This window comes from Bradyrhizobium sp. CSA112 (assembly GCF_029051645.1).
In the GTDB taxonomy this organism is placed as follows: domain Bacteria; phylum Pseudomonadota; class Alphaproteobacteria; order Rhizobiales; family Xanthobacteraceae; genus Bradyrhizobium.
Genome location: NZ_JAACFS010000038.1, coordinates 1 through 57,463, shown reverse-complemented (window position 1 = coordinate 57,463; position 57,463 = coordinate 1). Strand labels below are relative to the sequence as shown.

Below are 57,463 nucleotides of genomic sequence, written 5' to 3'. Positions count from 1 at the left end.
TCGATGTCGTCAAGGGCCTGTGGGACGGCTGGGCGGATGATGCGATCGTCGCCGACCGCGTGAGCGGGCTCTACATCGATCCCACCAAGCTGCGACCAATTGACCACGATGGCGCATTTTTCAAGGTGAAGGGACCGCTCAACATCGGCCGCAGTCCGCAGGGCCATCCGGTGGTGCTGCAAGCCGGTGGATCCGAGGCCGGCCAGTCGCTCGCTGCGCGCACGGCGGACATCGTGTTCTCGGTCGTACAAGACATCGACGAAGCCAAGGCCGGCTATGCATCACTCAAGGACCGCCTGCCGGCCTTTGGACGCAAGCCGGAGGACGTTACTGTGCTGCCGGGCGTCATGCCGATCGTTGGTCGCACCGACAAGGAGGCGTTCGAGAAACTCAACGTGCTGCAGAGCTTCATCAGCGGCAGCAACGCGCTTGCCATCCTCTCCGACCGCTTCGGCCGCGACATGTCGGCCTACGATCTGGATGGACCGGTTCCCGACCTCGAGCCGTCCGACAGCTATCACAGCTTCGCCAGCGTCATGCTCGCCAAGGCGCGCCGCGAGAACATGACGCTGCGCGACCTCTACAATCTCACCGCGGCCGCGCGCGGGCATTGGGTGCTGTGCGGCTCGGCCGAGCGGATCGCCGACACTCTGCAGCAATGGTTCGACGAACACGCGGCCGACGGCTTCAACGTGATGCCGCCGTATTTCCATGAAGGGTTTGAGGATTTCGTACAACTCGTGGTGCCGATACTTCAGGAGCGGGGCCTGTTCCGCGCCGATTATGACGGGACGACCCTACGTGACCATCTCGGCCTGCCGCGACCAGAGAACCCCAGGTTCTAGACCTGGAGGAAAGATATCAGCCGCTCTGCAGCTCGCTACCCCCGTGGAGACCTCTGATGAGAGATCTTTTGGCGACGGAGGCATGAAGGAGAATGCGATGATTCCTCGACGCACTGACGCACTGCCCTCAATAGATGTTTCTTGATCTCCCGGTGCACACGCCGCGCTCCAACGGTGCGCATCCGGAGCAGCATCTGGCAGGCTATGCCGGACTGATGCAGGCCGACGCCTACGCCGGCTTCAGCAGGCTCTACGACGCCAATCGCCAGGGAGGCCCGATCGTCGAGGCCGCGTGCTGGGCACACGGCAGGCGCAAGTTCTTTGATCTCGCGCGGCTCAGCAAGGCGCCGATCGCAGCCGAGGCAGTCAAGCGCATTGATGTCTTGTTCGCCATCGAGCGTGAGATCAACAGTCTCGCGCCGCAGGAACGCCTGCGTGTGCGCCAGGAGCGTAGCCGTCCTCTGATCGTCGAGCTGGAAGCATGGTTGCGCGAGCAGCGCGCCAAGCTCTCCAGGAGCAGCGACACGACCAAGGCGATCAATTACTGCCTCAGCCGCTGGGACGCATTCGCCCGCTTCCTTGATGACGGACGGCTTTGCATGTCGAACAATGCCGCCGAGCGCGAGCTACGGGCCGTTGCCGTGGGCCGAAGAAACTGGACCTTCGCCGGCTCCGATGAGGGCGGCCGGCGGGCGGCGGCGATCTACAGCCTCATCGCCAGCGCCAAACTCAACGATATCGATCCGCAGGCTTGGCTCGCCGACGTGCTGGCCCGCCTGCCTGATCACCCCGCCAGGCGCATTCACGAACTCCTGCCTTGGAATTGGCGTCCTCAGGGCGTCGCTCACGCTGCTTGAGCGCAATCAGCCATCCGCCCAAGCGGCCTGACCGGGGGTCGTCGCCGGACGCGTACTGAAAGAATGCAATCACGAATTTCTCTGGGTCAGTCGAATTAACCCTGATTCCCTTGATGTCATCGCGCCACAACTGTATTAGGAAATGTTGATTGTCTGGCCGGGCGGCGCAATGCGGATCGCAAACGCGTTTTCGTCAGCAAATTTTCTTAGCTGATCAAAAAACCGATCCCGCGCATCGGGCTTCACCGTGAAGTTGCACAGCGCGGACAGCAGATTCTGAATCAGAATTTGCAGGCATAGCGTTTCCGTACATACCATCCAAGCTCACTATGGCCGGTAAGCAGATTACAACGAAGGTTCGAAGGTGCCCTCTGATCAACAAAGGATGTGCCCTGCTTCCTAATCAAGTCGGGCAAGAACACCTTTTACCTCATTTTGCCACTTCTCAAACTCATCCCTGCTTAGTGCCGATCTAAGCTCCTTCGTTTCAGACGACGTCAGCACGCTGCGGACTGCGATTCTGGCTGCCGCAACCAGTTCCATTGATCTTTGTTTGGTCGCCCTCGCGAACACTCCTGGAGGGCGGCCCGACGCGTACGAGCAAATCGAATACGAATGCTGTCGGCCCGAAGCGCCAGCGAGTACTTAGCGAGCATACAGCAACTTCGAAATCGCGCGCTCGTGCTTCAGAACAGTGGCTTTGCCGACGCCTGTGCAGAGTTGCCAGGGTCTGAAAAGAGTCGACTCTAGCCGTAGCCCGAATGGGCGCTCTGGAGAGTCCCGCGAGTCTGCAACTGCCCGATAGTGTTGAAAACGTCTCGTTGGGGTGATGACCAAGACCAAGCCGCCGTCGCGGCTATCGTGGTGCTTGCGAAGACACAATGATTGTTGTCGAAGCGCAAAAAGAAATTGCTAGTTTCCGTCGCGACTATCGACGTGGGCACTTTGCTCTGGCCTCTTTGACGCCTGATCGCGCGCTGTCTGCGTTGTGGTCATATCGTCGTAATTGTCCGCAAGACGCAACAGCCGTCCTTTGATCAATGGGTCTGCCTCCGTCGCAAGTTCCCGGAGGACGCGCGCTCTATTCCTGTAAAATCTGTCGTCCATGCTGGGTCGTCCCCTCGAAAAGAGAGGTACATGCCCGCTTTCTCCGACCAATAACAGTAATGTAGATCACATATCCCGTTTTTCACGTAGCGAGGTCGCATTCACATTCTCGCAATGGAAGTTTGTTCTTGCTCGCCAACGCAGACAGTCATGATAGAAGCCCGGCACTGCCCAATATGATTCGGAGTAAGAATGGCAAAAGCTAAGAAAGTAGTTCGCCGCGCGTGGACAAAAGACGATGTTCGGACAATGAAGACGATGGCAAAATCCAAGTCAGGCGTCGCCAAGATCTCAAAGGCGTTGAAGCGAACTCCCGGTGCCACCAGCGTCATGGCTGCAAAGCTTGGTGTGTCTCTTTCAACGCGCGTTTAACCCACAGTGCGACGAGGCCGGGGTACGGTCTGTCCCAATTTTCACAATTCTTTCGTACGCAAATAGATCGAGCCACGCGGCTGCACGATTACTGACGCGACCGCGTGGCCGAATTTGTCGAGCGATTTACTGTTCGTCACGCTGCGCGCGGATTGACTACGGTGTAGCCTCGCAGTGAGCGCGCGTGAATTCTCGTTGCGCGCCCGCCCGAGTTAGCATCATACGCCATCCAGGCGTCACCTTCGCCGCCGCACTGCGCCAACAGACGATCACCTGCCCGTTACGGGTGGGCGCAGACAGAGCCAATAGCGTTGCATCACCGCTCATTACGCGAAGGGCCGCTTTGCACCACTTTCAGACATTGCCGATGAAATATTTCCGCCATCACGCGTGATGCACTCCGCGAAGACAACCGCTAGAAGACATCCTTCTTCGTCCATCGGCGGAGTTATGAGCCAAGATGATGAAATCAATGGCCGGGAGATCGGATCAGCCTCCCCAGCGTAGCGCTGCCGTGTGCACCGGCGCGTCCCACAATTGCTTCGCTTGATCATCGAGCGCGGCTACCGTGACCGAGACACCGGCCATGTCGAGCGACGTCACATAGGAACCGGTCAGGAAACGTGTCACTTTGAGCCCCGCGCCGTCAAGGATTCGCTTGGCACTGTTGACCATCAGATAGAGTTCGATCAGTGGCGTTGCGCCGAACCCGTTGACGAGAAGCAGCACTTCGCTCCCCGGCTTCGGCGCGAGATCCTTGAGGATCGCACCAACGAGCTCGTCGGCAATCGCATCGGCGGGAGCCAAGCTTACGCGACGCCGGCCAGGCTCGCCATGAATGCCGACACCCATTTCCATTTCGTCGTCCGCCAGCGTGAAATTCGGCCGTCCCGCCGCCGGCACAGTGCACGGTGTGAGCGCCACACCCATCGAGCGCGTGCGCCGGTTGATTTCATCGCCGAACACCTTGAGAGCGGCAAGCGGCATTCCATTCTCGGCCGCGGCGCCGACCATCTTTTCCACGATCAGTGTACCCGCGACGCCGCGGCGACCGGTCGTGTAGGTCGATTTCTCGACTGCGACGTCGTCGTTGGTCAGCACGCTCGCTACTTCCCGCCCGGCCATCTCGGCGGCCATGGTGAAGTTCATCACATCGCCTTCGTAGTTCTTGACGATGAAGAGCACACCTGCGCCGGTATCGACGGCCTCCGCGGCCTCGACCATCTGGTCCGGCGTCGGCGAGGTGAAGACCTGGCCGGCGCAAGCGGCATCGAGCATGCCACGGCCGACAAAGCCCGCATGCAGCGGCTCATGCCCCGAACCGCCGCCCGAAATCAGGGCGACCTTGCCGGGCTTCAAGGTGCGGCGGCGCACGAATTTGCGCTCAGCACCAAGCAGCAGGATATCCGCATGCGCGGCGGCAAAGCCGTCAAGACTTTCTTCGAGTACCGTATCGGCGCCGTTGATCAGCTTCTTCATGAACGCCCTCCCGATGGTTCATTTGCGGTTCGGATCTGTCCGTCAGCCGACGCTCTCGGCGTAGCGGGCGAGCTGCGCCGCAAAATCGATGACGAGTTGTTCGAGCGCCCGGTTCTTCTTGTCGTCGCCGAGGTCGGGCACCGTCACCGCGATGGTGCGCGTGCGCGCTTCGCGGTGGGATGCGCGCAGCCGGCCGGGATGCGCGCGACCATAAGCCTCAAGAAATGCCGCGCGCTCGGCGCCGGACAGATGGCAGACCTCAAAAATGATCGCGACATGCTTGGCCGGAATCGGCACCAGATAGGCCGGATTGGTGATCTGGGTTACGAACGAGCGGTTCTTGCCCAGCGCCGCCGCAAGCTTCAGCCTTGTCCCCGACGGCCGGTTGTCGAGCACCCGCCGCAGGATCACCTTGTAGTCGGCGACATTGCTGTCGCCCGGCGCACGCGTGTCCTCGTCAGCTTCGTCCGTCATGAACCTACCTTTGCGATCGCGGCCTTGAGCCGCGCTACCGTAACCGGCGCCACTGAGAGGCTCGTCAGTCCGGTCGCAAGCAGCGCCGTCGTCAGGCGAATGTCGGCGGCCGCGTCGCCGCAGAGTGAGACCTCGACACCGCGCTTGCGCGCAGCCTCGACGGTGCGGGCAATCAGCGCCAGCACCGCAGGATGGCCGGCATCGTTGAGGTCGGCCACCGCGCCGATATCGCGCGCCGCGGCCATCGTGTACTGGGTGAGGTCGTTCGAGCCGATTGAATAAAACGCCGCGCCGAAATCTTCGGCGCAAAGTGCTGCCGCCGGAACCTCGATCATGATGCCGAGCGATGGGCGGGCGCAGGCGATCCCTTTCGCCCTGAGGGCTGCGACCTCCTCGTCAAGCATTGCACCGGCACGATCGAGTTCCGAGGGAATGGCGATCATCGGCAGCATGACTTTCAGCACGCCGTGCACAGCCGCACGCGCCAGCGCCCGCAATTGCACGCGAAATATCTCCGGCCGGACCAGCGAGAGGCGGATGCCGCGAAGCCCCAAAAACGGATTGCTCTCGCCGTCGACCGTCAAGCCGGCGATCGGCTTGTCGCCGCCGGCATCGAGAGTGCGGATCGTCACCGGTCTTCCCTCGGCCCACTCAAGAATGCGCCGATAGATCGCATACTGCGTCTCCTCGTCCGGCAGGCCGCGAGATGCTTCGAACAAGAATTCCGTGCGTACGAGACCGATACCGTCGCAGATTGCGGGATCGAGACCTGCGAGGTCTTCGGGAGCCGTGACGTTGAGCAGAACCGCGATTTGCCGCCCGTCGGCGGTATAGGCAGGCGCAACATGGCCGGCCTCGACGGCAGCCTGCGCGGCGTTCGCAGCCGCCATGCGCTGCTCGAACTGGCGACGCGTCTCCGGCTCGGGATCGAAGATCACGGTGCCGGCGTCACCGTCGACCAGGGCCAGCGCCGGTGGCTGCCCGTTCCACGACAACGGACCGAGCCCAACCACCATGGGCGCCCCGCGCGCCCGCGCCAGCATCGCGACATGCGAGGAAGGTGATCCTCCGGCCAGCGCGACGGCGCCGCCGTGCGACCAGTCGGCGGCAAGAAAAGCGGAAGGCGTGATGTCGTCGGCCGCGACGATCGAGCCACCGGTAATCCTGGCGACCGTGTCCACGCCGCTCAGATGCGCGAGCACGCGGTCGCGGATGTCGACGATATCCGCGGCACGGGCACGGAAATATTCATCTTCGGCAGCGCGATAGCCTTCTATCTCCACGTCGAGTGCCAAGCGCCAGGCATGGTCGGCAGTGATCCCCACCGAGATGACCTCATATGCCTCAACCGCGAGCGCATCATCTTCAAGCATGGCGACCTGGAATTCCAGAATGTCGGCCACATCGCCCTGAATCGTCTTGATCTGCTCGGCGATCTCCGCCCTCGCGCCTTCAATCGCCGCCCGCAGTGCCGCCGCCTCCTGCGCGGGATCGTCGCTCGCCGTTCGCCTGGCCACAGCCGCAGTCAGCATGGTGACCGGTCCGATCGCGAGACCCGGCGAGGCAGCACGGCCGATGAGATGAATCTCTGCCACCGCGATCAGGCCTCGCCGAAACCGTCATGCACCAGCGCAAGCACGGCAGCAAGCGCTGCCTTGCCATCGGGGCCGGCGACGCGGAAATGCAGCGTCGCTCCCTGCGGTGCCTTCACGCGCATCACCTTCACCGGACTCTTCGCATCGGTCCAGGGCCCGTCCGGCGCAAGCGCAAATTCGATCTTTGCTGCGAAGCCTTTCGCGCACTGCGTGAGCTTGACCGACGGCCGCGCATGAAGACCGACGGCGTTGACGAGAACCGCCGAGGCCGTCAGCGGCGCGAAGGCGTTGGCCGCCCGGCTGGCGTTGACATTATGCATAGAATTCCTCCGCGCTACGTTTGACGGCAGCAAGTGACGAACCGCCCGAGGACTCGGTCGCTGCGATCACGGCGCCCTCCACCACCGGCGCATTGCAGACAACGACGCGCGCACGTCGATCTTCAGCCAGCATCTCTACCGCCATCTCCGAATTCGTCTCCGCCCCGCCAAGATCGACCAGGATCGCCACGCCGGCCGTCGACCAGGCCGCCTCGATCGCCTCCAGGATACCGGCGACGTTGGTGCCGAGCCCGCCATCGGTGTCGCCGCCGGTCCAGGCCAGCGGCACGGCATTGCCTACCATCTGGCGCACCATATCCGCCGCGCCTTCCGCGATTTTGGAGGAATGCGAAACGATGACGATTCCGACGTTGCCGGAACTTGAACTGCTCATGATGTTGCCTCGAATTCCAGTGCCGCAACGGCAGCGCTGATCAACAGGGACGTCGAGCGGGATCCCGGGTCCATATGGCCGATGGATCTTTCGCCGAGGAAGGACGCGCGGCCGCGGGTCGCGAGCATGGGCGTCGTGCGATCGGCAGCTTGCGCCGCCTCGGCCGCAATCGCCCTGGCATCGCCGCCGCCTGCAAACACAGCTTGCACCGGCACCAGAACATCCAGCAGGGTTTTCTGCCCTGCCTCCGAACGCCCGCGCATCTTGACCGCGTCGATCGCTTTTTCCGCCGCCGCGACGAGATCAGTGCGCGCCGGCAGCTCCGGAAGCCCCTTGCCGAGTTCCATGAAGAAGGTGCCGACCAGTGGCCCGGAGGCGCCGCCGACCTTCATGACCAGCGTCATTCCAATCGACTTCAGCATCTCCGGCAAAGATTTGTCCGCGAGGCCGGGCAGTGTCGCAAGCACGGCCTCGAAACCGCGCTTCATGTTCAATCCGTGATCGCCGTCGCCGATCGCTTGGTCGAGGCTGGTCAGTTCCTCGGCGTGTTCGATCATCGACGCTGCGAGCGCCCGCACCAGTTTTTCCCTCGCTGCCCGATCGAGACTCATGCCGCGACCCTCCCGCCATCTGCATCGAAGAACAGCGGCTTGTTGAGGCGAAGCGAGACGATATCCCCGGCGCCGAGCCTCGCTTCGGGGTCGGACAACGTCACGACCGATTGGCCGCCAAGGTCGAGATGGAGGTGGCTCTGGTCGCCGAGATGTTCGATCCGCTTTACGGTCGCCTGAACATCACCGCCGCCGCGCGCGATCGTCAGGTGCTCGGTACGCGCGCCGACGGTCCTGGCCCCGACCGGCGCGCCGGCAAACAGAACCGCCGGCAACAGGTTGATCGCCGGCTGGCCAAGCCGCGCGGCGACATGGGCGTTGATCGGGTTCTCGTAGATCTCACGTGGCGTTCCTATCTGCAGCAGCCGCCCGCCCTCGATGACGCCGATGCGCGAAGCCATGGTCATCGCTTCGGTCTGATCATGGGTGACATAGAGGATGGTCGCGCCGAGATCGGTCTGGATGCGCTTGAGTTCAAGCCGCATTTCGCCACGCAACTTGGCATCCAGCGAGGAGAGCGGTTCGTCCATCAGATAGATCGCGGGCGAGCGCACCAGGGCCCGGCCGATAGCAACCCGCTGCATCTGTCCACCCGACAACTGAGTTGCCTTGTTCTCCAGCTTGGTTTCGATGTGGAGAAGACGCGCGACCTCGCGCACTTTGGCGCGGATTTCGGCTTCCGGAACGCGGCGGATCGGCGCGCGCAACGCAAAAGCCATGTTCTCGAACACGCTCAGATGCGGATACAGCGAATACTGCTGGAACACGAAAGCGATGTCGCGATCGGCCGGCGCATCGCCGGTCACGTCGCGGCCGCCGATCCGGATCGAACCACAGTCCGGCATTTCCAGTCCGGCGATGAGGCGTAATGTCGTCGTCTTGCCCGCACCCGTCGGCCCGAGCAAGGCAACGAATTCACCGTCGCCGACGGTCAAAGACAGGTCGCTGACGGCCTGCGTCTTTTTGAACGCCTTGGAAACCGCCCTGATCTCGACCTCAGCCATGCGCGCCTCCCTCATGCAACACGGTTCGGATCGCCCTGCCCGACGCCTTGTCGAAGATCGAGAGCGTATCGGGACGGAAGTCGAGCCCGACATTCTCGCCGGTCCGGAACGACACGTTGGCGGGTGACCGGGCCTTGAGCGCGCCATAGCGTGTCGTCACGGTCACGATCTGCGTGGTGCCGAGATACTCCGAGCCATAGACCTCGCCCCGCACGACGCCGAGATCGGAAAAACGCACATGCTCCGGCCTGACCCCGAGGACGAGATCGCCTTCCGGCAGCGCCTCACGCGCCGCGGGAACGGTGACGTCGCGATCGCCGAGCCGGATCGCCTGCGCGCCGGCTTGCAGGCTGCCGCGGAACGGCAGGAAGTTCATCGGCGGCGAGCCGATGAAGTCCGCAACGAACAGCGACGCAGGCCGGTCATAAATGTCGCGTGGGCTCGCGATCTGCTCGACGACTCCGTTGTTCATCACGGCGATCATATCAGCCATCGCCATGGCCTCGAGCTGGTCATGCGTGACATAGACCGTCGTTGCTCCGAGCCGGTCATGCAGCGCACGTAATTCATGGATCATCGCCTCCCGCATTTCGGTATCGAGTGCGCCGAGCGGCTCGTCCATCAGGAAGCATTTCGGCTTGCGCACAATTGCCCGCCCGAGCGCGACGCGCTGCCGGTCGCCCCCGGCAAGACCCGACACCGGCCGGTCCAGCAGATGCGAAATGCGCAGGATGCGCGCGACCTCCACCACCCGCCGGTCCGCCTCCGCCGCGCCGATACCCTCGCATTTCAGGGGAAAGCCGATGTTGCGCCGCACATTCATGTGCGGATAGAGGGCGAACAGCTGGAACACGAAGGCGACATCGCGGGCCGACGCGCGGTTCATCGTGACATCCTCGCCATCGAGCCGGATGGTGCCGGCCGTCGGCAATTCCAGTCCGGCAATCATGCGCAGCGTCGTCGTCTTGCCGCAGCCTGAGGGCCCGAGCAGGCAGAGGAATTGGCCGTCTTCCACGGTGAAGCTCGCAGCCTTCACGGCATGGAAATCGGCGAAGGATTTGTCGAGCGCTTCGACCCGGATCTGTGCCATCCGCCCTACTCCCTGACCTTGGAGACGATGGTGAACAGCACGGTACCGAACAGCGTGGTCGCGAACGACCAGGAATAGAGCGTCAGCGAAAACGGCTGCATCAGCATGACGACACCCGCGGCAATAATCGTCGTCGCGATGGCTTCTAGCGGACCGCGCCGCAGAATTCTGTCCGCGAAGCCGCGACCCGGCATAGGGGTATGTGCATCGAGGCTCATTTGCGCACCGCTCCAAAGGTGATGCCACGCAGCAGATGCTTGCGCAAAAGCACCGTGAAAACGACGATCGGCACCAGAAACAGCGTCGTGGCGGCGGCGACCGCGGGCCAGTCCTGCCCGCCTTCCCCGATGATGATCGGAATGAAGGGTGGCGCCGTCTGCGCGTTGCCGGAGGTCAAAAGCACCGCGAAGGCGTATTCGTTCCAGGCGAAGATCAGGCAGAAGATCGCGGTTGCCGCGATTCCCGTCGTTGCCTGCGGCAGCACCACCTTCACGAAGGCCTGAAAGCGGGTATAGCCATCGATCATGGCCGCTTCCTCGTACTCGCGCGGGATCTCGTCGATGAAGCCCTTGAGAAGCCAAACAGCGAGCGAGACGTTCACCGAAGTATAGAGCAGGATCATGCCAAGCCGCGTGTCCGACAGCCCGATGGTGCGGTACATTAGATAGATCGGGATCGCGACCGCGATGGGTGGCATCATCCGCGTCGACAGGATGAAGAACAACAGATCGTCCTTCAGGGGCACGCGGAACCGCGAGAAACCGTAGGCCGACAACGTGCCGAGCGCGACCGCGAGCACGGTCGAGCCAAAGGCGATGATCAGCGAATTGACGAAACGCGGTACGTAATTCGACGGTCCGGCCACGACCATATTGCGACTGCGCGCAATGTCGTCGCAAAGCCCCTGTGGCGGTCCAAGCGTGCGGATGAATTCCGGAGTCTGGCGCGATCGCGTGGTGAAGAGATTGCAGAAACCTTCGAGCGACGGCGTGAAGACTATTTTGGGCGGATAGGAGATCGCATCGTCCGGCGACTTGAACGAGGTGAGAACGATCCAGACCAACGGAATCATCGTGACTACGGCATAGAGAACCACGAGCGAACCCGCCAATCGCCTTGTATTGGGCGATGGTTCGACGACGGAATGGGCTGTGTTGGCGATGCTCATCGGCTCTTCACCCGGTTCAGCGCCTTGACATAGATGTTGGCGAGGCCAAACACCGTCACGAACAGGATAATCGCGAAGGCCGAGGAATAACCGGTCCGCCAGCTCTCGAATGCCGCGCGCTTAAGCGTGATCGAGGCGACCTCCGTGGTCGACCCCGGCCCGCCCCCGGTGAGCAGGTTGACCATGTCGAACATCTTGAAGTTCTCTATGCCGCGGAACAGCACCGCGAGCATGATGAATGGCAGCGCCATCGGCAGCGTGATCGACCAGAACTGCCGCCATTTCGAGGCGCGGTCGACTTCCGCCGCCTCATAGATGTAATCCGGGATCGATCGCAGGCCGGCAAGGCAGATCAGCATCACATAGGGCGTCCACATCCAGGCGTCGACGATGACGATCGCCCAAGGACTGAGCGTCACGTCGCCCAGCATCTGGAACGACGATGCGGGGTGGCCGGTGAGGAAGGCGACCACATAGTTGAAGAGGCCGATTTGCGGCTGATAGAGGAACGTCCAGAAATTGCCGACGACGGCCGGCGAAAGCATCATTGGCAGCAGGATGATCGTCGTCCAGACGCCGTGGCCGCGGAATTTCTTGTCGATCAGGAAGGCGAGGCCAAATCCGAGCACGGTCTCGATGACGACGGTCCAGAACACGAAATGCGCAGTCACCTGCATCGCCGCCCAGATGTCCGGATCGGTCAGGATCGTCTGGTACCAATCGATCCCCAGCCACTTCACCGGGGCATTGGGCCGGTTGGCCCGATAGTTGGTGAAGGACAGATAGATGGTCCAGATCAGCGGGAAGATGTTGATCGCCAGCAGTAGCACCATCGTCGGGGTGATGAAGAGCCACGCGAGAGCCTTGTCGGACAGCCCCCGAATGCGGCGCACCACCGCCGGCCGGACCAGCACAGCGCCGTAGGTGATCCGCGATGGGGCACTCAAATCATTCATGGCGTAGGCTGGTCCTAATGCAGTGCGATGGTCGGCTTCGGAAAAAGGTCCGAGTTTGTCCGAAAGGAATGGCCTGGAGCGCTGACGAACTGCGCTCCAGGCCGCAATCCTAGAACTTCTTGCCCTCTTCCTTGAAGATGGCTTTCCAATCTTTCACCAGCCCGTCGAGCGCTTCCTGCGCGGTGCCCTTGTCGGCAACCACGTAGTCATGCACGCGCTTCTGTTCGGCTTGCAGGAGCTGCGCGTAGGAGGGCTCGGCCCAGAAGTCGACCACCATGCCCATTGACTTCAGGAACTCCTTGGAGAAGGGGGCGCTGTCCGGGAAGCCCGGGTCGTTCAGCACGGACTTGGCGCAGGAATAGCCGCCCAGCGCCCACCACTTCTTCTGTACGTCGCCGCCGGAGAACCACTTGATGTATTGCAGCGCTTCGCCCTGGTTCTTGGAATAGGAAACAACGGAGATTCCCTGTCCGCCGAGCTGGGTTGCCTGGGTGGTGGCGGCGGGATTGGAGAAGAAACCGATCTTGTCGCCGCCGACATTCGGATCCTTGTAGAGACCCGGGAAGAAGGCGAAGAAGTTCATCTGCAGCGCCACCTGGCCGGACTTGAAGGCATCAAGACCTTCCGACATGTAGGAGTTGGAAGCGCCTGGAGGCGTGCAGCACTTGTAGAGCTCCTTGTAGGCTTCGAGCCCCTTGACGGCGCCCGGCGAGTTGACGAAGCCGTCCATCGCGTAGGGCTTGTTGGGATCCTGATATTTAAAGCCGTAGTCGTAGAGATAGTTCGAAACGCCCATGGTGATGCCTTCCGAACCGCGTTCGGTATAGATCGATGCACCATAAACCTTCTTGCCGTCGATCTCACGGCCCTGGAAGAACTTCGCGATATCGCGGAGTTCATCGAGCGTTTTCGGCACAGCGAGATCACGGTCATATTTTGCCTTGAAGTCCTTCTGCGCGTCGGGCCGCGCAAACCAGTCCTTGCGATAGGTCCAGCCCACCGCGTCGCCCATGGCCGGCAGCGCCCAATAGTTCGGCGTGTTCTTCGGCCACTGCGAATAGCCGACCACGGTGGCCGGCATGTAGTCGTCCATGCTGATCCCTTCCTTCTTGAAGAAGTCGTTCAGCTTGACGTACTGGCCGTTCTCGGCGGCGCCGCCGATCCACTGCGAATCGCCGATGATGAGATCGCACAGCGAACCGCGAGAGTTAAGTTCGTTCAGGAATCGATCGGCATAGTTGGTCCAGGGCACGAATTCGAACTTCATCCCGATCCCAGTCTTCGCAGTGAAGTCTTTCGACAGTTCGACCAGCGCGTTGGCCGGGTCCCATGCGGCCCAGCACAGCGTGATGGTCTTGCCCTGCGCGTGCGCGGGCGTGGTCGCCGCTCCGATTCCGACGGCAAGAGCCCCGCCCGCAGCAAACAGCGCCTTTATGCTAATATTCATGCGCATTTCCCTCCGTTTGAGCCCGCCATCGACATGGCGCGGCGTTCCTGCCCGCTCGAAGGCTTCGAGCAGTGCGACACAGTCATTGACCAGCTGAATGACTTGAACCGACGTTCCCTCGCGCCCGCGGATTCTTGGATCCGTAGAGCTCGATTTGTTTAGTACAACACCATTTACTAAACATTGCAAGAGAGCTGTCGGTGGCTTTCATCAAAAGCTCGCGTAACGGCTGGCGGTCTAAGGCGACACACACACGGTTGTGGTGGTTTCCCATTAGCTTATTGCGGTCGAACAGAACTCACGAAGCAATCACGTCGGACACCGAAACGGTGATCGATGGCGGGTGTTGCCCTAGCGCTTCAATTGCAAGGCGATTTTATTTTGTTGAGCCAATTCAATTTCGGGATGGCGTCGCTAGAGAGTCGTTTGGTCATTGTTTGACGCTTTGACGAAGGTCAGATCGAAAGCTATGCGCAAACCGTTCACAGCGCCGCTTCCTTGAAGAGGCTACTCAATTGTTACGTTACCAATTTGATCGAACGAGAACCGCGCGACTACCATGGTCGCGGACGCTCTTTGCAGCGAACGACCGCTTTGCGCCGATTTTGTTGCAAAAGTCGGCTGCTGCTGATGGGCGGTCGGCCATTTCGTTAAGAGCGGCCGGCATTGGTCCGCCGGCCCTGACACTCTTTACGCAACTCCGACGCTACGCGATGCACAAAACCTGGGCCGGTGGCGGCCGCGCGACCAGCGTTGCGAGCCGCCTTAGGTTCTGAGCAATAGCGGCCAGAACAAACTCATCCTGGGCGCCTCGTGGGCCGCGCAGTCGAAGGCGACCGAGCTTCAGGATGCGCTTCAGGTGTACGAACCGCATCTCGGTCTTCTTGCGCTCACGTCGGTGCCTGCGAACGATCGGGCAACGTCTCTGGCGTGTTCATGGATGTCGCGCGGTATCTTGCGCGACGGGTCTTTTGGACAGCACTGGGGTTTGCAGTCCATTATTGGGCCAGTGGCGGTCAACCGCAGTAACTCCCGCGGCTCTATTCGATCACCTCGTCGGCGCTCTGGGACACGATGTCACCGAATGCTAGACAGAGAAGCGCGGTCCCCAAGAGAGCCGTCACGAATGACACGAGTCTTTGGCGAGCGTTTGTCCCGGACCCCATTGTCTCCCTCCTCATCGCAAGAGATGCCGGTGAAGGCTTATACAGCCGCTTCGTCGGTCTCTCCGGTGCGAATGCGAACGGCGCGCTCGACTGGCGAAACGAAGATCTTGCCGTCGCCCACCTCTCCGGTTCTTGCGGCATTTTGTATCGCCGCAATAACTCTGTCCGCCTGCTCAGAGGTGACCACAAGATCAATCCTGACCTTCTGCACAAAGTTCACGGCATTCTCGGCGCCGCGATAAATCTCCGTGTGTCCCTTTTGTCGGCCGAATCCGTTGATCTCAGTCACGGTCATGCCTTGCACGCCGAGAACCGTCAGCGCACCCCGCACCTCGTCGAGCTTGAATGGTTTGATAATGGCGGTGACTAGCTTCATGGCTAACCTGCCTTTCCCCGATGCTTAGCCAGGGTTTGGACAACGCCAATGACAATTTCCGCATCCACTTTTAGTCAAGTTTTAATCAAGTTTCATGCCATCGGCGAGCCGCGGGTAACCCACTGAAACATGATCGATTCCAGCTCACCAGCTCGGAACGGTTTTGTCCTCTGCCATTTCTGACGGCAATCCGCGCCTATAAAAGGGGCAAGACCTGCGGCCATCGAGCCTAGCAACGTGTGCCCTCCTGTCGCTAATGGGTAAAAGTACCGTTTTGACCAACGGCCGGTTACTTCCGGTCTACCCCCGATACACGGACATCCTCGGAACCGGCTGGCATGTCTCAAGGTGCCAAACGCGGAAGTCGTTAGCCTCGCTTGGGGAACAGCTTGTCGCGGATGTAACGAGAGGTCGGTGTTAACTGGACGCCGCGCGGGCGCGGCACTCAGCCAGCTATGTCGGTCGGATTGGAACTCCTCTGCTCGATGCCGGTTTTTGAATTCTATCCATCATTGGCAGCGAGCACCCGATGGACGCTGCGCCCCATTGACGGTCGCACATCTATCGGTTCTTCGGTCATGTCCCTTGTGATGATGTAGCTTGAGCAAAGCCGCCTGGCCTCCCACCCTCACGGAGGTCGCCCCCTGAACGGTAGTTCGCCCCTTGGTCGCTAGTTGATTTGCGCTGTTGCCACTGTTTGTGCAATGCCTGCTTCGATATCCCCAGGCAAGCACCCACCAATCATTTCCAGCGATGCTCGCTTCGAACGAGCTTTTCCAACTGCTGCAGAGAATGCAAGACCGCTTCTCAGCTCGATAGCGGCTTGAACTGCAGCCGACGATCTCTCTTTGTTTCGAGCTATGCGGCACATACGCCTACATTCCTTCAACCGCTCATCGCGTTTGACCTGTGAAGGGTGTTGGACGCCTTTCAGGCGATAGGATCGACCGGCCACCGCAGGCAAAGCTGCCTCGATATCTCGGTGAAGCTCAATCCTTCCGACTTCAGCCGCAGAATGACTCTATCGGTTGGATCGTCTTTACGAATCGGCATCGACTTCGCCTTGGGTAGAAAGTTCTTAATCGGGCACGGAAACGCGTCGAATAAACTCTAAAGTTGTGAGAGAACAGTCTGCCTTGCCTCGGATGCTTTGGCGCAGCGAAAGCTTTGATGCCATTTCCACGCTGAGCTAACGATAGTTGAGAGATCCGAATATTTCGGCACGAAACCCAGAACCGCTTTGGCGCGCGCCGGATCGGCGACAAGCACCGGCGGATCTCCATCGCGCCGGGTTTTGACAGCAAACGAGGCATTCTTCCCAGTTTCGGTGCGAATCTGGCGAAGGATTTGCTTTACGGAATGCCCCCGGCCCGTGCCCAAATTCAAGCAACCACCCGCTCCGCCTGAAACAAGGTACTTCAGTGCCAATATGTGGGCTTGCGCTAAATCCATGACGTGGATGTAGTCGCGGATCGCCGTGCCATCCGGCGTATCGTAGTCATCCCCATAGATCGCAAAATCATCGACTTTTCCTTGCACGGCCAACAGGGCGCGCGGTATTAGATGCGTCTCCGGGTCGTGATCTTCACCTATCTCACCCGACAAATCGGCACCGCTCGCATTGAAGTAACGAAGGCAAACTGGTGCGAGCGCGTATGCCTTCTGAAAATCAGCCAACATTTCTTCGATGATCAATTTTGTTCTGCCATACGGATTCACGGGTCTCGGCAATTCGGACTCGCATATCAAGCCTTGGTGTGACTCACCATAAACCGCCCCGCTGCTTGAAAACACCAATGTCTTGCATTGTGTGTGCCGCATGGCGCGCAACAGCGACAGCGTTCCTTCAACATTGTTGCGATAGTATTTGTCGGGATCGCTGACGGACTCCCCGACAAGACTTGACGCCGCAAAGTGTAAAACCGCGGTCACACCATGTTGCTTGATGCTGTCCGCCAGATGCGACTGATCGTGAATATCGCCTTCGATGACGGGTCCCCATTTGACAAAGCCCCGGTGCCCTGTCGAGAAATTATCAAAGCAGACCGGCCGATAACCCGCGGCAGCCAGTGCTTTGCAGCAATGGGAGCCAATATAGCCAGCACCGCCCACCACAAGAACACGAGTCTTGTCACTCATTTCCTCTTACTCCCCCGGCTATCCGCCAAACCACCAGCGATCAATTCGGGTTTCGGTACGTCCCTTAGAACAGGCCGGCGCGACGTTGCCGTAAACAGAAGTGCGGAAAAATAGAGGACCGCCGTATTGGCATCTGCCCCCACAGGCCCGTCCCGCAGCATAAAAGACGTAGATTGACAGATACTCCAAACCGTCATCCATCGAGAAGCCTGTAAGCCTTCCATGTCATCAGGATTTTCTTGCAGTGTTGACACCTGACGATGTCGCTGTCGCTGAGCCTTTGCGGCGGCGCAATTGCGGGACAACCGCACCAATCGCATGCAAAGTCTTCTGCAGTCGCTTCTCGATCAAACCGGCCACCGTTTTGCTCCGCTACAGGCGCATCCAGACCCGCCAATCCTCCCGAAAGAGGGGTTGCGGCGAGTTCAAAATACGTTCCTGGCGCGCCCGGTGCAGTTCCTGCCGAGTTTTTAGGCACAGCGCGCTTATTGATTTGTTTATGCATATTGAAAGTAGTATTTGTCGCGGGATCGGAAGGACGGTCCTATAGGCGCTGGGCGGAACACGCTCGGACCATGTCGCCGACGCGATACATCGCAAGGATTACCGAGAATGCTCGCAGGTCTGTTGTTCACGGCCGCAGGCTTCGCCTGCGGCTTCATCCTTCGACTAGGCGGCTTTGCATTCGGCGTCGCAGTGCTTTCTGCCGGATATGGCCTGCTGCTGTGGTGGACAGGCGCCTCATTGAAGGCGTTGGCCGTCGAGCTGCTGCTGGCGCTTGTGTTCCTGCAGATCGGATACGTGGCGTTCGTTATCGCGCGCGTTCTTCTCGCGAAGCTGAAAGCGCGCTGGCCCGGATTTGGACGGTTGCATTCAAGCCTGCATTTTCTTCGCACCGGCAAGACAGACCATTCTACGAGATGAATCTGGAGTCGCGGCATAACTTCGCCTTATTGCTGACTGGATTGCGAAGCCGAGGTGGTACCGCCCTCGACGTTTAGCGCTGTTGCCGCAACGCTCGTGCGCGACATTGATGCCGTGGGGTTCGGTACTGTACGATCGACCTCGACGCGGACCACATCGCCAGGCTGCACGAGCGCTCCCTCATCCGCTGAAAACGTTGCCATCACTCCATCCTTGCGCCGCTGTACAAAATAGGACAGCGATTTTCCGACAGTCCCTTGCGGCGCGATCCGTGGCGTGGGTACCGCTTCAGCGATGAGGGTTTCAGAGGTGGTCATCCGATTGATTAGTTGTTCGATATTCGCCTTGGCCTCACGCAGTTCAGACGAGGCTTTCGCCTTGCGGTCCTTGACGAGGTCGGTAGCGTCGCGCTCGGCCTTCCGCATCTCCTCCCGGGCCCGCACGAGAGCCGTGTCCACGTCGAGCATAGCGCTTTGCAGATCGGCGGTAACTCGCTCTAGCGCGAACTCGCGCGAGGTGACCGCGAGTCCCTTCTCGACCAAGGACCCGACGGTCTTCAGCTCGCGCTGCGCCAGAGCCACTTGCTTTTCCTGAGTCGCCCGCTTGCTTTCAAGCGATGCGATTTCCTTCTCATAGAGCGACCGCAATTCCGAAAATGCAGTGAGCTGCGATTGCAGCGCGTCGCGCCGCGTAGTCAGGATTGTTGCTTCCTCCGCCAGCAGGCTGCTGACATCCTTCTCATTAGCAAGCTCTGGCGGGAGCGCGATCACATCCTGCTCGGCAAGTTCAGCCTCGAGCCGGGCGCGGCGGATATATGTTCGCCGCAGCTCCAGACGAGCGGCGACGAAATTTCCTGCCGCGTTTATCCGTTCGCGTGTCCCGGCTTCGCTCGGCCGGTGCAGTCCACCAGCGACACCCACAGCCTGCAAGACGCTCAAGCCCGGACGAAAGGCAAATTCACCCGGACGGTCTACGTCACCGAGCACATAGAATGGACGATACTGAACGATCTCGACAGCCGCCTCTTGGGCGCCCATCAGGCCGGTACGCTTGTACAACTCGGCCGTGATCGCGTGCGCGAGCTGGCTGCTGGTGCGCCCCTCAGCCGTGATCTCGCCGATCATAGGCAACGACACGCGTCCTTCCGGGTTGACGGTGTACTCGGCGCCGAACGGTGTCCATTCATAGTATTCTGCCTTGCCCGCCCGCCACTCGACAACCTTTACGCGCAGTTTGTCTTGCGGACCCAGCAGATATTCGGCACTCAGTGCAGGCGCGACGAAAAGCTGAATTACCCCGATAGCCGCAAGCAGAGCGCCACAACGCCAGGCCATGAAGGGTCTGAACATCATTGAATTTGCCATCACTATTCTCCGTAAAGCTTGCGAATCGCGCGATCTACACGACTGATCTCATGGCGGCAGCATTTTTTCGTCGCGCTTCGTTGTACTGACGAAGGCTATGAGGCGGGTAGCGATCTCCACGAGAGCCGGCGGCAACGGCCGCGCGAGATTGCTCAGGAACGCCACGTCGCTGGCCTCAAGCGGATTTGCGACGCGCAGCGCGACCAGATAAGTGACTGCACCCGCAACGATGGCAAACGGCATGCTTGAAGGGTGGCCAATGGCTCTAATGCAGATCGACGCCGCTGCAGCGCTGGCGAGCGCCGCCGCACCGAGCTTAAGCACGGCTACCACCGGAAAAGCGAAGCCAAGCCGCGACACCACGAACCAGCAGCCCAGGCTGATCATCAGTATCTGAATGGCGACGCGCACCAGCGCTGCCCCCATCAGGCCGTACTCGGGGATGAGCAGGAAGCCGGCAGCCAGCGCGCACGCTGCGCCGCAAAGAGAACTTGCAAAGATAAAGTCGCTTCGTTCCAGCGCTTGCACCAGGCTCGTGGCAACCGTTGACAACACGCTGAGCGCAGCAATGGAAACGAGGATCATGGCGGCGGGCACAGCGGAGGAAAACTTGCCGCCATAGAGAACCGGCAGTAGTTCGGGAATGATCGCCGCGGTGCCAAGGCAGATCGGAAACACCAGCGCCGCCAGAAGCCGAACTGCGGCGGCAAAATCGTCCTTCATGCCGTCCAGTTCGTCGCGACCACGCTTCTCGGCGAGCGACGTTAGCACTGCGCCAGTCAGCAGCACGGGACCCTGGATGGCAAGCTGGGTCAGCGCCAGGGCGACGGCGAACATCGCCACTGACTCCATTCCCCAATAGCGCTCCAGAAAGAACAGCTCGATCCGTGACCAAACAAGAGCGCTGGTGACATTTGCACCCCAGCAGAAGAGGGCAAATGAGGTCACGCGTCGGCTCAGGACGCGATCGACTGACGCTGGCCCGAACATCATAGAAACGCATACGACCGCCGGGAGCAGCATGCCCGCTGCATAACCTGCCAGTGCACCGGTGACCCCGAACAGGAGCGATCCGATCGAAACCAGCACGACCTGAAGCAACAGCGACGCGCCCGCGATGTGCGCCGCCGCGCCGAATTCCTGCCGTCCTCGCAAATGAGCATAGACATAAGTGGTCAGCGCTTGGCCCACGACAAGCAGAATAACGAGTACGACAAGCGACATCGGTGCGCCCGCCGCCGTGCCGCCACTCAAGAACTCCGCGGCAGATTGGTCGCCATAGAGACGTACCAGCATGACGGTGCAGGCGGCCGCAGCCAGGGCTGAAATCGCGAGCCGTCGCGCCAGCATCCTTCCCAGATGCTTCGCGACTTCGGTCTGACCGCTTCCGCGCAGAAAGGGTACGAACCGCCCGATGGCCGACGACAAACCCAGATCGACGAACGGTGCGGCCATCCACACCAGCCAGATGACGTAGGCCACCGATCCCGTTTCGTTGACGCCGAGCGTCCGAGCCACGGCAATGCTGCTAAAAAAGCTCGCCAGCGCGATCGCCCCGCCGGCAAGCGCGCCGAGTATTGAATTTTTTGCGAAGCGGCTAGACATCGGTAACACCGCTCGGCTTCGATCTTGCATGCTGCTTGTTGGCTGCTTGTCGAGCGAGACGCCTCTCGAGCTTCCAACACATCCGATGAATGACACCCCACGCATGCAGAGTTATAGTTTGTTCGGACCCTAGGCTTCCTTCGTAACAGCGCGAGCCGGTGACATGCACATACGATTTTTCCTGCTTCTCCTTCTGATTGGATTCCCGAATTTCGTACGCGCAGAGACCGGCGACGAACTCAACCTTTCGGATTTCACGCAAACCTTCACCGAGGACTTCGACTCGCTCGCCGTATCTGCGTGGGGACCGGGAACGCGCTGGATCGCCCACACGCCGTGGAACGGAGACTTTGGCAACGCGACTTTCGTCGATCCGAAGCCGGGTTTTCCATTCACCACGCAGGACGGCCACCTTCGCATCGAAGCCGCGAAGGGCGCGGATGGGAAATGGCGCAGCGGACTTCTGGCATCCGTCGACCGGTCCGGGGTCGGCTTTGCCCAGCAATTCGGATACTTCGAGATGCGCGCCAAATTTCCAGCGGGCAAGGGTCTCTGGTCGGCGTTCTGGTTGATCGGACTCGATCGCTCGACTCACACCTGTGAGGTCGACGTGGTCGAGCACTACGGGCACATGCCGGCGCGATACACCGCTTCGATCCATGTGTGGGATCGCAAGGAACCCAAGAAATCCCGCACGATCCATCAGCGCGTCAATGTGCCGCCCAACTCCCTCTACGAAGGCTTCCACACCTACGGCGTCAAGACCGACAGCGAATGGACGCGCTTTTATTTCGATCGGCGCGAGGTCGCGAGCGTGCCGACGCCTGCTGAGCACCGTCAACCGATGTACATGCTGATCGATCTGGGACTTGGTGCGGGATGGCCGATCGAGGAGACGCCGAATCCGTCCTACATGTACGTCGACTATGTCCGGGCCTGGCAGAAGCGTTGACGCGGTCATGGAGCTATCCTCGCTGCGACGGACAGAAACGTGTCAATCTGCCGATTCAAATCGAGCGCAGCACGGCGCGAATGCCGCAGCGCCGCCTGTTGCAGCCGCTGATAATAGGCGTCGTCGGTCCACATCCGTTTTAGCTCAGCGGCCCACCGTTCGGCCGGCGCATTGTAACGGATGATGGCACCGCCAGCGCCGACCGTTTCAGGCAATGCCCCCCGATCGCTTGCCAGGACCGGAATGCCGCTGAACTGCGCTTCTGAAACGACGCGGCCCCAGGTCTCCGCCTCCCATTGGCTTGGCGCTAGCAGGACGCGCGTCGAGGCGTAGATCGGAGACATGTCGTTGCTGCGCTCGACCATTTCGACGTTGCACAGCCTGCGAACGCGCGAGTTCAGTTTCGCGGCCTGCCGGATTCCCAGCGGCCATGCTTTTACGAAGCGAAATGGAATTTCCGGACATTGTCCGGCAATTGCGAGGGCGACCTCGACGCCCTTCTCGGCAACCGGATTGATGAAAGTGACGAAGCGGCGATCACCCACCATGCAATATCGCTCGGCTCGAAACACCGGCGGAATGACGCAAGCCTCGATGCCGAACCGATCGCGGAACCGCGCGGCGGTGAATTCGGAGTTGGCAATATAGGCGCGAAACGGCAAACCGGCGGTCGATCCCGTCCAGCGTCGGCGGCCGATGTCGAATTCAAGCCCGTGCAGATAGGCAATCGGTGGCACGCCGCGACGAAGGAAAGCCTTGGCAATCTCGATCATGTTGCCATTCTGCACCACGACGAGGCGAGGCCGCGGCAGTCCATCGAGTCTGTCCCAAGGCCTGCGCGCCAGGTAGACATCGTAGCCAAGCTGCCGGTCCACTGAAACGTCAGTGCCGCGGAGGAAGTTGACGGCGGCGCGCAAGGCGCCGTCCACCCGCCGCAACGGCAATCGCGACAACACCGACGTTCTGACCCCACGGCGGTTCAGTTCGAGCGCAAGTTCATGCGTATTGATTTCCAGACCACCCACGACGTAGGGAAGATACGACGTGCCGCTGGCAAGCAGAATGTTCACGAGCTGCCTCTGTTCGATGCCATTGTTGCCGCTCTAGCGGCCTTGACATCCGGTTGCCGCTTGGCCGTGAGATAAAGCCATTTCTGGGTTCCGGTTCGCCGCTCGTCCATCAACTCGACGGCAGTATGGGGCATGAGCCTCGAAAGCTCCGGGATGATTGCCGACGGGAAATCCGCAAGCGAACGCGGCCGCGCCACGATCTGCTCAATGATGTGCGTTCTCATGAAGCGCCCCATCAACTTTGCGGTGCAGTTGGGCACGAACGCGTCATGCGTTTCCACGAGAATGTCGACGTCCGACAGACCCACCACCTTGACGGGATCGAGCATGTCCACTTCCCCGCCCTCGATATCGGCAAGAACCAGCACCGGACCGTCGAGTTCGGCGAGTTCGCTCCTGAGATCCTCCGGACGACAAAAACTCCTGAGTTCGAACCGCGAGGTCACGCCGTTCAACTCCGCTGCCTGCACCAAGCCGGCGTGATGTTCGTGCGCCCCTTCGAAGGCGACCACCTTTGTCTGCGTCATTTGCCGCAGAAAGCCGATCGCGTAGTACCCGTCGGCTGCGCCGATATTGATGATGCGCGGATAGCTGCGTGCAATCACCCGGCGCACGACGTCATGCAGCTCGATTTCCTGCGTGCCGAGAAGATAGCCAAGCAAATTCCGGCTTGAGACCGGCGTAAGGCTCAGATGCATTCCCTCGAACGGGCCCGAGAGCACCGTGTTCGCCGCGCGATATCGGACCAGTGCCGCGGCGACATTCCAGCGCGGCATCGCAAGCCAGCGCACCAATGTGCGTACGGATGGCGGAAGAAGCTTTCGGTAAGTACGATAGACCCTCATCGCGGCGGGATAGGATTCGATGGCATTCCAGGTTGCGTGCTGCATGACTAGCGGATCCTTCTGGCTGCGATGTTTTGGCGAACGTTCGTGCGGCGAGACGCCGTTAGATGCGACGGCCCGAACTGCGGTCCGACGCCTTTCCAGGCACCGGCTGTCGTCTCGACGGCCCCTCTCCGCGTCGGGTCTGGGATACCGCCGCGTCGGAATGACCGACGCGCTTCGACCAACGCAATCAGTTGCCGCAGCCGATTGCAGACAGGCTGCTCCACGAAACGATGAATTGCAGTCGATGCCAGAATCGCAGCCGCGGCGGCAACGGAAACAAAGATCCAGGACCCATTTCCGCCGAAGCTCCACCACCACAGCTTTTCGACCGCAATAATCGTGAGAAAATGAAAGAGATAGAGGCTGTACGACGCATCCCCCAATCGCACGAGCCTTTGGATAAACCATCCCGTGTCGTCCATTCGTACCATCGCACAAAGAACCACACAGACTGCACTGATGATCCAGAATGTAACGAGCCACTCGATGGCGGCCGGATAACTCCCGACGAACGTTGCAAATAGAGAGATATCAACAACCAGTATCGCGGCCAGCACGCTCAACAGGACCGCGCTGCTGCCATGGGCATGCACGCCTTCGAAGAGACGAGCGACCGCTCCGATCAAGACGCCGACGCCGAACAGTAAAATGATAGGAGCAGAATAGAACGCAATCAGGCTTGTGGGGTCGCGCGTATCGGCGATCGGCTTGAAGAACGTTCCGACCCAAACAACTCCAGTCATCGCAAGAAGCAGCACAGCCAGCCCCTTCTTGCGCGACAAGAAGAGCACCGAGGCAAAGCATGCGTAGAACATCATCTCATAGTTCAAGGTCCAGCCGACACCGAGGGTCGGCCGCATTGCCGCCGTGGTGCCCGGTTCGACCGCGACAGGAATGAAGAACAGCGAGCAAATCAGCTTATGAACGTCAAGACCGGATCCGTGACGAAGGCGCAGCGCAATTTCAACCGCAGTCGCCAGCCAATAGATCGGAACGATCCGGATTATGCGACTGGCCATGAACCGCCCGGGAGCGCCGGACACACCAAAGTTGTCGTAGTTCGTGTACGACATGATGAAGCCGCTGATGATGAAGAAGATCCAGACGCCCAGGGCGCCCATATGATTCGCAATATCTTTCGTCAACTGATCGGTCGGCGCCCATTCCGCCTGCCGCACGATCGCATGAGCTAACACGACAAGCAGTGCTGCAATTGCACGCAGTATCTGGATCGCGGAAAGCTTCTTCATCGCGCTGCTGCCTCCTGCAAGGCATCGCTATAGTGCGATAAGAGCCTTCGCGACCATTCAGCGGGGGTCAGCGAGAAGCGCGCGGCGTTACCATGAGCCACATCGCTCATCGAAGCGACGAGATCGTCGTTGGATGCCAGACTCGACAGGAGCTCGCTGAACGCAGCGCGGTCGTAAGGGTTGCAGGACACGCCCGCTCCGACCTCCGACAGCTCGTCGGCGATCATCGCAAAACCGGAAACGACAACGGGCAAGCCGCTGGCGAGCGCTTCGAACGCCACCAGGCCAAAAGGCTCACGGTAGCGGCTCGGCATAACCAGCGCGCGGGCATCGCGGACAAACGCAGGGATTTCACTCGCGTTCTTCCATCCGATGCATTCCACCTCTGGATAGATGTCTTGCAGCCTTTCTTCGAGTGGACCACCACCGATCACGCGCACCGGCACCTTCGCATCGCGGGCTGCGGCCAGGAAGAGATCGACACCCTTGTCTTCTTCGAGTCTGCCGACAAACAGAAATACCTTGTTCTGTTCGGCTTCGATGCGCCGAGCGTGCCAGGGCGTGACGGGGTTGCGTAGCGTCGCGAGTCGGGTCCGTGGAATTCCCCCACGCTCCAGATGCGGCAACATGCCTTCGTGCACTGCGAGGACTTTGGCGCCGATCGATCCGAAATCAAATGCAGCGCGACGAATTTCCTGACGTGCCGATCGCCACAGTTTATGGGCATAGTTGCGCCGGTCGCACGAGCGGAGCACGCACGACGTACTCATCGGGCGTAGATTGCAGGGACTTTCTTTGCGGAAGTCGAAATACCCGCCGTTTGGACAGACCAGGAAGAAGTCATGCGCACTGACGATGAGGCGCCTCGCGACCGGACGCAGTGCATAGAAAACGGAGGGCGACAGTATTTTTGACCAACCATGGAGGTGGTAAACTGTGCCGGGCGTGTCGTAGGCGGCAATCCAGTCGGCGAGCCTTTGCCCCGCCGAGGCGTTATAGAGACCGTGGAGCATCGCCCGCGGCCGCGGCATTCGAAGAATATGTTCGCCGCCGACCGCGACAACATCCGCATTGCGAAGCCGCAGATCGGAGTGCGCCCCTCGGTCGCCGGTGAAGTAGGTGACAGGAATTCCGGCACCATCCAGCAATGCAGCAGACTCTAAAGCGACGTTCGTGGCACCACCCCGCTGCTCGGATAAGTCGTTGATGATGACGACCCGTTCCGGCACAGGTCGTTCTCGCAGCTCCCCTAATGGCGGACGACAATTGTCAATTGCTTGCAGCATCGATGACACACTCTACAAATTCAGTACGCGTTCCGGCGACAGGCGTCCGCCCATCAGATCGAGCAAAGCCCGAATGTTGCCCATCAGCCGACCGGCGCGATCGATGTAGGGCTCGGGGCGAAACGTCTTCGCGATATTAGCTGCGAGATTACGACTCATAAGCTTCAGCGCCTTGCGGCGTGAACACGTGCCCTTGCGAACCAGATAGAGCGGATTGGCGACTTGCGAGTAGCCGAGGCGGCGACCCGATTGACGGCCGGATTTCGCGCCGAGATGGACGCCGCGCGCAGCGCTGATCTTCACGATCCGGCCATACACCGCCATGCGACGGCTGAAGTCGACATCTTCCAGCCAACCATAAAGCGGAAGGGTCTCGTCAAAGGTCAACCCGCCTGCTCGCACGGCGTCGAGACGAATGGCCATGTTGCAGCCATATGCGTTGTAAACGTCCACAATATCTCGTGTCGATGCATCGGCCGAGCCATCCTCACGGAGCACCTTCAGCGCATCGTCGACGTCCAGCCCGGGACCAAGAATACCGTCGGCGACGACGCGGCCCGTACCGACAACGACGTCGGGTGCGTCCTGGAAGATCTGTTCGACAACTTCGAGGTAACGGGAACAGGGCACGAAATCGTCGTCAAGGAAGATGACCACGTTGAAATCCGAAGCCGCCCTGAGGATCGCATTCCGCTGTACCGTCAGCCCCCGATCGCCCGTGATGCAGCGAAGCTCCGGTTGGCCGGTATCGACGCCTGAGACATCGGCCATCGACGGCGCTGAGACGACGATCGCGTCGGCGACGCGCGTCTGCTTACGTAAGCATTCGAGCACACGTCTAAGAATGAGCGGACGACCCGATGTCGCGATACCTACCGCAATCCTGAGCGGCGCGTTTTGCACTTGCTTTTCAGACAATCCGAGGGGAGCACCGTTCATTCGGGCGCCCTCACCGGCTCGAACGGCTTCCGCGCGAACGCCCAGACCATGACGGGATAGTCGGGCTCATTACGTAGCGATCCGAAGAAGCCGCGCTTGCGCCACGCCGACAGGTTCGCCTTGAGGCACGCCCGGTTGCCCCACGCAAAGGTTTGAATGCCGGCCTCGGGAAATCCGGCCTCTTGCAGGAAGTAGGAAAGTCCCTCGGCCGTCCAACGATTGCAATCGATCGGCGACGGGTGATAGCGAACCAAAAACGGCGTCGCAATGATGAAGTAACCGCCCGGCCGCACCATTGCGTAGACGTTGCGCGCAGCTCGTGCCGGCCACTTCAAATGCTCAAAGATCTGGTCGGCGATGACGAGGTCGAACTGCTCGGTCAGTACATCCTTGCAGATATCGAACGTCGGATAGCTTGTCCCCGTGAACGACTTAAAGGCAAACCTGCTGCGCCATTGCGAACCGGCCGAGATCTCCATCACGCGCAGTTGTTCCGGCGTAAGCTGTTCGATGAACTCGAAGGCGTGGCGGTACATCGCCACACGCACCCAGTCCGTCGTATCGTAGCCGATCGACGTCAGACATTTCTTCATCGCCGCCTTGAGCCGGGGACGATTTCGAATGGCCGAAAGCACCGTAGATGCCGACGGTGCCGAAATAGTGTTGCTGGTCAATGCACGTCCTCCCGTATGCCCGGCCGTCGTCATGACCAGGTCTTCCGGACAATTGCCGGCACGCGGTTGAGAACGGCGCCAAGCACCCGCCCGCCTGCCAGGTGCAACTCGACCAGGCCGTCTTTTGCCTCGTCGATCGTGGTCTTCCCGTAAGCCGTTACAACGATCACCTGATCGATGTGCGGAATGAGCGGCTTCCATTGATCCGATGAGAGCAATGCCGGGAGGTCGACGATGATCCGTTCGAACTTTTGTCGTGATTCCTGCAACACCTCCGTCATCCGCTCGATCAGGCGCCGATGGGTTTCGCTCTGCTGCATGTCGTTGTTAGCGGACGGCAATAACGCTAGCGTCAAGACACCAAGCTCGATCACAGCTTCGGACTCAGGCCGCCCGTTCGGTTGCGCTTCAACCGCCGTTCCGGCAAGTTCCTGGCTCAACGTCCGGCTATCCGCACACCCATCGACAAGTAGCGTCCGAGCGCCGCTCTTCGCGTAATCATTCGCCAGACACGCGGCAACGGTCGTTGACCCGTCTCCGTCGGAGCATGCGATCACTCCGATGCACATAACTCCTGGATTTGCTGTCAGCGCCGCGACTGCCATTCTTATTCTTCGGAGATCGGTGCTTGTCGAAACCGACAGGCGACCTCCCGCAATACCGCCCAGGATGTCCGCAACGCCTCGTGTCGCAGCGTTCCTGCTGCGCCACGGCCGCCTCCAATCCCGCCAGACGCTCGCCTCCGAGAGATCGCTGATTGCACCGAGCGGCTTCACGCCGACATCCGCACTCAACTGCGCCGGCGAGCGAACAGCGCGATCGCTGGAGGCGCGCGCCGCTGCAAAAGCCGTCCCGCTCAGGCCTCCGAGAACGATGGCGAATGCAAGAACCAGCGACGTGCGAGGACTGCTCTTTCCCAACGGCGCTGACGCCCGGGAAATGATCCGCACGTCCGCCTCTGGATAGCTGATGCGCTGTAGCGTTTCGTTATACTGATGCTGAAAGCCGTCGTATATCTTGCGGTAGCTGCTCGCGATGCTCTCCAGCTCCTCGAGCTTTGCACGAGCATCCTGGCTGGCCAGAGAGTCACCAACAGACCGGAAGCTGTTGACTTTGCGTGCCGCCTCGAACGCCTGCTGCCGCAGGGTCTCCAGCCGCTCGGAAAGCCACTCGCCCTGCTCTTTTGCCAGCCTGGATTTGGCTTCAACAATCTCGCGGATGAAGGACTGGGCGGTCGCGTTGGCAATCTCCGCGGCCGAGTTTGGATCGGTGGAGGAGAATGCGATCTCTATGACAAGAGACTGGCCAATCCGCCTAATCGACAATTTGTCAGCGAAACGCGATGCAGCCTCGCGCAGGTTCGGGGGGTCTGCCTGCTCTGCCTCGCCCGCCGCCGAGGCCCGCGAGGTCGGAGTTACCCACGCCAGAATTCTTTCGCCGACCGAAGGCGGCGATGCGAACTCTGGCCGTTGCTCCAGCTTCAGCCGGCCAATCACCGAATTGGCGACGCGATCCGACTTTATCACCTCCATCTGGCTCTCGACGCGGGACTGGTCCGACGTCATCGCGGAAGGCATTGCGACCGTGTTGAACAGTTCCGCGCCGCGGGTAGTGTCGATGATGAGACTGGTCGAGGCGACGAATATCGGCTGGGCCGTCAGGAGGTAGATCACGGCAGCAGAGACGGTCGCCACCGTGAAAACAAGGATCGTCCTGAGATTCTGTATGAGAAACGCAGCGATATCCCATACACCAAACACCTCTTCGCGACTGTCGCGCGAATCCCGTACGGCTTTTGTTGGCGAAAAGAATGATTGCGTCATTGCGCCCCCTGCAACTTGAAGTGATGTGCACCGACCAAGGCGCTGCTTTCCGCCTGCTCCGGTGCAACACGTGCGCGCAATTTCCACCTGCTGGCTGCAAGCGCAAAGAAGATGGCAAACACCAATCCAAGGTCGACGCCGGCTGCAGAAATGCAGGCCGCGCCTGTGAGCGCTATGCACGCACGAAACCCTGCTCGTGCCACGACATCCTCAAACGAGACCAGCCTGCTTGTCGAAAATGCCGACGCCAGCGTCACAACGAACAAGATGAGACCGAGCACGCCGAGATTGGCGAGCAGCGCAACCACAAAACTCGATGACCGAACGCTACCAAGCCCGGCACCGAACCCCGAGGTGTCCTGGAAACTCTGCAGGGCATGGTGGTTCCAGCGCATACGTTCGATTCCGGACTGGCTCGCGAGTTTGTTCGAGACAGTTGCGTCGAACAGGTCTGTCAATGCGGACCATACCGACGGCATGAACATGACAACGGCCAGAAGTAGAACCGGGATCAATGAGACGATGGCAAGATAGCCGCAATCCCTCTTCGTGGCCTGACACCTACCAAGCTTCAGAAGTGCACCGAACAGCATGAGCACGGTGAATATCGCGAATGATCCGTAGGCTGTCGTGGAGGTGGACAGCAGCAGCGATATCGCAAGAAGAAGCGAGAGCGCCCCGGTAAGACGGGTACTAAATCCGTCCAGCCAAAGACTTAGCGAAAACGCGTAGAGGCCGAGCGCCGCGTAGCTATAGGCACCTGCTTCAGTGAATGTTCCGACGATACGCTTGAGGCCGCCGATTTCACCGGCTTCAAGCATCCGGTAGTTCGCGTTGCGCAGCCAGGAGAGCAGAAAAGCTGTCCCGGTGTAGTGCGTGACCACGTCGGCGACGGCAAAGAAGAGCAGCGCTGCCGCACTCGCAAGCAGCGCGTTGGTAATTGCCTTCGCTTCACCGCGGACCATAAGCGCCCAGACGCCCATGAAGCAGACAAGGTTGGCGACGAGATATGCTGCCTGCGTCGCATTGCTTGCACGCGGTCTCAGCGGAAGGCTGACAATTCCGATGCCAGCATCGTTGCGTGCAAGCGAATAGGCATATGTCAGCCCCTGGAACAACCTTGGCATGAAATAGGCCGAAACAACGGCGTAGACCGAGAAGAACAGTATCCAAAAGCCGGGACCTGGCGTGGTCAGGCTTTCGATTGCCGCCACACGCATGCGTGTCCGCAGAACGACGGAAAGTGCAAAAAAGCCAGTTAAGACCAAAGCCGGAGGGACGCTTGCGTCACCCAGTGCCGGAAGCTTGAAAGCGGCGGCGGCTCCCAACAAGGTGGAAAGGGCCAGCACCCAGAATGCCGCAACCGGACCCCGCCACAGCCCCCAGAAACCCGCCAGAACAGCCAAGGCACCGATGACCTCGATAGTCATGAACTTACCTTGCTGAGCCGCATCGTGTGCAAGACGGATTCGCCATGCTCGAGGAGTCTCGGCCTTGCTTTACGTTTCAGGAGCAGCGCCAGCCGATCGATCGACGCATTGGTTAATGCCAGCACGCGCTCATGTTGAACGTCGCAGATTGGCTCCGCCCGAGCACTGTTCAGCAGGACCGGTAACGTGCGCACGGTCTCTGAGTTGAAATCTACGAGATACCGGCTGCGGCCGACATTCGCGAAGAAGGCTGCGAGCTTCGGATCCCAATTCAACCCGACGTGAACGACGCCGTAGGAGTAAGCGAGGATACACGCGTGCAAGCGGTGCGCGATGACGGCATCGAAGCTGCCGACCAACTGTGCGAGTTCCTGCGGGGTCTTGCAATCCGCCGCGCGCGTCAACCGGTCGCCCGCGGCGTCGATCGAACCGACAACGTTGTCCAGGCACGCCTGATCCTCTCGGGCGCCGTTTGAGAAGCAGGTCACATCATATCCCGAGGCCAGCAACTCGCGCACGAGACTTCGATAGAGCTCCACAATTGTCGGACCGTCGGATTGTCCCTGACCGTGATGTTGCAATACGACGGGGTGCGTTATGCCGACGCCAACAACAGGTCGTTCGCGGTGCGGCCGATCGGGTAGCGGCCACACCTGGGAAGCCAGCAGGCCGGGATCCGGCGTCACGATAACGCCCTTGACGCCGCGGCGACGCAACCGCCTCGCAGACTCGGTGTCTCGCACGCCAGCGAACACCAACTGGTCCGCGTGCAGCAGCGACGACATCAATGCTGCGCCACGGCTTGAATGCCCCTCGGCGACGCCGACGCCGAACAAAGCGATGGGCACATTGTTCCGCCGGCATTCTGACGCAACAATCGACAGCTTGACTGGAAAATTGAGATCCCCGTCCTGGATCAGTTGGCCGCCACCTACGATCGCGAGATCAGCATCGCGCAACGCATTTCGCCAGATCGGTCGGCATTTCCTCTTCAAGCGGAACCGAAGGACAACCTCGACCAGTACATCCCGCAGGATTGACGGCATCGCCTGTAATGCCTTCAACGCAAGAACACGACCACCTGCTTTTGCCCGGCGGTCGCGATCCGTGCGACCGGCAAGATCAAGGGCATTGATGTTGATGCAAGTCAGCCGCCGCGCAAGTTCAGCTTCGAGGCACTCCGCGATCACGCCATCGCCGAGATTCGGACTAAACTTAACGTTGAAGGTGACGACCCTCATAATATTCCACCAATCAGAACTGGAACGGCTACTGATTCACCCCTGCAACGACCGGCTCGTATAAATAACGCGCGGCGCGCGAGACGGAATCTGATTTCGGTGACCGACTGCGGCGGCATCTTCGCGCAGCGCCCGTTCGACCGCGGCCTTTATCTCACGCTTGAAGCGCTCTCGGCTGAAGCCTGCCGCGTGTTGCACAATATCGCCGGTGACGAAGTCGATTGCTTCGGCGCGCGCGATCGCCCCCTCAAGCGCCTCGGCGGTCTGGCTTTCGAAGAAAACGCCGGTTATGCCATCAACGACCGTTTCGGTGGCGCCGCCGCGGCCGAACGCAATGACCGGTCGACCGCTGGCCATCGCTTCGACAGGGACGATGCCGAAATCCTCTTCGCCGGGAAAGATGAGCGCACGGCAACGCGCGTAGTGATGGCGCAAAACGGCGAATGGCTGCGGCCCCAGCATAACCACATTCGGACGAGCCCGACGCTTGAGCGCATCGAACATCTCTCCACCGCCGATGACAACAAGCTTTCTGCCGGACACATTGAAGGCGTCGACGACGAGGTCGGCACGCTTGTAGGCAACCAACTCCCCGACCATAAGATAGTAGTCTTCGATTTCCGAGGCTGACACCTGTTCGAAGGCGCCCACGTCAACCGGCGGGAACACAACGTCGGCTTCGCGACGAAAGTATCTTCGGATTCGGAACGCAACGGTTTGCGAGTTCGCAACAAATAGATCGACACGCTTAGATGACCCTTGATCCCAATTCCGCAGATAGTGGGAGAACAGCGTCATTGCCATCCGCGTCACGATGCCCGACGTCGACCTGTAGTCATGGTACATGTTCCAGATGTACCGCATCGGAGAGTGGCAATAGCAGACGTGCACCGCATGCGCAGCGGGGATGATACCCTTCGCGGGGCCCGATTCGCTGCTGATGACGAGATCGTAGTCGCGAAGATCGAGTTGCTCCAGCGCAAGTGGCATGAGCGGCAGGTACTTCTTGTACCAGGATCTTGCGCGCGGCAGCCTCGCGATGAAAGATGTGAAAATCCTGTGTCTTGCAATCGTCGCGGAGAGCGCTTCAGGCGCGACTACATGCGTGAAGATGTCGGCGGAGGGATAGAGTTCACACAAGGCCTCGAGGACCTTCTCGCCTCCCCGCATGCCGACGAGCCAATAGTGTACGATCGCAACGCGCATCAATACGTACCTTTGGCTGCGATCACGACGGGAATGGTTTTCACAATGATCTTGAGGTCTTTCCAGAACGACCAGTTTTCGATGTAGTCGCGATCCAACGAAACACGGCGTTCGTAGGAGACATCATTTCGACCGCTGACCTGCCACGCGCCGGTCAGACCCGGCCGGGCCAAGAGGTAATGCCCGGCGCTTGGTCCGTACATCTTGATCTCGTCGAAAACGATCGGTCTCGGACCCACGATGCTCATGTCGCCGCGGAGGACGTTCCAGAGCTGCGGTAGCTCGTCCAGGCTGAGTTGACGCAGCACCAGTCCAAGTTCGGTCACTCGCGGATCACGCTTGAGCTTGCGTGTTTCAGCCCACTCGGTTGCGGCATCGGGGAACTCGCGAAGATGCTGCGCAAGAACAGCGTTGCCGTCTATCACCATCGTTCTGAATTTGAGACAAGCAAACCTCGACGAACGAAAACCGACGCGCGTTTGCTGGAAAAACACGGGGCCGCGATCGGCTATTTTCAACAGCAAGGCAATGAAGACAAAGAGCGGAGCGAAGACCAAGAGAGCGGTTGATGAAATCACTATGTCCAGTATCCGTTTTGGGAAACCACCAACCGGATAGTTTGGCGTTTTCTGCGTTATATTCTTGTCGATGAGTAGTTTGACGTCGGTCGTCGCACTCTTTGGCAATGGAAAAAGCTGCATCTGAACACACGCTCCAATGAACATGCAAACCAGCAGTTCTCGTTCCGCGAATCGCTGCGCGGCGCGCCTAAACTTAGGTCTCGCTATTTCGTGGCACTGCCCGGAAGGAGCTTCGATCAGTGCCTTGTGCTTAAACTAATGCTCAATTTGCGTTGCACTAATTAATGCTGAAGTATTGGTGCGCTGCAACTTGATTATTCTAACCCACGCATGACCGAGACTTGTGCAGCTTGAGTGCTCAATGAGCAAGTTCCCGTGACGACGAGCCGACGATCATAACTTTGAAGCTTGGTTCCGCACCCCACGCGCTGACGTTTCACCCCAGGTTGTGAAAGCTCCACGCGAGAAGAAATCTGCTGAGAACTAATAACAACACGGATTCTCGTTCACAGAGCTGCACGAGTGCTTAGACGTTGGGCATTGCTTCATCTCGCACTCGTCATAATTACTTGGTACGTTTTTCGCATAAGTCTAACCAGTAAGATCTGATGGGGTTGGGGCGTTTCACCAAGCAATTGCATGAGGCCCCATATGCGTACCGACCTACTGCTCTGCTTCAAGGATGAAGGCGCCGCGCTTAGTTTGGTTGAAGCGCATGTTTGGCCGGATGGCGTTGTGTGCCCACACTGCGGGGAAACTCGCCGGACCGGCTTGTTGCGTGGACTCAGCACCGTGCCGGGTACACGCAAATGCTACCGTTGCCGACGATTGTTTTCCGTCCGGTCGGGAACAATTTTTGAGTGTAGTCATGTGCCGCTACACAAGTGGCTGCAGGCGTTCTTCCTTACAGGCTGTGGTAGGGAAACGATCAAGCCGTATCACCTGAGCCAGACCATTAACGTCTCATTCAAGACCGCTGCGCTCATGATCGAAGAGATCAAGCGATCCGCCGCGGCGTGTGAATTGCGATCGGCAGCAGACGAAACTCAGGCTGCTTCGCAACCTCCAGCCCGTCATTCATCGGCCGATGCGTCCAAACTTGCTTAATCGCACGGAGCGAATTCGATGCGGAAACGAACTGACCTCACGGTCTCCGAAAGCAAGGAGGCGGATCCCACTCCTGATCCGGACCCGGACCCGGAAACGAACAGCAACGATTTGATCGCGGAGTTCGAGCAGGGCTTAGCTCGCATCCTACGATCAGGTCTAACTCGGAAGCGCGCGCCGCAGCCCGCGCGAGGCGAGACGGAGAACGACTGACCATTTATTCAGATCGTATTGATTGATCCAAGCAGACACGCATGACGGTAATCCAACAATGCGCCCTAGGCTGCTGCGGAGTACCTATCGTGCTTCGCATTGCCACCGTCTGTGTGCCTGCTGCCAAATTGAGCGAGCGCTTGCCGCGCCAGCATGCCGAGGCGTTGCCGTTCACGCGCAGCAGTTAAGCCTCAGAGGATGAAGTAGTCAGGAGCCAGAGGCACCGAGCCAATGACCACACCAAAATCGGCCATGTAATCGCCGTTGACGTCGGCTGACAGGATCCCGTTGGTCAATCGAAGCTGTCCCGCTGCGGTAAAGGGATCGGATCCTATGAAGGTAAAAGCTTGATTGCCACTGATCAGCGTGTTGGCATCAACAGCACTAAGGTCGATGCGATCTTCTGTGGCCCCTGAAAACGCGATAATGGTGTCCCGCGCAGAATACGGGCTTTCTGCGATACTCTCGAAACGGAACGTGTCCGCTCCGCTTTCGCCGTCCAACCGATCGATACCAAGACCACCGATCAGCAGATCGTTCCCGTTTCCACCATAGAGCTTATCGTTCGCACTCCCTCCGAGCAGCCTGTCATTGCCGGCATCGCCATACAGATAATCTTCGCCGGCTAGACCCGACAGCGTATTGGCGTTTCCATTGCCATAGAGGTGATTGCTTCCGCTGTTTCCGGTCGCGTCGAGGGGTCCTGAACCAGAAAGACGCAGCTTTTCGACGTTCTCGGGCAGGGTATAGGATACCGTTGCATTAACCGTATCGAACCCGCCTCCGGGCTGTTCGCGTATTTCAGTGGTCGCGATATCAACGACGAAAGTGTCGTTGCCATTCCCCCCGACGAGCACTGGACCGGGGCCGGGCACCAAACGGTCCAATTCATAGGCACGAAAATAATCCACATACAGCATCTGATGATCGAGCGCTGGATCAATCGGCCAGCCGCCACCTGCGGCCAGATCGATCATGAACATCAGATCCGTGTTGAGGGTAGCCGGCGTGGGCAGCGAAAAGTGGGCGCGGCCGTCCATGGAGAACGTCATGGTATCTGGTCTGATTTCGACGCCGAAGGTATGCCATCCTATCGTCAGCACACCTTGACCAACTACGTTTTGATGGGATTGGCTGGTGTGGCCTTCCAAAGCCGTTCCGTTCCAATTCCAGTCGTGCAAAGAGCTTGAATATCGATCGGCCAGTGCGATGCCGTGCTGCTCCATCACGTCGATCTCAAAGACATGGTCCCTTGTCGTCGAGAGACGCTCTTCCTCAATGGCCCAGAAGGCGGGCCACACGCCCTGGCCTGCGGGCAACCACATTCTGATCTCGTAGTACCCATAGGGATCACCATCCTGCGGAGTGGTGCTGGTCCCGTCCGGAAACGTGTTCGAGATGAGGCCGCTCTGGAGTTGGCCTGCCGCATTCCGCGTCATTTCGATCTGCAGGGCACTCTCGCCGCCCTGTTGCACGATCGAGAACGGAGAACTGCCACTACCAACGGGCAAGAACGAAGCGCTGCCAAAGCCGCCGCCCCAAGGCTGAGCGGTGTACCAATTGGCGGTTGCCGTCGTGGTGTTGGAAATACTCAGCCCAATAAATTCGTCTGCAAACACGAGGGAATAGTTGGCTGGTGCAGGCATGTTTCCCTCGCCATGCTTAAGAGATTCCGCCCTTGAAGTACTCGGACACCAAGGTCAGATCGCGGCGATCGCCTCGAGCTCCTCTCGAAGAGACCGTCAACTTCCTGTGAAATGTTAAGAGAGCATAGCCCCACATCTTTCGGAATACGACGGCGATTTGGTTGATGCAGGAAGTCCAAGAGCCTCGGCAATGAGGAAATTCTTCAGAGTAGTCGCCGCCCAGGGATCTCCTCGCGTGTCCAGGAGCTCGTAGAACTCCTCTTTACACAAGCTATCTATCGCGGTTGTCGGTCATCTGCGAAATCGACACGGACTGTTGGTGATAATCGGTGCTCATTCTCGCTCAGCTTAGAGACACCATCGCGGTCCCCCATGCCGAACGCACGGGCGGCCCCATTGGATAGATCTATGCACCGTCCCCTCACGAACGGGCCACGGTCGTTTATCCGAACCGTAACGGTTCGCCCGGTTGAACGTGAGGTAACTGTGACGTGAGAGCCGAAGGGTCTCGCGCATCCACGTGGATTTCTCGCACTACTTATCTTGGCGCGCAAGAGGCGGCCGCGTCACCCTCCCCTAAAGAAATGTCGGGGTTCGAGTCGGTGGAGCGACTTGAACCCCCAAACCGCCACAGCTCGGCGCCGAATGCGCACAAATGCATCAATTCGATTGGCTGTCCGATTTGCTCGCCGTAATACCCTATTCTACGATGACGACGTAACGGCCCTGCCCCCGACTAGTCTCCGCGGTATACATTGGGATGAAAGCCATGGAGATGAGCCGATATGGTCAGCTGACGCGGCGCCGATTAGTTCGATTCTCGACCGAGCTTCAAAACGCGCCCAAAATTCGCGCGAATGGAGCTGCTTATAACGCACTCAGCAGCTTGAGTGCTGGCTGGGGCGGGAGGGATCGAACCTCCGAATGGCGGAATCAAAATCAGCTTGATTATCCAACAATTTCAAGGCGCACTTGAAAAAAATGCGAGAAACGCCCTCTAGCAATTTCAATAGCTTGGTAGTCGTTTCCAAATAAAGAGGCAGCCCTCGCGGGGAGGATCGGTCCTGAAAAGCCTGAGGCAACGGGGCTGCGCGAGGATTTAGACAACATCATTGCCCTGAAGTCAGTTGAGCAAGAGCTGTCAGACGCCGTGCGCATCGCTGAAAGAGCTGCAGCGGGAAGCGCTCTTGCCGGAGGTCTGATGAAGCAGGATGGCAAAATCAACTTCGTGGTCGTCATCGCCAGTGGCGATCGCTTGAAGGAGGTCATGCTCGAGCCACCCAGGGTCGGCAGGCAAGGGACAAATCGCCACTAATCGTACAGCCGATTCACACGACAAAATCGCACCAGAAATTTGATTTGGCGAATGTCCGCTTCGCGCACCACAAGCAGCCATTTCCATAACCGTTCATTTTGCGAAAACACACCTCCGCGGGGCGGCGTAACGGTCACGGATGAGTACGAGCCCCACCGATTTGTACGCTGGGCTACGCTGCTGCCCTATCGTACTGAAATCGCGCTTTTGCTTTTCGCGGCCCTGGTTCAAATAAAGCTGCGAGGACGACAAGAGCAAACGCTGGACGCACGTTGGAGACGCCGGTGACAAAGTTTGAAGAACAAGCTGCGACGCAAGCGCCTCGCTGCGCTTGCCACAGATTGAAAACAAGAGCTGTAGGTGACCGCCCTTATGGGAAGTGCCGGAACAGGCGTCGCGCCACCTGAACGAGTTTCGTCAACTAATCAACTTTCGATTGACGAGGGACCAACCGAAGACGCGTGAAATTCAACTAGGGAGATGTGCGCAGAACAAAATAGTAACTTTTCGATGTGAGTAACAATGTGGAAGAAAAAATCGCTAAAAACCTTTCGTATCAATGGCTTATGCCTTTGGTGCGCTCGGAGGGCGGTCGCTTTTGTTGCGATATCAATGGGTTGCAAGGATCTGTCAAGGCATAAGGTGCATTTCGACCCCGAAAGTGCCTTTGAAAAGGTGACGCTTTGAGGTCATCCCAAAGCCCGCGCCCGCGCATGCGAACCTGCCGCGAGGCTCCCTGGCTTTGACCGAGCGTCCGACCGCCGGTGGCTGATACCAACGTCCTCTGGCTGTTCCAGACCATATCTTCAATCGAGAGCATGCGATCAGCTCCTGCGTCTGGCACGTTGATGGTCCAAACAAGAGTCATGCTGCGAATCTTTTGGACACCAACGACCGTTCGATCCCACCGTCAAACCGATGATTTGATCCATCGATACTGAAAATAACGCAATGGTCTTGGGCTCGCCTAGAGCTGTGAAGAGCCATCGAGGAATCGGCGGCGTTAGCATAAGAAAACGCGCTGCGGCGAGGCCACCGGAATCAGCGCTCCTTGATCGGCTTACATTTCTGAGGGGGGCATCACTTTCGATGAGCCCTGCCCTCCGAAGGCAAAGGTCACACGTTCGAATCGTGTCGGGTGCGCCACGGCCGATGAAGATGCACTACTGCTTCGCCGTGGCGCTATGATGCTATAGTCGATTACGCGCTCCAACCGACTCGGGTTGCGGGTACAGCAAAATCATTCATGTCTGCAGGCTCGACCAAACCGTCAGGTTCCAACCGGGATCGCAAGAGTCGTCGCAACCGGACGCCTCTGCCGCCATCGACAATAGACGACCTGGTGGCGCAGGGCCCCTCACCTGACTGATGTCTTTTCGAGGAATACGCGAAACGCCTGCGCGCAAACCCGCCTTGTTCCGGTCAAAGAAGCGGAGAACTATCCCAACGAGAAAGACCACATAACAAACCGCGGAGGATCGTCCATGAACCGCCTGCGCTTCGGTATCTTTCTTGCGCCCTTTCACAAACCCGGCATCAACCCGACGCTCGCGCTTCGAGGCGATCTGGAGCTGATCCAGTGGCTCGACCGCTGCGGCTATGATGAGGCCTGGCTCGGCGAGCACCATTCGGCCGGAACCGAGCTGTCGGCCTCACCCGAAATCATGATCGCCGCGGCCGCCGAGCGAACCGGTCACATCAAGCTCGGCACCGGCGTCATCAGCGTGTCCTATCACAATCCGCTGTGGGTGGCTGAACGCATCGTGCTGCTCGACCATCTGACTCAAGGGCGTGCCATGCTCGGTCTCGGTCCGGGCTCGCTGCCGACCGACGGCATCATGATCGGCTTGCAGCAGAGCCAGACCCGCGGGCTGCTGGAAGACGGGATGGGCATCATCACGAAGCTTCTCACCAGCGACGAGCCGGTCACGTTCAAGAACGATCGCTGGGATTTGCGCGACGCGCGGCTGCATCTGCGCCCCTACTCCAATCCGCTGTTCGACGTGGCGGTCGCGGCGGTCGCCTCTCCGACCGGCGCGAAACTCGCCGGCCGGCATGGTGCCGGCATGCTCTCGGTCGGGGCCACCACCGCCGCCGGCTTCGACGCGCTGGCGCTGCACTGGGACGTGCTGACGACAGAAGCGAAGGCGCACGGCAAGACCGCGGACCGCAGCAAGTGGCGGCTCGTCGGTTTGTGCCATATCGCAGAAACCAAGGAGCAGGCGTATCGCGACGTCGAGTACGGCATCGAGCACTGGTTCCGCTACTTTCAGCAGGTCGCAGCGTTTCCGCAAATGGCTGTGGTCGGCAACTCGGTCAGCGAGATGATCGAGTTCATCAACGGCTCCGGTCTTGGCGCCATCGGCACGTCGGACGCCTGCGCCGCGCAGATCGAGCGGCTGTGGCAGCAGTCGAATGGCGGGTTCGGCGCGTATCTCCTGCTCGCGCACAACTGGGCCAATCCGGCGGCGACGCAGCGCTCGTACGAGCTGATCGCGCGCGAGGTAATGCCGCAATTCCAGGGCCACGCCCAAGCAACCCTCGATGCCGCGCGCCGTGCCAAGGATGTGCGTGAGAATCTTGCGGCGGCACAGGCTCAGGCCGTGGAGGACGCGAGAGCGCGCTACGGCGCGGAGGTCGCCAAGCGAGGCGGCTGAGGTTCGCGCATCTTCACGTCGACTGAAGAGCCATCCGCGGTCGCGCAGCAGAAGATCGGCGGCATAGCTGCGGCGACGAAGTGCGGCATTCGACCGCCGCCGGCAGGCCTCGGCGGCGAAATCGCACAAAATCGTACAGTGGCGCGCCACGGTCGATAAAGATGGGCACTACGCCTTCGCTGTGGCGCTATGATGTGGGAGCCTACGACACGCCGCTCCTAGCCGAAAACGCGAAGGCCTAGGATTACGCGCTACGCTCCGTCACCGCGATGCGGGCTCGCACATCCAGTCACGATGTGCCCAACCTGCGATCACGCGGCAGTCCGCGAAATGGCGGAAGTATCGCAATAAGCGGCCCAATTTCGCGATCTCAGGATTCTTATCCTATGGGCCAGATTCGGTCCTCACAATGCGCAGGCGCAGACGGCCGGTCTTCCTCCGGAATCGGAAAGACACGGCGTGTGGAGCAGTTGCCCGGCCCATGCGTTATTTCGACCTGGCGGCTAAGGTAGTGGGCCCTCCGGGGCGAGGCCGCTAGGCGCGCTTGCTACGCTTCGCCGTCTCGCACTGTTTGTTGCAGCCGGCATCGAGCCGCTTGCAGCGATTCCTTTATGCGGCTCGCCATGGCGTCAACCGCGGATTCCAGCGCGGCACATTAGTCCGAAAGCTCTCGTACTCCGTGCCGAATGTTTGCTTGAGCGTCGGTTCTTCGATCATCACCACCCAGACATGAAAAAAAGCCAGAGTAGCGCGCCGTACCAGAGGAGACGCCAGTCACCAAACAAAAGGGCCTGACCAAAAATGACTGCGACGACCGCGATGTAGATCGGATTTCGCACGTAGCGATAAAGGCCGGTCACTACGAGCTTTTGTGGCGGCGCGATCGGGGCGGGCGTCCCCAGCCCCTCCAGCGCAAAACGGGCAAATGAATCCACAACTCCGGGCACTCCGACGATGATCAATATACCGCCGAGGACGCGGGTTAGATCGACGCCGAAAAAAGCTGGCCGAAATTCCCACTGCGTGACCCACCAGGGGACGAAGCCTGCCAGCACCAACGGCGCAATGACGAAGAACAGAGCGGAGCCCAAGACGGCAATTGCTTTCGACATTGCGTGCTCCCACGACCCGACAAGAATAGCTTAGCAAATCACTTTCTGCATACCGCGATCGTTTTCCGCACGGCACCTCCTTCCCGTCCTGTCGCAATGTTAATGCAGCCATGTCCGGTCAGCGCGTTCAGCGGTTGAAGCGCGACGGCCTTGCGAAAGCGTCTCGATCAGGCCCACTGTCCAGCACATCGGGCATCCGCGTAGCGCGACGAGGGCGGCAACGCCCGCGCCCAAGGATTGCCAAGGGTGCGCGGTCTGCTGGACGATGGCCCAAGCGAGTAGCGCCGCCGCAGCTGCGCCGCGCATCAGGTGTGCGCCCAGGAAGGCGCTCCCGAACATGCCGACTCCACGAAAGTAATTCATGTGCTCTCTCGTCCGCTGTCCTTTGTGCCGAGCAGGTATTCGCGCACCAGTGCGCGGGCGCGGCGCAGGCGGCTTTTGGCCGCTTCGCGCGTCACGCCGAGCCGCCCGGCGATTTCCCAAATTGTCAGGTCTTCGAGATCTCGCAGCAGCAGCGCTTCGCGATGGGACGGCGAAAGCGACTCGATCGCATTGACCAAGTCGATGCGCAACTCGTCCGGCGGGACCTTTGCGAGCTCGCGTGACTCTTCCAGGCTGGCGAGCTCCTCGACTCCGCGCATCAGCATCAGCGCCGGCAGCATGCAAAGGCGCGCGATGACGGTCAGCAGCCAGCCGGCGAGTGCGGCTGGACTGCGGATCGTGCCCACGCGCCGGTACACGACGATGAGTGCTTCTTGCACCACATCTTCGATAACCGAGGTGCGGTAGCAATGGCGCCGGGCGTAGCGTCGAATGTCCGGCTGCAGCGCCACCAATAGCTGTGTCAGCGCGTGCCGGTCACCCGACTGTGCCGCGAGCAAGAGATCGTCTGATACGCGCGCCAAGGCAGTCACCCCTTCAGTGGCTCGCGCCCGGCGATGGCGCAGGCAGGGCAATAGCCGAACACGCCGGTGACCAGCGTCACGACACCCGCGCCGCTGAGCAGTAGCCCGAGCGGCGAAGCGTGCAGCGCAACCACGCCGCAGATGAGCATCAAGCCCCCGCCGATCAACCTGGCCGCGCGCTCCCACCCGCCAACGTTCTTCCTATACCACATGGTTCTGTGCTCCGGTTCGTGACGCGCCGCTATGGCGCATTCACCCAGACAAGAGGGCGCAAACCCGGCGCCGGGGTCGCGGCACAAAAAATAATTTGAGGGGGTGGCAGCTTCAGCAGGCTGGCGTGGACGTCGGGCGCGGGCCTGGGCCCGTGAGAAACGCCGGCATCGGGTCGCCGGGGTGTGGACATCCGGATAAAGATGGCGCGTCACTCTGGGACGCGAACCACAGGGCGGACGGCCTCGAAGGCGTCGTCTCCAAAGTCCGCGACAGCCGCTACCCATCGGGGCGCGGCAGGGACTGGGTCAAGAAAACCTGCGCCCAGCGCGAGACGCTGACCATCGCGGGCTTTGCCCTCGATGGCAACGACCGGGACGGCATCTACGTCGGCCGCCGCAAGGGCGATGACCTGATCTATGCCGGCAAGGTCGATCACGGCTTCGACAAGCAATCATCCGCCGAGCTGCGCAAGCGCCTGACGCCACTGATCCGAAAAACCCAGCCCTATACCAAGCGGATCGCGCACAAGGGCATCTGGGTTGAGCCGGAATTGCTTGCCGATACCGAGCCAAATCGGGTGAGGGCAAGGTGCGCCATCCCTTCTTCAGAGGCCCACGGGAGGACCTTTGATGGATGATTTCGATCGGTTCTGGGAATGGGCAAACAAGCCGCTCGACAGTCTGACGATCCTGGCCGACATTCATCGTCATGTCGCTACCGCCGGAAGCGCGGCGCGACCGCGCCAAGGTCAAGAGACCGGCCGTAACTCAGACAGACGAGTACGCCTGAGCCCGACGTCGGGCCACTGGGGACGAGTGGTGAAACGATCGCAAAAAATCACTTTTAGCGAAATGCACGAATCGGGTTCGTCGCGCGTCTTGGTCTATTGTTCCGATTACAAATGCGGCCGCTCAATAGAGGTGGACGCTGCTATGTGGCCGGTGGTCGCAACATTGGCGCGGAACATCAGCGAGCGCCGGCCATTGTCCTGTTCGCTTAGCCGGGGCGCTACCGGAGGAACGAATTCATGGCATACCAACCCAATCCGAACGATCTCCATCGTGCGGGCCGTAGTAAAGAGGAAATGCGGCGTCGCGATAATGAGCTGCAAGCCGATCCCCAGCTCGCCGAAGGTCCCGCCAGCGGCACCAAGGTCGCAATGTACGCCATCGCCATCGCAGTTGTGCTGGGTGTCGTGTTCTACGGCCTGAACAACAACAGCGTGGACCATGCGGGCACCACGCCGCCCAGCGAGACCGCGCAGTAGACCCAGCCGGCCAACCCTGCGGGGCCTTCGGGCAAGACCAACACCGAGCCCGGCACGACCACGGGCGCGGCGACGACCAACCGTCCGACGCCGCCGTCTCCGAACCCCACAGGTACGCAAGTCGATCGCAGCAAACAGTAAAGGTCGACCGTCCGAATTGACGTGCAGCGGGCCTATCGGCCCGCTGCTTTTGTGGCTAGCTGTAAGGCCCACGCAACGCAGCGCCGACTTATTCGCCTAGGCTTGGTAGGTCGATCACGAAATTGCTAGGGTCCAGTTTGGCGCTAGCCAACGACTCGGCCTGGCGGGCTTTTTTTTGCAACTCCCTGGTCGCGCCCCGGCGTGATTAGAAGCGCGGAGGAGCCGGCCGGCTCGGTAGCAAGCGCTCCAGAGATGCTTTCGTGCTCGTACGTACGATTTAACCCTGGGTTGAGTCAGCGAAGAAGACGAAGATCCGATGAGAAAGCACCCTAGCCAAAATCACGGCGTCCGTAGCCGCTGCTAAAGGGATGGCTCAAAAGGCGCTGGCGAGCACCCCAACCGCCCCCAAGACAATAGCCACGCGGGCGTTACACCGCATGGCCTGATGCCGGGACTGTCCCGCTCCTCGCAAGATTCCGTCGCCGCTAACACAACCGCGGACCGGCGGAGACGTTCCGGCCGACGCTGGCAAAAAGTAACCCGCCGGGATGAGCCCGGGGGGATTACTTAGAAGCCGGCGACCGAGCATGGCGAGCCACGTACTCACACGGAAAGAAACAGGCCCGCGCCAGGGACGGTCGCCCGCGCACGCCAGAACGTTTTAGCCCGTAGCGAGTCCTAGAGGCGATTGATCTCGGTTTGCTGTTGGATCGAACATGGAAGACGCGGCCGCCTATACGATCTCGGCCTTCCTCGTCTGCTTCGGTCTTTGGATCCTTATTGCCGGCCTAAGCTCTAGTGCGCGCCCGCTTTATGGATTTGCGCTGCTCTCATCCCCACAGCGATCGGCTACTGAGCGCTTTCGACCGCACTTAAAATCCATCCCCTTCGGGGGTCCCGATAATATGCCGACGTGGGAATACGGCAGCAATGGCTCAGCCAGTAACCGATGGGGTTTTCGAAACCTCAATCGTCTGTCTCAAGACCTGGCACTGCTTGTCCGAGGTCAGAAATGCGATATCCGACGCATCCCGGCCACTGCCGATGCGGATAATCCCTTCAATCGGCGCAAGCTGCGTCGCGTCAATCAGCCACCAACTATTTTCGAGATAAACTTCGAAGACTGCGTGGAAGTCAGGCGGGTCCAGTTGAAGCGCATACGCGCTGACGGCGCGGGCCGGAATGCCGAGTGCGCGAGCCAGCGTGATGCCCAAATGCGCGAAATCGCGGCAGACGCCCGCGCGGTCTATAAACGTCCGCTCCGCGGTCGTCTCAGCGTTGCTGACGCCCGACACATAGTCAACGTTGCGATGAATCCAATCCAAGATCGACATAACTCGCGCCACGCCGTCGCCGGCTCCGCCGAACTCGCGTTGCGCAAATCGCATGAACTTGTCCGACGGGCAAAAGCGGCTGGGCAGGAGAAACGGGAGCACGTCGGTGGGAAGGTCCGACCATAGATGCTGGTGACCGGCCGGCGGCAGGAGCTGCCGAAGATTGTTTTCCACCACGGCCTGATAACGGATCGCCACTTCGCCAGAGAACGAGGCGCGTATGCTCCGGTCACCGTATGATGTCTTGTCGAAGAGCAATAGCGCCGGTGGCTGAATGTCGAGCGATTCCGAAAGGATTTTTTGATCGCCCGTATGTGAAGCCTCAATGATAGCGATAACCTGCGTTGCTTGCGCGAAAGCATAGACGAGTTCGGCCTTGATCAAGAGTTTCATGCGGCCCTCAAGCCAAACCAACCAGGGCACCCTGGCGTGAATTATGATCAGGTGTTCCAAGTGCGAACGCGGTGACGAGCAGTAAAGCACTCGCGAGGCTCGTTCCGGTTTCGCTACGCAGAATGCGCTTGGCCTGATCCGACGTATAGCCATTGACCCGAGTTGGCGCTAGATTTTAGTGCTGCTGTACGCCTACTGAGGAGAACCGAAGTTCAAGGCCGGTGCTGCGCACCCGTTTGCCCTCTTCGGCCGTTCGTAAATCGGCTATCGCGGCCGCCTACGCGACGAAGCATGCCCCCGAACATCGTTCAAAGCTGCTGAAAATCGGGCCTTGAGGGCACCGCACATGGCCCATTTCGCTGACTGTTGCCACGCGCGGCGCAGATGCCGGAGATAGGCAACTTGTTGACGGGCCACGACGTCGAGCTATGGCAATTGGATGGACAGATCCGGACGTTCAAGGCACACATCTTGGGGTTAGCGCGATAGCTTCACACTTGCCGTTCGGCCGTATTTCAGACTCGGCTTGAAGCCAGAACTCCAAGTCGCGGTTGCTGGCCGTCCGTTCTGTCCCAAAGTTCGTGGGCGCGCTCTAATCTCTTCCCTGGTCCGCTGGGCGGCCAGACGTTGTCCAAGCCTCTGTCTAAGTTCCTCGACCCACGCCCTAAGCCGCTCATAGGTCATCTGGTCAGTGATGCGCGAAGAAATGCGACTCGCTTGTGCAACCTTGCGGTGGCCGGCGTCCGCCTGAACCCCGGAGTTGGCGCTTACTGAGGCACCTCCTGCCCGACCGCTGCCGCTGAGGTAGCAGGTGCAGATTTCTCTGGCGCTTCTTCATCCGCATCACTCGTGGTAATGGTGGCTACAACATCAGCGGCCATCGTTTCAAGCAATGCGACTTCGTCTCCGTCCAGGGTGCGGGGTTCGGAGTCGAGAATGCATAGCGCTCCGATTATCAGACCGTCAGCTGCGCGTAGCGGCGCCCCAGCGTAGAAGCGCACGTTCCATTGCTCGATCGTCTCGTTATCGGCGAAGCGCGGGTCGCGCTCGATATCCGAGACCACTAGCGTCTCGTCGTTGGCTACTACGTAGTTGCAGCAGTGCCATCGCGGTACGTCGCGTCCACGCCTCCACGGTGATTTCTACGCCCTTAGTTCGTCCAGTAGCGCCTTGGCTTCCTGCAGGTCGAGCGTCTCAAAACCCTCGGTGAACCAGCCGTAGACCGGCGCGAGGAGACCGCGTGCTTCATCGGGCCTTTCCTGGTCGCGCCAGAGCCGGGCAAGACTGGCGGCGGCGCGGAGTTCCCAGAGCTTTGCGTCCTGCTGGCGCGCGATCGTGACAGCGCGGTGAAAGTCGGCCTCCGCTTCGGCCGTGGCGCCCGGGTGAGCGGTCCGCAACAGCTCGCCTCGACGCCGATACAGTTCAGCTTCGAACCACCGAACCTCCGACTTCTCGGTCAGAGCCAACGCTTCCGACAGCTGGCCGAGCCCGACTTCGGGCTGCCCCATCTTCGCGTGCGCCATCGCAAGCTGCGTGAGGTAGAATGGAAGGATCCATGCCGCGCCGGACGCTCGGAACCGGTCGATGCCGCGTCGCAAGCAATCCATCCCCACCTGTGCGTCGCCGGCCTCGACCAGCGTCCAGCCACGATAGGTCGTTCCCATCGCAAGGAAGAAAGCAAAGCCGTGCTCCGTGGTCAGCGCGATCAGCTCTTCTGCCCGTCGAAGGACGATGCCCGGTTCCACGAGCACGAAATGCAGCCGACAGGCGACACTCAGCGCGAAAGCGAGGCTGATCGGGTGTGATAGCTCGCGCGCCTCCGCCAGGGCTTCGGTGCTCCGCAATTGGGCCTGTTCGGCGAACCCAAGAAGTCCGAGCGTCAAGGACAGGAAGGAGAGCATCGCCACGCGGGCGTTTTCCGCAAAGAGAACTGTCAAAGAGCGCTGCTGCGCCGGATCGTAAAGCGCGAGCCCCCGCTCGAGATGTGCGCGCGCCGAGTCCAATTGTCCGCGATGGAGCCAGCTGTCACCGACCGCCCGGTGACCGGCCACCAGCGCGGCCGTATCGTTCTGTTGTCCGGCCAAGTCGAGCAGTTGCTCGGCGGCACGATGCGATCGGTTGACTTCGGCGCGCACGTGGTAATGCACGAACTCGCCCCACAGCGCCTTGAGCAGGTGCGGCGTATCGTTCAACAACTCGCAGAGACGGCGCGCCCGCGCGTAGGCATGTCCAGTCTCGTCGGTCGCATGGCCGGTCGCGGCGATCAGCGCACCACCGAGCGCGAGTTGAAGTTCGAGTTCAGTGCGCTGGCGCTTGGGGGTATCCGGCAGCTGGGAGAGGAGATCGAGCGCTTTCCGCATTTGCCTGATCGCTTCTGCCATCGCCGAGCGCGCCTTGGAACGCTCGCCCGCCTCCTGCCAATAGGAGACCGCCTTCTCGATCAAACCCGCATTCCCGAAATGGTGGGCGAGGATTTCCGGTTGCGCCCCCGCCGTCGTGGTCAGCCTCTCCTCCAGCACGTGCGCGATCCGGGCGTGCAGCTCGCGGCGCTGGCCGCGCAGCAGCGTGCCGTACGCCGCATCCTGCACCAACGCGTGTTTGAACAAGAAATCGGCGTCGGGCGGTTCACCGCGCCGGAACACCAGCCCGGCGCCGATTAGTCGGTCGAGCGCCGCTCGCAGCTCGCGGTCGCTGCGTTGTGCGATCGCGGCGAGCAGATCGTAGGAGAACTCCCGACCGATGGCCGCGCCGACTTGCGCTACTTCTTTCCCGACCGGGCCGATACGGTCGAGCCGTGCCATCAGCGACGCGTGCAAAGTGGGCGGCACTGCGAGCCCCGGCAGCGGCGCAGCGGAGACGACTCGCGCGACTTCGGCACCGCCCGCTTCGAGCACCGCCTTGGTCAGCTCCTCGACGAATAGCGGCACGCCGTCCGTTCGTTCAGCGATCTCATTGACGACTTCGCTCGGCAGCGCCCGGTTGCCGACGACGTTTCGGATCAGCGCGGCGCCCGCGCTCTGGTCCAGACGGTTGAGCACCATCGCGCTGACGTGCGATTTTTCGTTCCATACGGATTGAAACTCGGGGCGATAGGTGACCAGCAGTAGCACCGGCAGGCTCGCCACCAGCTCGACGGTCCGGTCCAGCAACTCGCGCGAGCTCGGATCGATCCATTGCGCGTCCTCGCACACGATCAAGACTGGATGTCGCCGTGCCAGAGCTTCAAGCTGTCGAACCAGAGCGTCGAAGGTCTTTTCCTTCCTTCGCTGCGGCGTGACGACAACCCGCAGGCTGCGATCGGCGGTCGAGATCGATAGCAGCTCGGCGAGGATTACCACATCCTCTTCGGGCGGCGATGCAAGGGACAGCGTCGCCCGCAGCTTGTCGAGCCTGATCCCCGGTGTGTCCTCACGCTCGAAACCAGCGGTTTGCTGGAGCTGCGCAATGAAGGGATAGAGCGCGCTGTCCTGATGACGCGGCGAGCAGAAATAGCGCAAGCGAGTGTGCGGCTCGCCCTCGATATGCTCCTGGAGAGCCGCGACGAGGCGTGACTTGCCGATCCCCGCTTCGCCGGCGAGCAGCACTACCTGGCCGGTGCCCGTCCGCGCGCGATCCCAGCACCGTCCCAGCAGCTCAAGTTCTTCCTCGCGCCCGACCAGCGGGGTGAGGACCGCCGCGTGCAGCGCCTCGAAGCGGCTCTCCATTGTCCCCTCGCGCAGTACTCGCCAGGCGCGCACCGGCACGGCGAAGCCCTTCAGCGTCACTGCGCCGAGATCCTGATAATCAAAGAGCCCGCCGATCAGCCGCCGCGTATCCTCGGCGATCACCACCCCATCCGGCTCAGCGAGCGATTGCAGCCGGGCAGCCAGGTTCGGCGTTTCACCGAGCACCGCCTGCGCCTCCGATGCCTCGCTGCCGATCAGATCGCCGATGATGACGAGACCGGTCGCGAGCCCGAGACGAACCCGCAGTTCGAGTCCAGGCGCGGCGCCCGGCGCATGCCCGGCGGCGGCGATCTCGAGCGCAGCGCGCACCGCGCGTTCAGCATCATCCTCGTGCGCCGAAGGATGGCCGAACAGGATCAGCATGCCATCACCAATGTAGCGACTGATGGTGCCGCCATATTTCCGGACGATCGCCGCGACGCCATCGCGGTATGCGGCAATGGTTTCTCGTAAATCTTCCGGATCGAGCTGTGCCGCAAGCGCCGTCGAACCGACGAGGTCGCAGAACATCACTGTGAGCTGACGGCGCTCCGCGGATGAACTTGGCGCCGGTGGCAAGGTCAGCGGTTCTGATACCCGCGGTACGGAGCACATCGCCCCTCCCGCTGATGCCGATACTCGCGCCGCTCCTATCGGCATCAGCGGGGCGCCGCAGTCGCCACAGAATCTCTTGCCCGACGGGTTCTCGGACCCGCATGCGGCGCAGCGCACAGATAGCGGCCTGCCACAGTCGCGGCAGATGTCGTAACCGTCAGGGTTGGCGCTGCCGCAGCTCGGGCACTCCATGCCGCACCTGATCTGTTGCTGACCAGCCTGAGCTCTCGTCGGTTATCTTCAAGAGCCGACGCCGAGAGCGTAGGCAGGCACGATGGTCAGTTTTCCTGAAAGTCTCCCAATGCGTTTCAATTTTATCACATCGCCTCCGGCTGATTGTGAACCGGGTCACAGTCAGAAAGAGAAGGATGTTGCGTCTCTTCGCCTCGGCCTCATGTCTCTTCTGGGTCAATGGACCAAACCGCTCGCGCGGTAGGGCCCTGCGGCGGGCGGCACAGCCAAGACGATAGCGCAACGGGGCGTCCTGTCTTGAGATCGAGGGGTTTCGACAACCACACTCAAGACAGGAGCATCCCCATGACCGACGAGGCCATGAGCCCATTGCGGCGGCGCATGATCGAAGACATGACGATCCGCAAGTTAGCGCCGAAGACCCAACATGACTACGTGCAGAGGGTCAAGAACTTCGCTGCGTTCCTCGGGCGATCACCCGATATGGCGAGCTTCGAGGACGTGCGCCGCTACCGGTTGCATCTGGCGGCGAGCGGCGTTGGCGTGTCGACGATCAATCAGACCGTCTCGACATTGCGGTTCTTTTTTTAAGGTCACGCTCAGGCGCCACGATATCGTCGAGCATACCCATGTCATTCACGAGCCGCGCAAGCTGCCGGTGGTGCTCAGCGTCGAGGAAGTGGCGCGGCTGCTCGATGCCGCACCCGGGCTCAAGTACAAGGCGGCGCTGAGCGTGGCCTACGGCGCCGGCCTGCGCGCCGCCGAGGTCATCTCGCTCTAGGTCTCCGACATCGACAGTAAGCGCATGATCATCCGCGTCGAGCAGGGCAAGGGTGGCAAGGACCGTAACGTCATGCTGTCGCCAAGGCTGCTCAATCTGCTGCGCACCTGGTGGATGGCGGCGCGCCCGCAGGGCTGGCTGTTCCCGGGCCGCGATCCGGCCCAGCCGATGACCACGCGCCAGCTCAATCACATGTTCGAATCGTGTCGGGCGCGCCATTTTTTTTATTATACAGCGCGATATTCACTCTTGGGACGGAGACTCCGGCTGTGCCGCATTCGAGCGAGCAAATCTGGTGGGAAAATCGTGGCCGACCGCAGATAGCTTGGCAACTGACGATGTCGGTCAGAAGCTCGCCAGTCTAAGAACAGTAAGTTAAGTGGTCGGATTGGACTCGTAGGCCGCTGCTCGAACGATTGTGTAGACGCTTTGCAGGGCGCTAAATTGTGTCCGGCTCGTCCTTTGCAATCGTAGCTTTTCTGTTCGCCAGCAACCGCCGGATGTGATCCAGGACCGGTTTGTAGTCTGCAGGTTTGCCAGCAGCCGGGCTCTCGTCGCACAGGTCCCCGGCACTCTGCAAGGCTTTCGCCACAGTGCCGGCCAACATCAATTCCACGTCTGGGAAATGCGATCTGATCCAGGCTGAGAGCGCAAATCCGCTCTCGGTTGGCGAGTGTACGTCGATCAAGGCTACGTCGATCCGCAGCTTGCCATTCGAGAATGCCTGTCGAGCTTCTTCACCGCTCGCCGTCTCAATAACGCTGTACCCGCAGTCTCGAAGGTATTGAGCGAGCGGTTGGCGAACGAGGATCTCGCTCTCCACCACCAGAATTGTGTTTGCAGTCATGTTACTTCAGTGGCTCGCCCGCAATATTTGCGAGCAGTTGCACGATGCACTGGATGTCATACGGCTTGGAGACAAATTTGCCGATCCGAGTCGCTTCCTTCTCGTTTGTGATGTCGGCGGAAGCTATAATGATTGGCAAGTTCGGAAGCCTGCTGCGGACCCGCTCTGCCAGAGTGAGCCCATTGAGGTCGCCGGGTGTGCGAACATCGGTCAAAAGCAGGTCCGGCAACTCTCCCGCTTCAAGGAAGGCCCACGCTTCGTCTGCGGTCACTGCCTCGACCACATGAAATCCTGATCCCCGAAACGCAGCTGCTATGTCGACCCGAACGAAAAACTCGTCCTCGACGAGCAGTATCCGAGTCGGTCTTCGGTCCAGCTCCTCCATTGGAGCAAATTCCATGGGGTCCTCCCTCACGGCTTGGACCTAACTTGTCGGGACGGCTAGGGTTCCAAGTCCAGTTGTCCATCGGACGGGGTCGAAAAATGCCGCAAATCCGGCGACCGACGCTCGATGCGCTCGCGGAGGACTGCCGCCGGCCTGAACCAAGGACTGAGGACTAGGGCGAAGAGCGCGCTAGGGGCCTCGGCTCCTACGCCGGAGCTTCCTTGAGGAGGCCGTTCATGAGGGCCTGCAACTCGGGCGAGGTGAGCGGATCCGGCATCTCGCACGCAAGGCATCGCCATGTCCTGGGCGGCTTGCCGCCGGGCTGCAGCGCGAAGGCCATGGGCTGTCGGCATTTCGGACGGAGATGGGGCCCCCGGTCATTTCCTGTACTCCGTTTCCTCCTCCGTCGATCTCCCGATGAAACCAATTTAGATCGCTCCGGAATTTCCGGTCAAGATCGTCGTGGACGCGCTGGGTGCTCTTAGCTCCTGCCGCCGCATTTCCTATCGCGACGACAACGCCCGCTCAGGCCTCTGTGGGCAGCCTAATCTGGCGCTTGCGCCGGGGACCTTCCCCTTCAGGGCTATATGATACTGTTTCCATTCCTCCCGATCACATTGGACGGGCGTTCAAGCGGCCTTCCGACCGGCACTGGCCTCGACCAACACGCCCGTGATGTCGCTTTCCTTCATGATCAGGTATTCGATGCCGTCGATCTTGACTTCGGTGCCCGACCATTTGCCGAACAGCACCCGGTCGCCGGTCTTAACGTCGATCGGAATGAGCTTGCCGGTCTCGTCGCGCCCTCCCGGCCCGACTGCGACGACCTCGCCCTGTTGCGGCTTCTCCTTGGCGGTGTCAGGGATGATGATGCCTCCGGCGGTTTTCTCCTCGGCTTCGACGCGCTTGACCACCACCCGATCATGAAGCGGACGGAATTTCATTGCTCTTCTCCTTGGACGAAAGTTTGTGAACGAAAAAAAGGCGTCGCGCGCGACGCGCGACTGGTCCAGCGGCGACAAGGCGATCGTGTCGGCTCCTCATCACGCGGGCCTTCAACTCCACTTGACAGGCCAAGCTCGCTTCCTAATTTTTTTGCATGCGCCTCTTCCGGGCCTGACGATGGAAAATGGTGGGACGCCCCCACGGCGTCCGGCATCCCTTGTCCATCTTGCTCCACGGAGGATGTGGGCTATGAGGAACGACGACCTGAACCTGCTATGGCGCTCGAGTATGGGGCCCGATCACCCCTCCGGCGTCAGCGCTGGCATGCCGCAACATAAGGGCGAGGACAACATCCTGCCCCGCAATACCTTGCCGTTCGCTCAACGGGCTTTCCCGCCGGATGCGATGGCGACGATCTACCGGCCGGCGCGATCGGCAATGACTTCCGGAACAGCCAACACGCGGCGTTGGAAGCTCCGTTTCGAGCCGCGCACGGCCCCTTTCGTCGAACCGTTGATGGGATGGACCGGCGGGACGGACACCCTGTCCCAGGTAGAATTGGACTTTCCATCCGCGGAGGCCGCCGTGGCCTATGCCAAACGACAGGGCCTCAATTTCGTCGTGCAGGGTCCTGCAGAGGCGACCCAGGACCGCTGCCCGGCGCCAGACAAGTCGAAACCCGGCGATCGGGATCGAAGGGCCGCCCAAGCCTGCGATTTCCGATCATGCACCCGCAAGCTTGAATGGGTGGAGCGAACGCTCGAGCCCAGGGTCACGAACGACGGAATTGATCTCGACCGCGCGCTGGCCAACCCCGCCGCGGCGTTCGACGAACCCGAACGGGTCGTCCGCCAATCCAAACTATCGCATGAGCAGAAACGCGAAATTCTGCGCCGCTGGGCGCTCGACGCGCACCGCACGGCGCGGACGGATTTCTCTCGGCTGGACAAGGTAATCGACGCCTTGATCGATCTGGATGAGCCCGAGGGCTTGGTGATCAAGCGAAGGGAAATACTAAGCAACGGAGCGCGCGCAGCATGATTGCACGGGCAGCCGACTGGGTCGAGCCTTCCGCGCGCCGTGTACGGTTCGACGGCTGAACACGTTGGAACGGTGGTAATGCAACGTGATCTTCAACGTAGGAGGTCGAATGATGGAGCTGAAATGGAAAGAATCGGGTGTTGACGTGGTCAATCTCATCCTCGCGGCTTTCTTGCTTCTGACGCCATGGATGTTTGGATTTGCATCCGACCACGTTGCGGCGCCGAACGCGTGGGTGAGCGGCATTATCATCGGCGCAGTGGCGATCGCAGCGCTCACGAAATTCGCCGCGTGGGAGGAGTGGATCAATCTCCTTCTTGGGGTGTGGGTTCTGATTTCGCCTTGGGTGCTGAGTTTCTCGGCTCAGACGACAGCGAGATGGGCCCACGTCGGCATCGGGCTGATCGTCGCCGGGCTGGCAGGCCTGCGGCTGTGGTTCATGCATCAGACGCCACAGCAGCGGGTCGGCGCCCAACGATAAGGATGTCGCGAGGAGAATGCGGGCTGTTAGACCCGGCCCACATCCCGCAGTTTTTGCGATGCAACGGGGTCGGGCCCGCGCGTGGCACAAACTCTTCGCAATTAGAAGACACTGCCAGGAACGGGTGCGGGAAACGTCGGTTCAGGGCTCGGCGTAGAGATGAGATAAAGGGCGCCTGCGACGAGCATCACGGCAGTAAGCGCTAGTCCAAGCATGGCTAAAGCCAGTTCGTATGGGTCTTCCATGGAATGAACCGCGGCCTCCTCGGCACCCGGCCGGCACCCTTCGTCTTTGGCCGGCCCTATCCGGCTTGCGTTGGCGGCTCCAGCCAACGGCCCCAGCCGCCGTTGTGCGACTACTGCAAAGGTGCTGGCGCACCCGTTATGACAATTGTCAGAATGAACAGTATGCTCAGAAGGCAGCCTGTCATCCCGACCAACTTTCCGACTTCGGAGCGCTCGAAGAACATTGCTTATACCTCCTCATTTCGTACCTGAACCGAGACCAGCCCCTCCGGGTTGAACCGATCAACCTGCCATCGCAACACGGGCGGTCGATCCACTTAGTGAAACGGCGATGGCTTGCAAGGCCGAGTTGAATGATTTCCAGCGCGCGCACGCCGCGGAAAATCTCGGTTTGCCACTTGAAACTAAACGGCCATTTATTCGTTTTTTGCCCGCCGCGGTAAGCGGTCCGGGTGCCCTTTGGGGCCCGGCGAGACGGGCGCCCGAAGGTGTCCGCCGCCTGCTCGTACCCATCTTGCTCCTTGGAGGATTTGGCTATGAGGACTTACGATATCACTCCCCTGCGGCGGTCCGCTCTGGCTGCTCCGTCTGTCGACGCCGGATTGTCGAGCTATCTCGCCGAAATCCGCAAATTTCCGATCCTCACACCAGAGGAAGAACTCGCCTACGCAAGGCGCTGGCGCGAGCATCGGGATCGCGACGCCGCTTTTCAACTGGTCACCAGCCACCTCAGGCTGGTCGCCAAGATAGCGATGCGCTATCGCGGCTACGGCCTTCCGATCGCCGATATCGTCTCCGAAGGCAACATCGGCCTGATGCAGGCCGTGAAGCGCTTCGATCCGGACCGGGGTGTGCGCCTCGCCACCTATGCGATGTGGTGGATCCGGGCCACGATCCAGGAGTACATCCTTCGATCCTGGTCCCATGTGAAGGTTGCCGCCAGCGCCACCCAGAAGAAATTGTTTTTCAAACTGCGGCAGGCCAAGAGCGCGATCTCGGCTTTCCAGGACGGCGACTTGCGGCCGGACCAGGCCGCCCTCATTGCCGAGCGTCTTAAGGTTGCTGAACGAGACGTGGTCGATATGAATCGGCGTCTGCAGGGCGATGTGTCGTTGAATGCACCGGTCCACCACGACGAGGATAAAGCCGGCGATGCATTGGTTTGGCTTGTTGATCCCACACCAACCCAGGAAACAGCGTTCGCCGAGCAGCAGGAGACCGCTTATCGCCATCAGGCCCTGAAGAGTGCCATCGAGACGCTTAACCCTCGCCAACGTCGAATCTTCACC

Annotated in this window: 49 protein-coding genes and 6 pseudogenes (1 of these 55 cut by a window edge); 15 read left to right on the top strand and 40 right to left on the bottom strand. The window is 60.3% G+C overall.

The genetic code is table 11. From position 1 onward, the window contains the following. The 3 genes and pseudogenes from GWE18_RS35460 to GWE18_RS35450 all read left to right on the top strand — a co-directional run. Positions 1-845 carry the 3' portion of an LLM class flavin-dependent oxidoreductase gene (locus GWE18_RS35460; protein WP_275190304.1) on the top strand. 454 nt of this gene lie to the left of the window's left edge, so the window shows 845 of its 1,299 coding nt (coding positions 455-1,299); its start codon lies off the left edge, out of view; its stop codon occupies positions 843-845. Between the two features lie 173 nt (positions 846-1,018). Then, positions 1,019-1,702, top strand: a pseudogene (locus tag GWE18_RS35455) (IS66 family transposase); the annotation flags it as partial. A 1,299-nt stretch (positions 1,703-3,001) separates the two neighbouring features. After that, on the top strand, positions 3,002-3,181 hold the full coding sequence (locus GWE18_RS35450) for a hypothetical protein (RefSeq protein WP_275190303.1): 180 nt from the start codon (positions 3,002-3,004) through the stop codon (positions 3,179-3,181). 489 nt (positions 3,182-3,670) lie between these two features. On the opposite strand, the gene dhaK is transcribed toward GWE18_RS35450, so the two are convergent. From dhaK to galE, 15 genes and pseudogenes are all read right to left on the bottom strand, one after another. After that, on the bottom strand, positions 3,671-4,660 hold the full coding sequence (dhaK, locus tag GWE18_RS35445; RefSeq protein WP_275190302.1) for a dihydroxyacetone kinase subunit DhaK: 990 nt from the start codon (positions 4,658-4,660) through the stop codon (positions 3,671-3,673). A 42-nt stretch (positions 4,661-4,702) separates the two neighbouring features. Next, the gene (locus GWE18_RS35440) at positions 4,703-5,134 is read right to left on the bottom strand and encodes a hypothetical protein (RefSeq protein ID WP_275190301.1); all 432 of its coding nucleotides are present in this window, start codon (positions 5,132-5,134) and stop codon (positions 4,703-4,705) included. Then, positions 5,131-6,729, bottom strand: coding sequence for a phosphoenolpyruvate--protein phosphotransferase (gene ptsP, locus GWE18_RS35435; RefSeq protein ID WP_275190300.1), 1,599 nt, complete (start codon positions 6,727-6,729; stop codon positions 5,131-5,133). The genes GWE18_RS35440 and ptsP overlap by 4 nt, the downstream gene beginning before the upstream one ends. Positions 6,730-6,734: 5 nt before the next feature. After that, positions 6,735-7,049: an HPr family phosphocarrier protein gene (locus GWE18_RS35430; protein WP_275190299.1), complete on the bottom strand. Its 315-nt coding sequence runs from the start codon at positions 7,047-7,049 to the stop codon at positions 6,735-6,737. Then, entirely contained in the window at positions 7,042-7,443 is a 402-nt protein-coding gene (dhaM, locus tag GWE18_RS35425; RefSeq protein WP_275190298.1) for a dihydroxyacetone kinase phosphoryl donor subunit DhaM, read from the bottom strand. The genes GWE18_RS35430 and dhaM overlap by 8 nt, the downstream gene beginning before the upstream one ends. Then, entirely contained in the window at positions 7,440-8,054 is a 615-nt protein-coding gene (gene dhaL / locus GWE18_RS35420) for a dihydroxyacetone kinase subunit DhaL (RefSeq protein ID WP_275190297.1), read from the bottom strand. The genes dhaM and dhaL overlap by 4 nt, the downstream gene beginning before the upstream one ends. Further along, positions 8,051-9,058, bottom strand: coding sequence for an ABC transporter ATP-binding protein (locus GWE18_RS35415; protein ID WP_275190296.1), 1,008 nt, complete (start codon positions 9,056-9,058; stop codon positions 8,051-8,053). Before GWE18_RS35415 ends, dhaL begins: the two co-directional genes overlap by 4 nt. After that, entirely contained in the window at positions 9,051-10,148 is a 1,098-nt protein-coding gene (locus GWE18_RS35410) for an ABC transporter ATP-binding protein (RefSeq protein ID WP_275190295.1), read from the bottom strand. Before GWE18_RS35410 ends, GWE18_RS35415 begins: the two co-directional genes overlap by 8 nt. Before the next feature lie 5 nt (positions 10,149-10,153). Further along, the gene (locus tag GWE18_RS35405) at positions 10,154-10,366 is read right to left on the bottom strand and encodes a hypothetical protein (protein ID WP_275190294.1); all 213 of its coding nucleotides are present in this window, start codon (positions 10,364-10,366) and stop codon (positions 10,154-10,156) included. After that, entirely contained in the window at positions 10,363-11,316 is a 954-nt protein-coding gene (locus GWE18_RS35400) for a carbohydrate ABC transporter permease (RefSeq protein ID WP_275190293.1), read from the bottom strand. The genes GWE18_RS35405 and GWE18_RS35400 overlap by 4 nt, the downstream gene beginning before the upstream one ends. Then, positions 11,313-12,272, bottom strand: coding sequence for a sugar ABC transporter permease (locus GWE18_RS35395; RefSeq protein WP_275190292.1), 960 nt, complete (start codon positions 12,270-12,272; stop codon positions 11,313-11,315). The genes GWE18_RS35400 and GWE18_RS35395 overlap by 4 nt, the downstream gene beginning before the upstream one ends. A gap of 109 nt (positions 12,273-12,381) precedes the next feature. Further along, positions 12,382-13,719 (bottom strand): extracellular solute-binding protein, encoded by a 1,338-nt coding sequence (locus tag GWE18_RS35390; protein WP_275190291.1) that lies wholly within the window; start codon positions 13,717-13,719, stop codon positions 12,382-12,384. Between the two features lie 706 nt (positions 13,720-14,425). Beyond that, a pseudogene (locus tag GWE18_RS35385) lies at positions 14,426-14,709 on the bottom strand (transposase); the annotation flags it as partial. A gap of 213 nt (positions 14,710-14,922) precedes the next feature. Then, entirely contained in the window at positions 14,923-15,261 is a 339-nt protein-coding gene (locus GWE18_RS35380; protein ID WP_275190290.1) for a P-II family nitrogen regulator, read from the bottom strand. A gap of 1,110 nt (positions 15,262-16,371) precedes the next feature. Then, entirely contained in the window at positions 16,372-17,400 is a 1,029-nt protein-coding gene (gene galE, locus GWE18_RS35375) for a UDP-glucose 4-epimerase GalE (RefSeq protein WP_275190289.1), read from the bottom strand. A 612-nt stretch (positions 17,401-18,012) separates the two neighbouring features. Here galE and GWE18_RS35370 point away from each other — a divergent pair. Next, complete coding sequence (locus GWE18_RS35370) at positions 18,013-18,324, top strand: hypothetical protein (protein ID WP_275190288.1); 312 nt, start codon at positions 18,013-18,015, stop codon at positions 18,322-18,324. A gap of 26 nt (positions 18,325-18,350) precedes the next feature. Here GWE18_RS35370 and GWE18_RS35365 read toward each other — a convergent pair whose 3' ends face one another. Together GWE18_RS35365 and GWE18_RS35360 are read right to left on the bottom strand one after the other, a co-directional pair. Then, positions 18,351-19,688 carry a polysaccharide biosynthesis/export family protein gene (locus GWE18_RS35365; RefSeq protein WP_275190287.1) on the bottom strand — a complete coding sequence of 446 codons (1,338 nt, stop codon included), beginning with the start codon at positions 19,686-19,688 and terminating at the stop codon, positions 18,351-18,353. Positions 19,689-19,736: 48 nt separating this feature from the next. Beyond that, positions 19,737-21,293, bottom strand: coding sequence for a polysaccharide biosynthesis C-terminal domain-containing protein (locus GWE18_RS35360; protein ID WP_275190286.1), 1,557 nt, complete (start codon positions 21,291-21,293; stop codon positions 19,737-19,739). A 163-nt stretch (positions 21,294-21,456) separates the two neighbouring features. Here GWE18_RS35360 and GWE18_RS35355 point away from each other — a divergent pair, with 163 nt between their 5' ends. Further along, entirely contained in the window at positions 21,457-22,245 is a 789-nt protein-coding gene (locus tag GWE18_RS35355) for a glycoside hydrolase family 16 protein (RefSeq protein WP_275190285.1), read from the top strand. A gap of 5 nt (positions 22,246-22,250) precedes the next feature. Here GWE18_RS35355 and GWE18_RS35350 read toward each other — a convergent pair whose 3' ends face one another. From GWE18_RS35350 to GWE18_RS35300, 11 genes are read right to left on the bottom strand one after another with little or no spacing between them, the layout of a single operon-like run. Further along, positions 22,251-23,315 carry a glycosyltransferase gene (locus GWE18_RS35350; protein ID WP_275190284.1) on the bottom strand — a complete coding sequence of 355 codons (1,065 nt, stop codon included), beginning with the start codon at positions 23,313-23,315 and terminating at the stop codon, positions 22,251-22,253. Beyond that, complete coding sequence (locus GWE18_RS35345) at positions 23,312-24,205, bottom strand: hypothetical protein (protein WP_275190283.1); 894 nt, start codon at positions 24,203-24,205, stop codon at positions 23,312-23,314. The genes GWE18_RS35350 and GWE18_RS35345 overlap by 4 nt, the downstream gene beginning before the upstream one ends. A gap of 2 nt (positions 24,206-24,207) precedes the next feature. Beyond that, a complete protein-coding gene (locus GWE18_RS35340) occupies positions 24,208-25,455 on the bottom strand; it encodes an acyltransferase (RefSeq protein ID WP_275190282.1) in 1,248 nt (415 codons plus the stop codon). Continuing rightward, entirely contained in the window at positions 25,452-26,741 is a 1,290-nt protein-coding gene (locus tag GWE18_RS35335; RefSeq protein ID WP_275190281.1) for a glycosyltransferase family 4 protein, read from the bottom strand. The genes GWE18_RS35340 and GWE18_RS35335 overlap by 4 nt, the downstream gene beginning before the upstream one ends. Positions 26,742-26,753: 12 nt before the next feature. Next, positions 26,754-27,680 carry a glycosyltransferase gene (locus tag GWE18_RS35330; RefSeq protein WP_275190280.1) on the bottom strand — a complete coding sequence of 309 codons (927 nt, stop codon included), beginning with the start codon at positions 27,678-27,680 and terminating at the stop codon, positions 26,754-26,756. Next, positions 27,677-28,354 (bottom strand): methyltransferase domain-containing protein, encoded by a 678-nt coding sequence (locus tag GWE18_RS35325; RefSeq protein WP_275190279.1) that lies wholly within the window; start codon positions 28,352-28,354, stop codon positions 27,677-27,679. Before GWE18_RS35325 ends, GWE18_RS35330 begins: the two co-directional genes overlap by 4 nt. A 29-nt stretch (positions 28,355-28,383) precedes the next feature. Then, a complete protein-coding gene (locus GWE18_RS35320) occupies positions 28,384-30,177 on the bottom strand; it encodes a Wzz/FepE/Etk N-terminal domain-containing protein (protein ID WP_275190278.1) in 1,794 nt (597 codons plus the stop codon). After that, the gene (locus tag GWE18_RS35315; RefSeq protein ID WP_275190277.1) at positions 30,174-31,607 is read right to left on the bottom strand and encodes a hypothetical protein; all 1,434 of its coding nucleotides are present in this window, start codon (positions 31,605-31,607) and stop codon (positions 30,174-30,176) included. The genes GWE18_RS35320 and GWE18_RS35315 overlap by 4 nt, the downstream gene beginning before the upstream one ends. Then, positions 31,604-32,848, bottom strand: coding sequence for a polysaccharide pyruvyl transferase family protein (locus GWE18_RS35310; protein WP_275190276.1), 1,245 nt, complete (start codon positions 32,846-32,848; stop codon positions 31,604-31,606). Before GWE18_RS35310 ends, GWE18_RS35315 begins: the two co-directional genes overlap by 4 nt. A 36-nt stretch (positions 32,849-32,884) precedes the next feature. After that, entirely contained in the window at positions 32,885-34,054 is a 1,170-nt protein-coding gene (locus tag GWE18_RS35305; protein ID WP_275190275.1) for a glycosyltransferase, read from the bottom strand. After that, positions 34,054-34,755, bottom strand: coding sequence for a sugar transferase (locus GWE18_RS35300; RefSeq protein WP_275190274.1), 702 nt, complete (start codon positions 34,753-34,755; stop codon positions 34,054-34,056). The genes GWE18_RS35305 and GWE18_RS35300 overlap by 1 nt, the downstream gene beginning before the upstream one ends. Before the next feature lie 531 nt (positions 34,756-35,286). Between GWE18_RS35300 and GWE18_RS35295 the strand changes: the two genes are divergently transcribed. Then, a complete protein-coding gene (locus GWE18_RS35295; RefSeq protein ID WP_275190273.1) occupies positions 35,287-35,742 on the top strand; it encodes a transposase in 456 nt (151 codons plus the stop codon). Between the two features lie 404 nt (positions 35,743-36,146). On the opposite strand, the gene GWE18_RS35290 is transcribed toward GWE18_RS35295, so the two are convergent. From GWE18_RS35290 to GWE18_RS35280, 3 genes and pseudogenes are all read right to left on the bottom strand, one after another. Next, the gene (locus tag GWE18_RS35290) at positions 36,147-37,601 is read right to left on the bottom strand and encodes a family 16 glycosylhydrolase (RefSeq protein WP_275190272.1); all 1,455 of its coding nucleotides are present in this window, start codon (positions 37,599-37,601) and stop codon (positions 36,147-36,149) included. Positions 37,602-37,876: 275 nt separating this feature from the next. Beyond that, positions 37,877-38,113, bottom strand: a pseudogene (locus GWE18_RS35285) (septal ring lytic transglycosylase RlpA family protein); the annotation flags it as partial. Between the two features lie 436 nt (positions 38,114-38,549). After that, positions 38,550-38,870, bottom strand: a complete 321-nt coding sequence (locus tag GWE18_RS35280) for a hypothetical protein (protein WP_275190271.1) — start codon at positions 38,868-38,870, stop codon at positions 38,550-38,552. 1,530 nt (positions 38,871-40,400) lie between these two features. On the opposite strand from GWE18_RS35280, the gene GWE18_RS35275 reads away from it, so the two are divergent. After that, positions 40,401-41,573 carry an LLM class flavin-dependent oxidoreductase gene (locus GWE18_RS35275; RefSeq protein WP_275190270.1) on the top strand — a complete coding sequence of 391 codons (1,173 nt, stop codon included), beginning with the start codon at positions 40,401-40,403 and terminating at the stop codon, positions 41,571-41,573. A gap of 609 nt (positions 41,574-42,182) precedes the next feature. On the opposite strand, the pseudogene GWE18_RS35270 reads toward GWE18_RS35275, so the two are convergent. From GWE18_RS35270 to GWE18_RS35260, 3 genes and pseudogenes are all read right to left on the bottom strand, one after another. Continuing rightward, positions 42,183-42,685 (bottom strand): annotated as a pseudogene (locus GWE18_RS35270) (isoprenylcysteine carboxylmethyltransferase family protein). Between the two features lie 359 nt (positions 42,686-43,044). Next, entirely contained in the window at positions 43,045-43,590 is a 546-nt protein-coding gene (locus GWE18_RS35265) for an RNA polymerase sigma factor (RefSeq protein ID WP_275190269.1), read from the bottom strand. 5 nt (positions 43,591-43,595) lie between these two features. Continuing rightward, a complete protein-coding gene (locus tag GWE18_RS35260) occupies positions 43,596-43,802 on the bottom strand; it encodes a DUF2892 domain-containing protein (protein WP_092512150.1) in 207 nt (68 codons plus the stop codon). A 239-nt stretch (positions 43,803-44,041) separates the two neighbouring features. Between GWE18_RS35260 and GWE18_RS35255 the strand changes: the two are divergent. Together GWE18_RS35255 and GWE18_RS42405 are read left to right on the top strand one after the other, a co-directional pair. Further along, a pseudogene (locus tag GWE18_RS35255) lies at positions 44,042-44,433 on the top strand (DNA ligase); the annotation flags it as partial. A gap of 397 nt (positions 44,434-44,830) precedes the next feature. Beyond that, positions 44,831-45,070, top strand: coding sequence for a hypothetical protein (locus GWE18_RS42405; RefSeq protein WP_342804322.1), 240 nt, complete (start codon positions 44,831-44,833; stop codon positions 45,068-45,070). Positions 45,071-46,146: 1,076 nt separating this feature from the next. On the opposite strand, the gene GWE18_RS35245 is transcribed toward GWE18_RS42405, so the two are convergent. From GWE18_RS35245 to GWE18_RS35235, 3 genes and pseudogenes are all read right to left on the bottom strand, one after another. After that, positions 46,147-46,938, bottom strand: coding sequence for a transglutaminase family protein (locus tag GWE18_RS35245; protein WP_275190268.1), 792 nt, complete (start codon positions 46,936-46,938; stop codon positions 46,147-46,149). 767 nt (positions 46,939-47,705) lie between these two features. Further along, positions 47,706-48,044: pseudogene (locus GWE18_RS35240) on the bottom strand (GAF domain-containing protein); the annotation flags it as partial. Between the two features lie 36 nt (positions 48,045-48,080). Further along, positions 48,081-51,257 carry an AAA family ATPase gene (locus tag GWE18_RS35235; RefSeq protein WP_275190321.1) on the bottom strand — a complete coding sequence of 1,059 codons (3,177 nt, stop codon included), beginning with the start codon at positions 51,255-51,257 and terminating at the stop codon, positions 48,081-48,083. A gap of 537 nt (positions 51,258-51,794) precedes the next feature. On the opposite strand from GWE18_RS35235, the gene GWE18_RS42400 reads away from it, so the two are divergent. The 3 genes from GWE18_RS42400 to GWE18_RS42390 all read left to right on the top strand — a co-directional run bounded on the left by GWE18_RS42400 (position 51,795) and on the right by GWE18_RS42390 (position 52,554). Then, a complete protein-coding gene (locus GWE18_RS42400) occupies positions 51,795-52,040 on the top strand; it encodes a phage integrase N-terminal SAM-like domain-containing protein (protein WP_342804321.1) in 246 nt (81 codons plus the stop codon). A 67-nt stretch (positions 52,041-52,107) separates the two neighbouring features. Beyond that, a complete protein-coding gene (locus GWE18_RS42395; RefSeq protein ID WP_342804320.1) occupies positions 52,108-52,230 on the top strand; it encodes a hypothetical protein in 123 nt (40 codons plus the stop codon). Between the two features lie 24 nt (positions 52,231-52,254). Then, positions 52,255-52,554, top strand: coding sequence for a tyrosine-type recombinase/integrase (locus GWE18_RS42390; protein WP_342804319.1), 300 nt, complete (start codon positions 52,255-52,257; stop codon positions 52,552-52,554). A 115-nt stretch (positions 52,555-52,669) separates the two neighbouring features. Here GWE18_RS42390 and GWE18_RS35225 read toward each other — a convergent pair whose 3' ends face one another. The 3 genes from GWE18_RS35225 to groES form a co-directional block, all read right to left on the bottom strand. After that, a complete protein-coding gene (locus GWE18_RS35225; RefSeq protein WP_275190267.1) occupies positions 52,670-53,077 on the bottom strand; it encodes a response regulator in 408 nt (135 codons plus the stop codon). Between the two features lies 1 nt (position 53,078). Further along, complete coding sequence (locus GWE18_RS35220) at positions 53,079-53,477, bottom strand: response regulator (protein ID WP_108518388.1); 399 nt, start codon at positions 53,475-53,477, stop codon at positions 53,079-53,081. A 614-nt stretch (positions 53,478-54,091) separates the two neighbouring features. Then, entirely contained in the window at positions 54,092-54,406 is a 315-nt protein-coding gene (groES, locus tag GWE18_RS35215) for a co-chaperone GroES (RefSeq protein ID WP_108518386.1), read from the bottom strand. A gap of 25 nt (positions 54,407-54,431) precedes the next feature. Between groES and GWE18_RS35210 the strand changes: the two genes are divergently transcribed. The 3 genes from GWE18_RS35210 to GWE18_RS35200 all read left to right on the top strand — a co-directional run. Continuing rightward, the gene (locus GWE18_RS35210; protein WP_275190266.1) at positions 54,432-55,448 is read left to right on the top strand and encodes an NADH dehydrogenase ubiquinone Fe-S protein 4; all 1,017 of its coding nucleotides are present in this window, start codon (positions 54,432-54,434) and stop codon (positions 55,446-55,448) included. 109 nt (positions 55,449-55,557) lie between these two features. Next, a complete protein-coding gene (locus GWE18_RS35205; RefSeq protein WP_275190265.1) occupies positions 55,558-55,929 on the top strand; it encodes an SPW repeat protein in 372 nt (123 codons plus the stop codon). Positions 55,930-56,710: 781 nt separating this feature from the next. After that, on the top strand, positions 56,711-57,463 hold a 753-nt coding region (locus GWE18_RS35200), incomplete at its 3' end, for an RNA polymerase factor sigma-32 (RefSeq protein WP_275190320.1).

What these genes read in the sequence shown, in the direction of transcription:
- GWE18_RS35450 (WP_275190303.1), top strand. Translation starts at nt 3,002, where the DNA reads ATGGCAAAAGCTAAGAAAGTAGTTCGCCGCGCGTGGACAAAAGACGAT.
- dhaK (WP_275190302.1), bottom strand. Translation starts at nt 4,660, where the DNA reads ATGAAGAAGCTGATCAACGGCGCCGATACGGTACTCGAAGAAAGTCTT.
- GWE18_RS35440 (WP_275190301.1), bottom strand. Translation starts at nt 5,134, where the DNA reads ATGACGGACGAAGCTGACGAGGACACGCGTGCGCCGGGCGACAGCAAT.
- GWE18_RS35430 (WP_275190299.1), bottom strand. Translation starts at nt 7,049, where the DNA reads ATGCATAATGTCAACGCCAGCCGGGCGGCCAACGCCTTCGCGCCGCTG.
- dhaM (WP_275190298.1), bottom strand. Translation starts at nt 7,443, where the DNA reads ATGAGCAGTTCAAGTTCCGGCAACGTCGGAATCGTCATCGTTTCGCAT.
- dhaL (WP_275190297.1), bottom strand. Translation starts at nt 8,054, where the DNA reads ATGAGTCTCGATCGGGCAGCGAGGGAAAAACTGGTGCGGGCGCTCGCA.
- GWE18_RS35415 (WP_275190296.1), bottom strand. Translation starts at nt 9,058, where the DNA reads ATGGCTGAGGTCGAGATCAGGGCGGTTTCCAAGGCGTTCAAAAAGACG.
- GWE18_RS35410 (WP_275190295.1), bottom strand. Translation starts at nt 10,148, where the DNA reads ATGGCACAGATCCGGGTCGAAGCGCTCGACAAATCCTTCGCCGATTTC.
- GWE18_RS35405 (WP_275190294.1), bottom strand. Translation starts at nt 10,366, where the DNA reads ATGAGCCTCGATGCACATACCCCTATGCCGGGTCGCGGCTTCGCGGAC.
- GWE18_RS35400 (WP_275190293.1), bottom strand. Translation starts at nt 11,316, where the DNA reads ATGAGCATCGCCAACACAGCCCATTCCGTCGTCGAACCATCGCCCAAT.
- GWE18_RS35395 (WP_275190292.1), bottom strand. Translation starts at nt 12,272, where the DNA reads ATGAATGATTTGAGTGCCCCATCGCGGATCACCTACGGCGCTGTGCTG.
- GWE18_RS35390 (WP_275190291.1), bottom strand. Translation starts at nt 13,719, where the DNA reads ATGAATATTAGCATAAAGGCGCTGTTTGCTGCGGGCGGGGCTCTTGCC.
- GWE18_RS35380 (WP_275190290.1), bottom strand. Translation starts at nt 15,261, where the DNA reads ATGAAGCTAGTCACCGCCATTATCAAACCATTCAAGCTCGACGAGGTG.
- galE (WP_275190289.1), bottom strand. Translation starts at nt 17,400, where the DNA reads ATGAGTGACAAGACTCGTGTTCTTGTGGTGGGCGGTGCTGGCTATATT.
- GWE18_RS35370 (WP_275190288.1), top strand. Translation starts at nt 18,013, where the DNA reads ATGCTCGCAGGTCTGTTGTTCACGGCCGCAGGCTTCGCCTGCGGCTTC.
- GWE18_RS35365 (WP_275190287.1), bottom strand. Translation starts at nt 19,688, where the DNA reads ATGGCAAATTCAATGATGTTCAGACCCTTCATGGCCTGGCGTTGTGGC.
- GWE18_RS35360 (WP_275190286.1), bottom strand. Translation starts at nt 21,293, where the DNA reads ATGTCTAGCCGCTTCGCAAAAAATTCAATACTCGGCGCGCTTGCCGGC.
- GWE18_RS35355 (WP_275190285.1), top strand. Translation starts at nt 21,457, where the DNA reads ATGCACATACGATTTTTCCTGCTTCTCCTTCTGATTGGATTCCCGAAT.
- GWE18_RS35345 (WP_275190283.1), bottom strand. Translation starts at nt 24,205, where the DNA reads ATGCAGCACGCAACCTGGAATGCCATCGAATCCTATCCCGCCGCGATG.
- GWE18_RS35340 (WP_275190282.1), bottom strand. Translation starts at nt 25,455, where the DNA reads ATGAAGAAGCTTTCCGCGATCCAGATACTGCGTGCAATTGCAGCACTG.
- GWE18_RS35335 (WP_275190281.1), bottom strand. Translation starts at nt 26,741, where the DNA reads ATGCTGCAAGCAATTGACAATTGTCGTCCGCCATTAGGGGAGCTGCGA.
- GWE18_RS35330 (WP_275190280.1), bottom strand. Translation starts at nt 27,680, where the DNA reads ATGAACGGTGCTCCCCTCGGATTGTCTGAAAAGCAAGTGCAAAACGCG.
- GWE18_RS35320 (WP_275190278.1), bottom strand. Translation starts at nt 30,177, where the DNA reads ATGACGCAATCATTCTTTTCGCCAACAAAAGCCGTACGGGATTCGCGC.
- GWE18_RS35315 (WP_275190277.1), bottom strand. Translation starts at nt 31,607, where the DNA reads ATGACTATCGAGGTCATCGGTGCCTTGGCTGTTCTGGCGGGTTTCTGG.
- GWE18_RS35310 (WP_275190276.1), bottom strand. Translation starts at nt 32,848, where the DNA reads ATGAGGGTCGTCACCTTCAACGTTAAGTTTAGTCCGAATCTCGGCGAT.
- GWE18_RS35305 (WP_275190275.1), bottom strand. Translation starts at nt 34,054, where the DNA reads ATGCGCGTTGCGATCGTACACTATTGGCTCGTCGGCATGCGGGGAGGC.
- GWE18_RS35300 (WP_275190274.1), bottom strand. Translation starts at nt 34,755, where the DNA reads ATGCAGCTTTTTCCATTGCCAAAGAGTGCGACGACCGACGTCAAACTA.
- GWE18_RS35295 (WP_275190273.1), top strand. Translation starts at nt 35,287, where the DNA reads ATGCGTACCGACCTACTGCTCTGCTTCAAGGATGAAGGCGCCGCGCTT.
- GWE18_RS35290 (WP_275190272.1), bottom strand. Translation starts at nt 37,601, where the DNA reads ATGCCTGCACCAGCCAACTATTCCCTCGTGTTTGCAGACGAATTTATT.
- GWE18_RS35280 (WP_275190271.1), bottom strand. Translation starts at nt 38,870, where the DNA reads ATGACCTCCTTCAAGCGATCGCCACTGGCGATGACGACCACGAAGTTG.
- GWE18_RS35275 (WP_275190270.1), top strand. Translation starts at nt 40,401, where the DNA reads ATGAACCGCCTGCGCTTCGGTATCTTTCTTGCGCCCTTTCACAAACCC.
- GWE18_RS35260 (WP_092512150.1), bottom strand. Translation starts at nt 43,802, where the DNA reads ATGTGGTATAGGAAGAACGTTGGCGGGTGGGAGCGCGCGGCCAGGTTG.
- GWE18_RS42405 (WP_342804322.1), top strand. Translation starts at nt 44,831, where the DNA reads ATGGCATACCAACCCAATCCGAACGATCTCCATCGTGCGGGCCGTAGT.
- GWE18_RS35245 (WP_275190268.1), bottom strand. Translation starts at nt 46,938, where the DNA reads ATGAAACTCTTGATCAAGGCCGAACTCGTCTATGCTTTCGCGCAAGCA.
- GWE18_RS35235 (WP_275190321.1), bottom strand. Translation starts at nt 51,257, where the DNA reads ATGTGCTCCGTACCGCGGGTATCAGAACCGCTGACCTTGCCACCGGCG.
- GWE18_RS42400 (WP_342804321.1), top strand. Translation starts at nt 51,795, where the DNA reads ATGACCGACGAGGCCATGAGCCCATTGCGGCGGCGCATGATCGAAGAC.
- GWE18_RS42390 (WP_342804319.1), top strand. Translation starts at nt 52,255, where the DNA reads ATGATCATCCGCGTCGAGCAGGGCAAGGGTGGCAAGGACCGTAACGTC.
- GWE18_RS35225 (WP_275190267.1), bottom strand. Translation starts at nt 53,077, where the DNA reads ATGACTGCAAACACAATTCTGGTGGTGGAGAGCGAGATCCTCGTTCGC.
- GWE18_RS35220 (WP_108518388.1), bottom strand. Translation starts at nt 53,477, where the DNA reads ATGGAATTTGCTCCAATGGAGGAGCTGGACCGAAGACCGACTCGGATA.
- groES (WP_108518386.1), bottom strand. Translation starts at nt 54,406, where the DNA reads ATGAAATTCCGTCCGCTTCATGATCGGGTGGTGGTCAAGCGCGTCGAA.
- GWE18_RS35205 (WP_275190265.1), top strand. Translation starts at nt 55,558, where the DNA reads ATGATGGAGCTGAAATGGAAAGAATCGGGTGTTGACGTGGTCAATCTC.